The sequence below is a fragment of the Rhizobium centroccidentale genome, from assembly GCF_030182565.1.
Classification (GTDB): domain Bacteria; phylum Pseudomonadota; class Alphaproteobacteria; order Rhizobiales; family Rhizobiaceae; genus Rhizobium.
On record NZ_JAQJCG010000029.1, the window covers coordinates 1 to 57,230 of the forward strand.

Here is a 57,230-nt window from a genome sequence, read left to right on the forward strand (position 1 = left end):
CTCTCCCACGGGCTTGGTGTCCCAAAGGTGCATCGGTCTCCCATCCGCCACCGCAACAGGCATTACAGCCTCAACCGCGGATAAAGGGAAGTTACAAGGGGGTTCACTCAGTTTTGTGGTCGTGCACGGCAGATGCCGGGCCAGTCCCCTCTCCCCGCAAGCGGGGAGAGGGTTAGGGTGAGGGGCAGTCGCAAGAGCAGCAGCCAATCACAACATCGCGTCGTCGCCACTTCCACCACGCAAGTTCCCCGTACCCCCGCCTAACGCCCCGCTATTAACCCTCTTGCCTGAAACCGCTCGGCTTTCCACCTGCGATTAAATCCTTTTTAACCGAACCGATGATCTGCTTTGCCGACTGATCAACGGGCGGCGCGCTGCAGCGCCGGATTGCCGGTGCATGGCGCGGCATAGGGGTCGAGGGTGGATCGATGACATCGGCTGTTGCGGACATTCAGGCAAACAAGCAGGCCGGGCCGCTGATCGTGCATGTCGTGCGCCAGTTCCTGCCGAACAAGGGCGGCCTGGAAGACGTCGTTGCCAACCTCTGCCGCCAGCTGGTTTCCCGCGGCTATCGCGTGCGCGTTGTTACCTGCAACAGCCTGTTTTCCGATCCCGGCCGAAAACTCGCCGAAAGCGAGACCATTGACGGCATCGAGATCGTGCGCATACCCTGGTCCGGCTCCAGCCGTTATCCGCTGGCACCCAAGGTCTTCCGCCATCTGGCCGATGCCGATCTCATTCATGTCCACGCCGTCGATTTCTTCTTCGACGCACTGGCCTGGGGCAAGCTGATGCATGGGCGGCCGATGGTTGCCACCACCCATGGCGGCTTCTTCCATACGCAGAAATATGCCGCCATCAAGAAGGTCTGGTTCAACACGGCAACGCGGCTTTCCGCACTCGGCTATGCCTCCCTCATCTGTTGCAGCCAGTCCGACGCGCGGCTCTTTTCACAGATCGCCAACAGCCGCGTCCACCTGATCGAAAACGGCGCCGATGTCGGCAAGTTCTCCAATTGCGCTGCCCTGGAAGCGCGCCGCCGCATCGTCACGATAGGCCGCTTCTCGGTCAACAAGCGGCTCGACCACCTGCTTGATGTCATGACGGTGCTGGCCGCCCGCGAAGCAGAGTGGCATCTCGATATCATCGGCGCCGAATCGGATCTCGATCGCGCAACGCTGGAAAAGGAAATCGCCGCCCGCGACCTCGAACACAATGTCGCACTGCATGTCTCGATCGATGACGGCTCGATCCGCAACATCATCGCACGCGCCTCGCTTTTCGCCTCGGCCTCCGAGTACGAAGGCTTCGGTCTCGTGGCGATCGAAGCGATGAGCGCCGGTCTGCTGCCGGTGCTGAACGCCAACGAGGCCTATAAGGCGATGGCGGAAACCCATCCTGCCCTGATGCTGTCGGATTTCGCCGATCCGGAAGCCGCCGCCGATACGTTGACCGAAGCTTTCGACCGCCTCGAGGCCGACGATCTGAGCTTGCGGCAGGAGCTGCTGCGCGACGCCCGCGCCTATGCCTGGGACGAGGTCGCGCAGCGCTACATGGACATCTATGCCGAAACTCTGACCCCGAAGGGCAAGTCGCCTCAGTTCCTGCGCCACCGTGGCCAGGTGGCATAACCTTCCAGAATGCCGATGAGCCAGGCCCGCTTGTAGCGGGCGGCATCGCCATTGAAGCGCACCAGCGCCGCCAGCCAGCCGGCGACCGGACGAAACAGGCGGTAGCTGACATAATACAAGGGAAATGCCTGCTTGCGCATCAGAGCGCCGAAGCCGCGCCCGTATTTGCGCGCACGCTCCACCTGCCTCGGGCCATATTCGCTGGTGACCTGATCGTGATGGACGATCAATTCCGGGAAGAACATCGCTTGTCTGCCGGTGGCGAGCGCGCGCAGCAGGAAATCTGCCTCTTCGCCGCTCTGGAACGGTGATTCCGAACCGACGCCGAGATCCTCGTCGAAGCCACCGATATCGGCCAATGCGGGGCGGCGCACGAAGATGCCGTTGGAATTGCCGCACTTCAGATAATTCCAGCGCGTCAGCGCCAGCCGCGTCTCGCCCGTCGGGCTGACGGAAGCGAGACCTTCGGCGTCGAGCGTTCGGCCGGTGACAATCGCCAGGTTTGGATGGGCCGAAAACAGTGTCGCGGCTGTCGAAAGCGTCTCGGCCTCGTACCAGCAATCATCGTCGGGAAAACAGACATAGTCGCCCTCCGCGACCGCCATGCCGTTGTTGCGCGCCCGCGAAAGTCCCTTCGGCGAACGGACGTGACGAATGGGGAAGCAGGGGGAAAAGCGGTCGATCAGCTCGCGCAGCCGGTCGTCAGCATTCTGGTCGACGACGATAACCTCAAAATCCTTATGACTCTGTACCACCAGCGAACGGAATAGCCGCTCCAGCTGATCGAACCGATCGATCGTGCAGACGATGAGGCTGAACAATGAGACCCTCCGCACAAGCCTTGGAGCGGCCAACATCAGAAGGAATGAATATTAGCCGAAGTAAAAAATGAACTTAGCGCAGCATTAAACCCTAAATATTAAGGCATATGAAATAGAGCTGACGCTATCCCACGAAAAGCCGGACATATGCGGTAGGTTCCGGCAATTTGAGGAACGGTCTATCTTCATGACGAAGAGCATAATGGCAAATTCGGTTTTGAACGCGGCGGCGGGATTGACCCTGCTCGCGACCGGCTTTGCATGTTCGATCATCGCGGCGCGCCTGCTGGGGCCTGAAGCCAACGGCATCATCGCCTTTTCTCTGTGGCTGACGACGACGGGAGCACTGATCGCCGAGCTCGGCGCCGGCGTTACCCTGCTGCGCGTCCTGCCGCAGTTGAAGGGAAACGGCTATTCGAAGGAAGAGCGGTTGGGCTTTGCCGCTTACCTCCTACAGCCGACGATTCTCGCAACCGTCATCCTGCTCGCCGGCTATATCGCCTATTATTGGGATACGGAGCGTTTGCACTGGGCGGGCGATGCATCTGAAGTCATTGCCATCACGGGCGTATTCTTCGTTCTTCAGTCTCTCGGCGCCTACAGCAAGAATTATCTGATCGGCGAGCAGCAAGTCGGCGCATTCCTGCGCATCACCATAATAAGTTCGGCGTTGCAGCTCGTTACAGTTCTTGCGGGAGCGATCTTCTTCGGCGTCAGCGGCGCGCTCGCCGGCTATGCGATCGGCCAGCTGCCGATGTTCATCGCGACGCTCCGGATTGCGATCGCACGCAAGAACAGCTGCGGCGTCGGCCTTTCCGCTCTCATCGGCTCGTCGCTCATCCTCTCGATCGAACTCATCAACAGCTCGATTTTTCTCAATCGCATCGAACTCGTCTTCCTGCAGCGCTATTGGGGCATCGAAGCGGTCGGCTTTTACGCCGTCGGCCTGTCGCTTGCCAATCTGGCTCTGCAGCTGCCCGTACAATTAAGCGGCAGCCTTCTGCCCTATTATTCCGAGCAGATGCATGCGCGGGCATCGGACAAGCTGCCGGTCGAGGTCTTTGCCGGCGTGGCGCGCAGCATAGCCTATATCACCCTGCCGATGAGCTTCGGACTTGCAGCCATTTCGCCGGAGCTTGTCGTGACGATCTTCGGCCCGGCCTTTGCACCGAGCGGCGGCATGGTGGCACTGCTGTCCCTGACCGCGGTGCCCTATGTCTTCATGCAGATCTGCACGCAATATCTCTATTCGCTGGATCGCGTGCGCGAACGCACCATCCTCGGCGTCATCGCCAGCATTATCATGGTCATCGGCTGCGTCATCGCCGTACCCTTTTTCGGAGGCGAGGGTGCGGCGCTGGTCCGTCTGCTCGCCTTTGTCGCCCTGTGCCTAATGACGGTACGCCGCATGGAATTCGAAGGATCGACGCACGGTATGCTCATCAACCTTGCAAAAGTCACGGTTGCTGCCATTCTATGTGCGGTTGCAGCCTATGGTTTCGTTCAGGCGCTGACCGGTGTCGCAGGCCTCGTAGGCGCCATCATCGCCGGCGCGCTGGCCTATGGCATTGCGCTCAGACTGCTGAAAGCCGTTCCAGCCGAAGATATCGAGGTCATGCAGAAGATCGCGACGCGATTGCCTGCACGTATCAATCCGATTGCCACTCAGGCTCTGGCCCTATTGGCCCCACGCCGAATGTGAGGAGACTAGCATGGCTGGTTGGGGAGCCGCCGAGGAAAAAGACAAAGGAAGGCAGCCAAGATCGGCCGCGGCCCCGGTAACCTTCGCCGGAACGGTCGGCCTGTTCACATCAGCCATCGGACCTTCATTCGGCACCGCCGTCCTGTTTCTCAGCCCCTGGGGTTTCGAGGAAATGTGCGTGCGCAAGTTCTGGCGGATTCTGGCGGAAGATCTCGCTGATATCGGCGTCGCCAGCCTTCGCTTCGATTATGCCGGCACGGGCGATGCGCTTGATCTGGCCGATGAAGGCAAAGGTCTGGAGCCGTGGCATGAAACCGCTCTCGCGGCGGCAGAAAAACTGAAGGCGCTTTCCGGCTGCGAGCGCCTGATCCTTGTGAGCCAGGGCCTTGGCGGAACGATCGCGGCAACGCTCGCCGAACATATTCCCGGCATCGGCGGCATTGCCTTTCTCGCGCCCATCATTTCCGGCCGTGCCTACCTGCGCGAATTGACCGTCTGGTCCAAGATGATCGATGAGAGCATGGGGCTTTCCGAAGCGCAGCGTCAGACCGAGGGCGTTACCGTCGCGAGCCTCCGCATGCCCGATAGCGCCGCCGATGCGGTCAGAAAGCTGAATCTCATGACGCTTGACCGGCTGTGCACGCCGAATTGCCTGGTGCTGACGCGCCCCGGCCGCCCGGGAGACGACGATTTCGCGCGTCATCTCGAAACGCTTGGCCCCGAGGTCACGCAGGCCTCCTACGAAAGTTACGACGACCTCGTCTCGAACCCGACCATCGCCACCATGCCGACGACGGCCGGCCGGAAAATAGTCGAATGGGTGCAGTCGGTCGCCGGAAATACCACTGAAATCACATCGACCGAACTTACGCTGCCGGTCGCGGAATCTCTCATCGGCGAAGGCTTTCGTGAGACGCCGCTGCGTTTCGGCGTGGGAAACCGGCTGTTCGGCATTCTCTGCGAGCCGCAGGGTGCCCGCACGGGCGCAACCGCGCTACTCCTGACGACAGCCTATGACCGGCATGCCGGCTGGGGCCGGATGTCGGCCACCATGGCGCGCGCGCTTGCCCGGGACGGCATCGCCTCGCTGCGTTTCGATACGGCCAATGTCGGCGACAGCCCACCGCTTTCCGGCGCCCCCGAGCAGGTGCTCTATTCGCGCGACCAGCATCTCGATGTCGGTGAAGCACTGGATCTTCTGGAAAAGAGAGGCCTGCTGCCGGCCTATGTGGTCGGGCGTTGCAGCGGCGGCTATCTCGCCTTTCAGGCAGCGTTACGCGACACACGCTGCCGCGGCCTCATCACGGTTAATCCCTACAGCTTCCATTGGGACGAGAGCCGATCGGTCGATGAAGCCCTGCGCTTTGCTCCCCGGTCGCTGGAAACCTATGGGCGCAAGCTCCTGCAGATGGAAACGCTGAAGCGGCTCTTCGGCGGCCAGATCGATGCAAGGAGCGCCATCCTCAACATGGCGACCGGGCTCGGCCGGCGGGCGATACGAACGGCTCGCCACCTGCTCGGTGCATTCCCCATCTTCGCTGCGGCTCAGGGACCTGTGCTGGGTGGTTTCCGCACGCTTGCCAAGCGTGGCGTCGACATGTCCCTGATCTACAGCGCCCATGATATCGGGCTCGATCATCTGCATGACGAGTTCGGCGAGAACGGCGCAGGCCTGAAGCATTTTCCGGACATACGCCTCACCATCATTCCCGAGGCCGATCACAACCTGACGCCGCCCTATGCGCGTAAGGTCTATTTGAGAGAGGTCCGGGAGATGGGTTTGCGGCTCGCCAACCGATGACGCACAGGCTGGAAAACCGCCGGAAATGTTCGCCATATCCGACACTTGCTGTATAGTCGCTCCATGAGGCTCCTGATCGTCGAAGACAACCGCGAACTGGCATCCTGGCTCGGCAAGGCGCTGCGTCAGGCGCAGTATGTCGTCGATATCGCCTATGACGGCGAGGACGCCGAGCACATGCTGAAAGTGGCAGCCTACGCCATCGTCATCCTTGATCTGTCGTTACCAAAAATGGATGGACTGACGCTGCTGAAACGCCTGCGCCAGAGCGGCAACAAGGTGCCGGTCATCATCCTGACAGCCAATGCCAGCCTCGACGGCCGCGTTGCCGGCCTCGACAGCGGCGCCGACGACTACCTCGCCAAGCCTTTCGAGATTGCCGAACTGGAAGCCCGCATACGCGCGGCCGTCCGCCGAGGTCACGATCGCGCCGCCCCGGAGATCGCCGTCGGCGACCTAGTATTCGATGGCGGTACGCGACAATTCTATCTGGCAGGCGAAGCCCTGGCGCTGACGCCGCGGGAACACGCCGTGCTCGAACATCTGGTCATGAAGGCTGGCACCACAGTTACCAAGACGACACTTTCGGAAAGCGTCTTCGGCTTCGACGATCTCGCCGATACCAGCGCGATCGAGATCTACGTGCATCGTGTCCGCAAGAAGCTCGAAGGCAGTTCCGTGCAGATCGCGACGCTGCGCGGCCTCGGTTACCTCCTTCGCCATGCGCAATGACGAAGCTGCACCAGCGAAGGGAGTTCTGAGGCGCGCCGTCGGCGCGGTGACGACAAGCCTGCGGGCGCAACTCTTCGCCTGGGTCGTGCTGACCCTGATCGGCGCCATCTGCATCAACCTCTATCTGAGCTTCCGCTCGGCCGACGCGACCGCCAATCTCGTCACCGATCACACCCTGCTGGCTTCGGCGCGTGTGATCGCGGAGGCAGTGCGCGTCGATGCGAGCGGCACGGTGCAGATCGACATTCCGCCTGCCGCACTGGAAATGTTCGATACCGGCTATGGTGACCGCGTCTTCTATAAGGTGGTCACGGCGTGGGGGAACCTCATCGCCGGCTTTCCCGATCTGCCACGTCCGAAGCGGGATTTAAACGGCGAGGACATGACGTTTCGTAACGAAGGCGTCCGCGTACTCATGCTGAGCCATCCCGTTGTCGGCCTCGGTCAGGACAGCACGATTTCCGTGGCGGTCGCCGTGACACACAACAGCCAGTATGCCATGCGCCGCAGGCTTTGGCTGTCTGATTTCACCAAGCAGCTCGCGCTTGTCCTGCTTGCCGGGCTGGTGACCATCATCGGCCTGCAACGTGGTCTTGCTCCCGTGCTGCGGCTGCGCAACGCCGTGCGCGAGCGCGGCCGTCAGCGGCTCGATCCGCTGGATCCTCACATGGTACAGAACGAGCTTCGGCCGCTCGTCCACGCCCTCAACGACCACATGGAGCGGGTGCAGAACCAGATGGCGGCACAACGCCGCTTCGTCTCGAATGCCGCCCATCAGCTGCGCACACCGCTTGCCCTGATCTCGACCCAGGCAAGCTTTGCCGCGCGTGAAACCGACAATATCAGACGCGACGAGGCGCTGACGGCATTGCGGTCCAGCACACGGCAGGTGACGCGGCTTGCGAGCCAGCTCCTGACGCTCTCACGCGCCGAACCAGGCAGCCGCCGGCCCCGCAACGACACCATCGATCTCGCGGAAACCGCTCGGCGCGTGCTGGAAACGCTCGCCGAGGAAGCCCTGCGCCGCAATATCGATCTCGGGCTCGAGACGGACGAGACGGCGGTTCATATCGAGGGCGACGGCACAATGCTGCGCGAAATGCTGGTCAATCTCGTCGATAATGCGCTGCGCTACACGCAGCCGGGCGGCCGCGTGACGGTCGGCGTCGGCCGGGAAGGCGATACGGCTCTGCTATGGGTCGAGGACAACGGACCGGGCATCCCGGAACCCGAACGCACCCAGGTCTTCGAACGCTTCTATCGCATCATGGGCACCGAACCGGAAGGCAGCGGCCTGGGGCTCGCCATCGTCCGCGAAGTCGTCGATGGCGCCGGCGGCTCGGTCAGACTAGATGACGCACCCGGCGGCGGGCTGCTGGTCAGCGTGCGGCTGCCGGCTGTTTGAAAGTGCGGGCGACGGTTATGGTGGGCTAGTGCCCTCTCCCCGCAAGCGGGGAGAGGGTTAGGGTGAGGGGCTATTCGCAGAAGCATCGGAAGCACCTTGTCTGCGGTTCTTCCCATGCGAAACCAATCATAACTCTCCCTTAAATCAATAGCCCGCGGCCCCTCACCCCAGCCCTCTCCCCGCAAGCGGGGAGAGGGAGTCTACTATGGCCGCACAGCAAAAAGGCCGGGCGAAACGCCCGGCCCCTGGCCTTGGGAGGTCCAGAAAATCAACACTTAATGCGTGTCGAGGCTTTGCTGCGGACGCCAGCGGGTGATGCGGTTTTCGATGAGCGTCATCACATATTCGGCGCCGAGCGTCACCACCATCACCAGGATGATCGCGGCATAGAGGCCGGCGGCATCATAGGTGCCCTTGGCGATCGAGATCAGGTAGCCGATGCCGGCCAGCGAACCGACGAACTCACCGACGATCGCGCCGATGATGGCAAAGGAGAAGGAGATGTGCAGGCTTGCAAAAATCCAGCTCATTGCCGACGGCAGGATGACGTTGCGGGTCACCCGCCAGTTGGAGGCGCCGAGAATGCGTGCATTGGCGATCATGTTGCGGTCGGCTTCGCGAACGCCCTGGAAAGCATTGGCGAACACGACGAAGAACACCATGATGAAGGCCAACGCCACTTTGGACGCCAGGCCGAGACCCATGATCATCACGAAGATCGGCGCGAGAACGACGCGTGGGATCGAGTTGATCGCCTTGATGTAGATCGAGAGGATATCGGACGCCAGCTTGTTGCGGCCGAGGGCGACGCCGACGAGGACGCCTGTCACCGAGCCGATGATAAAGCCGATCAGCGCTTCTTCCATGGTGACGCCAAGATGGTACCAGAGGGAGCCGCTCTCAGTGCCGTCGACGATCCACTCCCAGAGACGCAGTGCGATGCCGTAGGGGCTAGAATAGAAGAACGGATCGATCCAGTGCAGATCGGAAGCGATCTGCCAGAGACCGAGGATGGCGAGCAGAATGCCGACCTGCCATGCCACGACGACATACTTGCGGCGCGTCATCGCCTTCAATGCTGCGGCTTCGATTTCCGCGTCCGAGGTGCCGGCGCGGAAGATCGGGGCATTGCCTGCTTCGAGAGCTGTGTTTGCCATGATCAATCCTCCCTTATGCCGCTTCCGCGGCACGGCGATAGCTGGTTTCGACCTCTTCGCGCAGGTCGTCCCAGATCGTCTTGCAATAATCGATGAAATTCTGTTCGTAGCGGATCTCCGAGACGACGCGCGGACGCGGCAGGTCGATCGTGTAGACCGATTTGACCGTCGCCGGGCCGGCCGTCAGCACATAGACCTTGTCGGCGAGCGCAACGGCTTCTTCGAGATCGTGCGTCACGAAGACGACGGAGGCCTGGCGTTCGGCCCAGAGCTTCAGCAGTTCTTCATGCATGACCGTGCGGGTCTGCACGTCGAGCGCCGAGAAAGGCTCGTCCATCAGCAGGATTTCCGGCTCGTTGATAAAGGTCTGCGCCAGCGAGACGCGCTTGCGCATGCCGCCCGACAGCTGATGCGGATAGTGATGTAGAAACTTGGAGAGACCGACGCGGGCAAGCCAATCCTTGGCCATCTTTTCAGCCTCGGCCTTCGACTTGCCGCGGAACAGCGGGCCGGCCATGACGTTTTCGATGACATTCTGCCAGGGGAAGAGCGCATCCGTCTGGAAGGCGAAGCCGACGCGCCGGTCGATGCCGTTCACCGGGCCGCCCATCAGGCGGACTTCGCCGGCGCTCGGCTTGGCAAGGCCGGTGACGAGATTGAGCGTCGTCGACTTGCCGCAGCCCGTCGGCCCGACAACGGCGACGAATTCGCCGCGCTCGACGGTCATGTTGAAATCGCGCAGTGCTGTCAGCGACTTGCCGGTCGGCGATACGAAACGGCGGCTGACATTGATGAGCTCTATCGCCGGGTTACGGCGTTCATTCTGTTGCATGGTGCTGATCCTGACGCGTGCCTTCAGGGCGTGCACGCAAAGCCCAGTGAACTGCAAAGTCTCTTGAACTGCCGCTTCCGGGGGTCTTTCTAAAAGCTGGCCGGAAGCGGCGTTCTGACTGCTTACTTGACGTTCTTCACGAATTCCGTCGTGTAGGTCTTCGACAGGTCGATCGTCTTGCCCTTGACGTTCTTGGAGAACTGCGAGAGCACGGCGAGCACCGTCTTCGGACCATCTTCCGGCATCACGCCGTCGGCCGTGAACATTTCCTTGCCGGCGTCGAGAGCCTTGATGTAGCCGTCCTTGTCGCCGACGTAGAAGTCCTTCGGCATCTTCTCGGCAATTTCAGCGGCGGAATGCGTATGGATGAAGCGCAGCGTCTTGACGAAAGCATTCGCGAGCTTCTGCACTTCTTCCTTATGAGCGTCGACCCATGCGGCATCCATATAGAGCGAAGCCGCCGGATAGGTACCGCCGAGCGCCTCTTCGGTGCCCTTCAGCGTGCGCAGATCGACGAGGATCTTGGCTTCGCCGGTCTTGAGCAGGCGCGAAATCGTCGGCTCGGTGGTCATGCCCACCTGGATGGCGTCCTGCTGCATGGCCGCAATAAAGGTCTGGCCGGCGCCGACCGGAACAGGCGTGATATCGGCCGGCGAGAGGCCTGCCTTCGACGCCATGTAGAGCGTCAGGAAATTCGTCGACGAGCCGAGGCCGGTAACGCCGGCGCGCTTGCCCTTCAGGTCGGCGAAGGACTTGATATCGGGATATTTGGCCGAAACCAACTCGACTTCGCCCGGTGCCTGACTGAACTGCACGACGGACTTGATGAACTTGCCCTTGGCCTGCAGGTCGACGCAATGGTCGTAGAAGCCGACGACGCCCTGAACGGCGCCGGCGAGCAGCTGGTTTTCGGCGTCGACGCCGGCGGATTCGTTGAGGAGCTCGACCTCGAGGCCTTCATCCTTGAAGTAGCCAAGCCCTTCGGCAAGCTTGGCCGGCAGATAGATCTGCTTTTCGTAGCCACCCACCATGATGGAAATCTTGTCGGCAGCATTGGCGGCCGTGGCTGCAAGCGAAGCAGCAGTCATGACGAGGGAAAGGGCTACGGTATGAAAAAACGTGCGCGATGGACGCATCAATGTCTCCTCCTGTTTTAATTCTTGCGCCATACGACGCGCTGGAAAGGCGCTTCCTCCACGAAGCTCAGCAAACCTAGCGCGGGCAACCTTTCAGTCAGCTTTCAGTGCGCAACCCTGCGAGGGAACATTGCGATTTTATGAACGCGGACGCCGACGGCTCGAATATGCCGCCGGCGCCGGAAACGCTACTGCGCGCTATTTGGCGTTTTTGACGAACTCCGTCGTGTAGGTCTTCGACAGATCGATCGACTTGCCCTGAACATTCTTGGAGAATTCGGAAAGCACGGCAAGAACGGTTTTCGGACCATCTTCCGGCATCACGCCATCGGGCGTGAACATGGCCTTGCCGTTTTCGAGCGCCTTCACATAGCCTTCCTTGTCGCCGACATAGAAATCCTTGGGCATCTTGTCGGCGATCTCGGCGGCCGAATGGGTATTGATGAAATGCAGCGTCTTGACGAAAGCATTCGCAAGCTTCTGCACCTCCTCCTTGTGGTCCTTGACCCAAGACTCCTGCATATAAAGTGACGCAGCGGGATAGGTCCCGCCCAGAGCGGCTCTTGTTCCGTCCATCGTGCGCATGTCGATCAGAACCTTGGCCTCGCCGGTCTTCAGAAGGCGAGAGACTGTCGGCTCGGTCGTCATGCCGGCCTGGATGGCATCCTGTTGCATGGCCGCGATAAAGGTCTGGCCGGCACCAACCGGAACGGAGGTGAATTCTCCGAGCTTCAGGCCAGCCTTGATGGCCAGATACTGGGTCAGGAAGTTGGTCGAGGAACCAAGGCCGGTGACGCCGAGGCTCTTGCCCTTAAAGTCTGCAGGAGATTTGATTTCCGGATGCTTGGCCGAAACCAGCTCGACTTCGCCCGGCGCCTGGCTGAATTGCACGACGGATTCGACGAACTTGCCCTTGCCCTGAAGGTCGATGCAATGGTCGTAGAAGCCGACGACGCCCTGGACGGCACCTGCCAGCATTTCGTTTTCCGCATCAACGCCTGCCGGCTCATTGAGAAGTTCGACGTTCAGCCCCTGCTCCTTGAAATAGCCAAGCCCTTCGGCAAGCTTGGCCGGCAGATAGATCTGCTTTTCGTAGCCTCCCACCATGATGGAAATCTTGTCGGCTGCCTGTGCCGCCGTTGCCGCAAACCCGGCGGCGGCTACCGCAAGGGAAAAAGCCGCGGAATATCTGAGAATGCTGGATGCACGCATGAAGTCCTCCTCTCCAATTGTGTACCGCGCCGATTGACAACGGCACGGCACGCGCTTCCTCCTGAAGCGGAAAAGACATGCACGCCCAACCTTTCATTGAGCTGAAAGCAACTCCTCGGCTATCGGAGGTTCGCTTCGAATGGCTGCGGTTTCGCGCCCGTTGACGGAAGTCGGACTTCCATACAACGGCAAGCATTGCCTATCTTGGCATTTCCCGCATTGCGACTATTTAAGGTAAAGTGCTTTCATTGGGAGGGATCATCGATGAGGATCATTGCCGCAGCCCTTGTGTTGATGACGATCACGATAGCCGGGCCGGCATCGGCGATTTCCCGCTACGAGTCGCTCGGCAAAACTTGCGCATCGGTGCAGCAACTGATTGCCGCCGAACGGGCGGTGATACTGCGTTATCCATCGTCCCGTGGCGGTCCCGCTCTCTACGACCGTTATGTGGCCGGCCGCGGGCAATGCGACATCTCCGACTATGCCAGCCGCAGCTATGTGCCGACCAAGGATAATCCGGCCTGCCCCGTCTATAATTGCAAGCCGTCCTCGATCTTCAATCCGCATTGACGCGAATCAGCTTTTCTGCGGTTTATGCGTGTACGGAGTTACAAAACTCAATATAAAAAGACTTTTAGTTGAGCTCCACCCACATTTAACGCACATTTCGCGGGCAGATAGAGCACGCGCCCTTTATCGCGAAGGGTCAAAATATGGTGTAATCCGCCAGCCCTGTTTGAATAAGGAGATTGCGCAGTGAGTGCAAAAGTACCGAACCCGATCGATGCCTATGTAGGCTCTCGCGTCCGCACGCGCCGTCTTATGCTTGGCATGAGCCAGGAGCGGCTTGCCGAACAGATCGGCGTGACATTTCAGCAGGTGCAAAAATACGAAAAGGGCACCAATCGCATCGGCGCCAGCCGGTTGCAGGCGATTGCCGGCGTGCTCGCCGTACCGGTTGCCTTCTTCTTCCAGCAGGATAATTCGCAGCCCCTGAACACCGATGGCCTCGGCGCAATCAACGGCCTGGAAGATCTGTCGGATTTCCTGACGTCCAAAGAGGGCTTGAGCCTCAACAAGGCGTTCATGAAGATCAACGATCCAAGCATTCGCCAGTCCGTGCTGACGCTGATCAAATCGCTGGCAAGTGCTTCTGACGCGCTGCCGGATCACCTCCCGCGCGCAACGAACGTATCGGTCGGCCTGCGCAACTGAAGCAATTTGCGCAAAAATGCGCAGCGCTTTTGCGACAGCGACATCAAAACCTGAAGCGCAAGAAGCGGATTTGAGAGATCGCGATGCGCTTCAGGCCCTGAGTTCCCGCCGAGAATTTCAGTCCGTCTAGCCTGGCATCGGCTCGCAGAGAGCCGCGAAGATCGACATCCAGGCGGCACCAAAATCGCGCTGATAGCGGAAGCATGGGCGGATTTTGCGTGCAAATGTTCGATGTGAGGCTCCTTCCTACCCCTTGCAGGCCGCATTTCACGCCTTGAAATTGCAAAATCAAGAAATCGCCGCAATCACGCATCGTGTCACGCCGCATGTCACGCGCCAAGCTGCAAAACATCCGTTACGGTTTGCTGATGTTCCCGGCCAGACACGATTCGTCTGCCGGGAACGGGGGCAATAGAGGGCACGAAATGACAGCAGCACTTCCGATCGACGCAGCATACCAGGATCCGGACTCGCTCAAGGAACTGGCATCAATCGCTCGGCTCATCACTTATGCACGGCAGAGCGCCAAAAACCTGAATGCGGAATTCCCGGTCTGGTGCCTGGATTTGGCGCTCGGGGCCGTGCTGCAGGAAATGTATGAAAATGGCTTGCCCAATCCCTTGTTCGAAGAGGGAACGGACATAGCAAACGTGGTGGCACACTGAATCAGAGTAATCCCGGCCTTTGCCGGATACGGAACGATGCCGGTATGGCTCAGCAAGCCATATCGGCATTGCTCTTGGTGAGCTGAATCGTCGAGATGGCAGGCCGAAAGCATGTCGCACAGAGCCTGCAGCGGCTTTGCGACAATGGCCTCCATAAAATCAAACCCCACGCGCGGGAAGCGAATTCAAAGATCACGGCGTTCGGAAGCTACCTTTGCGCGGCTGGACGCCGGCGGTAAAAATCGCGATGCAATGGCGCAGATGGCGCAACCGCGTTTCGCGGTCGGGCCAATCCTTCGGACGCCCCGGCCTCGAAATCATCGCATCGAAGATCATGCTCATCAACATGCGCGCTCCGCTTGCCGCATCGGCAATTTCGATCAAGCCGCGCCGCTGCTGCTCGACAAGCCAATCCGTCAGCAACTGCCGTGATGGTCTGGCGCCATAAGTGTGCAGTAGCCTGGCGATTTCAGGAGATTGCTGCGACTCACTGATGGCAAGGTGAATGAAGGCGTCCCGTTCGCGCTCCTGATCTTCATCGATGTCGATCATGAATATCAGCTCGAGCGCCTTGTCGAACGGCAAATTCTCCTCCGTGGGCCGCGGCAGAGCCAGCATCGATGCGCGATGCTCAGCAATGATGGCCTTGAAGAGATCGGTCTTGCTCGGAAACAATCTGTAGAGGGTCTGCTTCGAAATCCGGCACCGGGCAGCAACCAGATCCATGGTTGTGCCGCCGTAACCCAGCTCATAAAAGGTTGCGCGCGCCTCCGCGACGATCTCCGCGCTGCGCGCATCGTCGTTCACGGTTTTCGGACGGCCGCGCGGGCGGGGCTTAGCCACCTGGTCGGCCTTGGCTGCTCGTTCCTTTGTCAGCACACCGTCTTGACCCCAACAGCCGAATACGATTGACATTTGAAGCCGTACAAATATTTTCTGTACGACTTGGTACTATAAATAAGGCAACAGGAAATAGCAACGTGCGAAAGCTCGCCCCTCCCACTTCTGCAGTCGCATATCCGGCGATACCAGCCCGCCTTACGGTTGGCCGCGGCTCGCTGACCGCCGTCGGAATTGTCGCCGCGATGTTACTGGTGGGCTGCAACCAGCAGAATTCCGCCCAGAACACCGCTCCCGCCGTCAAGACGGAAGTGAGCGCGATGTCGCTGCATCCGCAATCCGTCGCCATCACCGCCGAACTGCCCGGCCGCACCAGTGCCTACCTCGTCGCCGAAGTGCGGCCGCAGGTCGGCGGCATCATCCGCAGCCGCAATTTCAAGGAAGGCAGTGAGGTCCGGGAAGGCGACGTGCTCTACGAGATCGATCCGTCCTCCTATCAGGCATCGTATGACAGCGCCGCAGCCTCATTGCAGAAGGCGGAGGGCGCCGTGCCCAGCGCCCAGGCCAAGCTCGACCGCTACAAGGGCCTGAGCGCCCAGAACGCGGTCAGCAAGCAGGATTTCGATGACGCGCAGTCCACGCTCGTCCAGGCTCAGGCCGATGTCGCTTCCGCCAAGGCGGCCCTGGAGACCGCCCGCATCAATCTTGATTATACCAAGATGAGAGCGCCGATCTCCGGCCGCGTCGATGCGTCCACCGTCACCGTCGGCGCGCTCGTCACTGCCGATCAGACAACGGCGCTGACCACCATTCGTCAGCTCGATCCGATCAATGTCGATGTCACGCAGTCGAGCACCAACCTGCTCGAATTCCGCCGCGCCGTCGCCGACGGCCGGCTGAAAACGAGCGGCGACAACGTTTCCGTACATCTGACGCTTGAGGACGGCAGCCAATACAAGGAAACCGGCAAACTGGAATTTGCCGAATCCTCCGTTGCGGAAACGGTCGGCACCATCACCGTGCGCGCCGTCTTCCCCAATCCGGATCGCATCCTGCTGCCGGGCATGTATGTTCGTGCCACCATCCAGGAAGGTATTGCCGAAAACAGCTTCCTCGTGCCGCAGCGCGCCGTGACCCGCAACACGAAGGGCGAACCGATCGCCATGTTCGTGACCGCCGAGGGCAAGGTGCAGCAGCGGGTGTTGAAGGTGGAACGCAGCATCGGCAACAGCTGGCTTGTCAACCAGGGCGTTGCCGATGGCGATCGCGTGATCGTCGAAGGCGTCCAGCGTGTTCGTGACGGTCAAGAAGTCACCGTTTCTCCGGTAACGATTGACGATGCGACCGGCGAAGTGAAGCAGGCTGCCGCCGATAGCAAACCGTCTACGGAGCAGGCCGGGCTGGAAAAGACCGATATGAAAGCCGCCTCCGGCGCGCAGAAGTGAGGTTAGACGATGTCTCGTTTTTTCATCGACAGGCCGATCTTCGCCTGGGTGATCGCCATCGTCATCATGCTGGCGGGCGCACTTTCGATCTTCACGCTGTCGATTTCGCAATATCCGCAGATCGCACCGACGACAGTCAGCATCAGCGCCACCTACTCCGGGGCTGACGCGGCAACCGTCGAAAACTCGGTGACCAAGGTCATCGAGCAGGGCATGACCGGTATCGACAATCTCGACTACATGACATCGACATCGACCTCGACGGGTCAGGCCTCGATTTCGCTGACCTTCACCAACAAGGCCGATCCCGACGTCGCGCAAATGCAGGTACAGAACAAGCTGCAGCTCGTCACCGCGCAACTGCCGCAGACCGTTCAAAATACCGGCATCGTCGTCTCGAAATCGACCTCGAACTTCCTGATGGTCGTCGGCTTCGTGTCGACGGATGGGAAACTTAACTCGAACGATCTTGCCGATTACGTCTCCAGCACCCTGAACGACACGCTGAAGCGTATCGAAGGCGTCGGCAATACACAGATCTTCGGTGCCGGCTATGCCATGCGCATCTGGGTCGATCCGGACAAGCTTGCCAAATATCAGCTGATGGTGAGCGACGTAACGAGCGCAATCCAGGCCCAGAACTCGCAGGTCTCGGCCGGCCAGTTGGGTGCCCTGCCGCAGCGCAAGGGCCAGCAGCTCAATGCGACAGTCACGGCGAAGAGCCGCCTGCAGACGCCGGAGCAGTTCGAAAATATCATCCTGAAAAGCCAGTCCGACGGCTCGCTGGTGCGCATCAACGATGTCGCCACCGTGGAACTCGGAGCAGACAGCTATACGACGTCGACCACCTATAACGGTCATCCTTCCGCCGGTCTTGCGGTGATGCTCGCCTCCGGCGCCAACGCCATCAATACGGCCGAAGCGGTGCGGACAGCCATCGGCAATATGAGCGAGACCCTGCCGCCGAATGTCGAGATCGTCTATCCCTACGATACGACGCCGTTCGTGAAGCTGTCGATCGAAGACGTGGTCAAGACGCTGTTCGAAGCTATCGTGCTCGTCTTCATCGTCATGTTCGTCTTCCTGCAGAATCTGCGCGCCACGCTGATCCCGACGCTCGCCGTCCCCGTCGTGCTTCTCGGCACCTTCGGCGTGCTGGCGATGTTCGGCTATTCCATCAACACATTGACCATGTTCGGCATGGTGCTGGCGATCGGCCTTCTGGTCGACGATGCCATCGTCGTCGTCGAGAACGTCGAGCGCGTCATGGAGGAAGAGGGATTGTCGCCGCGTGAGGCGACGATCAAGTCGATGCAGGAAATCACCGGCGCACTGATCGGCATCGCCACGGTCTTGTCGGCCGTGTTCATCCCGATGGCCTTCTTTTCCGGTTCGGTCGGCATTATCTACCGGCAGTTCTCGGTGACGATCGTCTCGGCGATGGTGCTGTCCGTCATCGTCGCTCTTATCCTCACGCCAGCTCTTTGCGCCACCATTCTCAGACAGCCCAAACATGGTGCGAAGGAAAAGGGCGTCTTCGGCTGGTTCAACCGCAATTTCGAGCGGGGAACACGCAGTTATCAGCGCGGCGTCCACCGCATGATTCGCATGACCGCCGTTTTTCTGCTGATATTCGTCCTGATCGGCGTCGGCGTCGGTTATCTCTTCAACCGCTTGCCGAGCTCCTTCCTTCCGGACGAAGACCAAGGCATTCTGCTGACGGCGATCCAGCTGCCTCCAGGCGCCACGGATTCCCGTACCTGGGCGGTACTCGACCAGGTGAGAGATTATTATCTCAACAACGAGAAGGACTATGTCGAGGGCGCATTCGCAGTCGCCGGATTCGGATTCAGCGGTCAAGGCCAGAATGTTGGTCTCGTCTTCGTCAGGTTGAAGGATTTCGATCAGCGCAAGACGCCGCAGTCGAAGGCACAAGCCATCGCCGGTCGCGCCATGGGAGCCTTTTCCAAGATCAAGGACGGTAGCGTCTTCGCGCTGGCACCGCCGGCAATCCCCGGCTTCGGCAGCTCGAGCGGCTTCGACTTCTTCATCAAGGATATCAACGGCGCCGGCCATGAAGCGCTCATAGCGGCCCGCAATCAGCTGCTTGGCGCAGCCGCACAGAACCACAAGCTGTTCGGAACGCGTCCGAACGGCCAGGAGGACACGCCGCAATATTCCGTAAACATCGACCAGGAAAAGGCGAGCGCGCTGAACATCGGCCTTTCGGATATCGACACGACGCTGTCGACGGCCTGGGGCGGCACCTATGTCAACGACTTCATCGACCGCGGCCGTGTCAAGAAGGTCTATGTCCAGGCCGACAAGGATTTCCGCATGCAGCCCGAAGACCTGGGCCGCTGGTATGTGCGCAATTCCGGCGGCGACATGGTGCCATTCTCCGCTTTCTCGAGTGGCGAATGGACCTACGGCTCACCGCGTCTGGAGCGCTATAACGGCTCGTCGGCGGTCGAGATCCTCGGCTCCGCGGCGCCTGGCGTCTCCTCGGGCGACGCCATGAACGAGATCGACAAGATCATGGCGAGCCTGCCGCCCGGCTTCAGTCATGAATGGACCAGCCTGTCTGCCCAGGAAAAGCTTTCGGGCAACCAGGCGACCCAGCTCTATGCGATCTCGATCCTGGTCGTCTTCCTGGCACTCGCCGCCCTTTACGAGAGCTGGTCGATCCCGCTTGCCGTCATGCTGTCGGTGCCGATCGGCATCTTCGGCGCACTCTTGGCAGCCACCATTTTCGGCCAGTCGAACGACGTCTACTTCAAGGTCGGTCTGCTGACAACAATCGGTCTGGCGGCAAAGAACGCCATCCTGATCGTCGAATTCGCCATCGAGCAACAGAACCAGGGCAAGAGCCTGATCGACGCAACGCTGGAAGCATCCCGCCAGCGCTTGCGACCGATCCTGATGACCTCGCTCGCCTTCATCCTCGGCGTGCTGCCGCTGGCGGTCGCCAATGGGGCCGGTTCCGGCAGCCAGAACTCGATCGGCATCGGCGTCATGGGCGGCATGATTTCGGCGACCGTGCTCGGCATCTTTTTCATCCCGCTGCTCTTCGTCTCCGTCCGCCGTATCTTCAAGGGCAATGTTCGGTCGCCGGCAGGGCGGGAGGCTGGTAACCCTGACGTGGCGCATTAAGGTCTCTCCACTCGCTCTCTCGAAGCAGAGAGCGAGTGGAGATCTCGATCGGGTATCGGATGCTTCGTCTTGATTTGCCAAGATTGTCATCAATGATTAATATGCAATCATTGATGATGGGATACTTCCATGGCCAGTATGACGATCCGCAACATCGACGATCATTTAAAGACCCGACTGCGCATTCGCGCGGCTGCACATGGGCGATCGATGGAGGATGAGGCGCGAGACATTCTGCGGGCGGCCTTGTCGACCGAAGAAAAGCGTCAACCCAACTTGGTTGAGACAATCCGTCGCCGCATGGCTGCGAGTGGTGGGGTCGTGCTGGATATGGCTCCGCGTGAACCAATCCGACCGGTCGATCTCGATCCATGATCGTTCTCGACACAAATGTCATTTCTGACCTATTGGCACCATCACCATCGCCAATGGTTGAAGCGTGGCTCGCCGCCCAGCCTCCTCTCGCCATCTTTACGACGGCAACGACGCAGGCGGAAATCCTTTACGGTCTCCGGCTGCTGCCTGCGGGCCGACGCCGAAGCGAATTGGAAGCTGCTATTCTCCCGATATTCGAAGAGGATTTCGCCGGAAGAGTTCTCCCCTTCGATAGCGAAGCCGCGGGAGCTTATTCCTTCATTGCAACATCGCGGCGTCGGGCCGGCAAGCCGATCAGCCAGTTCGATGCTCAGATCGCCGCAATTGTAGCGTCGCGAGGAGCAACCCTTGCCACCCGCAACGTGTCGAATTTCCTGGACATCGGAATAGCTGTCGTCAATCCGTGGGATTATCAGGGCTGATCCGGTCCATCCATACACCGCTAAACATTCAAGTTGAGAGCGGAGATATTGGCGGCACCGTGGCTTGTGCCTTCGGCGACCATTTTGCATGCAGCTTGGCAAGCATCAGGTAGATGATCGGCGTGGTATAGAGCGTCAGCACCTGTGACACGACGAGCCCGCCGACGATCGTGATCCCAAGCGGCCGACGCAGCTCTGCGCCGGGGCCGGTGGCGATGATCAGCGGAATGGCGCCCATCAATGCGGCAAGGGTCGTCATCAGGATAGGCCGGAAACGCTTGAGGCACGCCTGATAGATGGCTTCTTCCGAAGACAGGCCGAGTATGCGCTCGCCCTGCAGCGCGAAGTCCACCATCATGATGCCGTTCTTCTTGACGATGCCGATCAACAGGATGATGCCGATGAAGGCAATGATCGTCAGCTCGGTGCCGCTGATCGCAAGCGCCAGCAGCGCGCCGAGACCGGCGGACGGCAGCGTCGAGATGATCGTCAGCGGATGCGCCAGGCTCTCATAGAGGATGCCGAGGACGATATAGACCGTCAGCAATGCCGCCAGCAGCAGCAGCGGCTGGCTGCCCGACGACTGGGTGACGCTCGCCGCATCGCCGGCGAAATCCGCATGCAGCGTATCGGGCAAATGCATGTCCAGCACCGCCTTCTGAATGGCGTCGTTCGCCACCTGCAGCGGCGTGTTGAGCGCCAGATTGTAGGAGATGGTGACGGAGGGATATTGGCCCTGATGATTGACCACCAGCGGCGCCAGCGTCCGGTCGATCGACGCCACCGCGCTCAGCGGCACCTGCGTGCCGCCGGAGGCGGGCACATAGAGCTTGGAAATATCGTGGGGATCGAGCGCATACTCGGGATTCGCCTCCAATACGACACGATACTGGTTGCGCTGCGTATAGATCGTCGAGATCTGCCGCTGCGCGAAGGCATTGTTCAGCGCGGAATCTATGGACTGAATGTTCACGCCGAGCTGCGAGGCCAGACTGCGGTCGATATTGACGGTCGCCTGCAAGCCGTTAGGCTGCCTGTCGGTCGCGACATCGGCCAATCCCGGCAGGGCCTGCATCCGCTCCAGCACCTTGGGCGCCCATTCCACCAACTCGTCGTAATTCGCGCCCCAGAGCGTGAACTGATATTGCGATTGCGACTGGCGCGCGCCGGCGCGGATATCGCCCGGCGAAAACAGGAAGGTGCTGAGGCCTGGAACGGCCATCAGCTGCTTGCGCAGCCTGTCTATGACGTCGGCCGTCGGCGCACGCTCCGATTCCGGCTTCAGCGAGATGAAAAGCTGGCCACGATTGATGGAGCTGGAAAAGCCGCCACCGCCGACGGAAGAGCCGATACCGGAAACGGCGGGATCCTTTGAGGCGATATCCGCGGCCTGCTGCTGCAGCTTGACCATGGCGGGATAGGAAATGTCGGTCGCAGCCTGCGTTCCGCCCTGGATGAAGCCGGTGTCATCCTGTGGGATGAAGCCCTTCGGAACCTTGACATAGAGATACCCGGACATGACCACGCAGGCGATGATGACGACCACGGAAAGGAAACGGTGATGCAGCACCGCCCGTAGCGTGCGGCCGTAAAAGCCGGTAATGGCACTGAGCGTGCCCTCGACGATGCGGCCGAACAGGCCGGGCCGGGCATCGATATCGTGCTGACGCAGTCGATGGCCGCAGATCATCGGCGTCAGCGTCAGGGATACCAGTGTCGAAACGACGATGGTAAAGCCGAGCGTCAGCGAGAAGGTCTGAAAGAACCGGCCGACAATGCCGCCCATGAAGAACAGCGGAATGAAGGCGGCAAGCAGCGACAGGCTGATCGAAACGACGGTGAAGCCGATCTGCTTGGCGCCTTCGAGCGCCGCCCGCATCGGCTTCATGCCCGCTTCCAGATTGGCATAGATATTCTCGATCATAACGATGGCATCGTCGACGACGAAGCCGACGGAAACGGCAAGCGCCATCAGCGAGAGATTGTCGATCGACAGGCCGAAGAGCCACATCGCGGCAAAAGTGCCGGCAAGAGACAGCGGCACAGTAACGCCAGCAGCGACTGTAGGGGTAGCGCGCCGCAGGAACACGAAGACGACGGCCATGACCAGACAAATGGTGGCAAGCAACGTCCATTGCATGTCGGTGACGCTGGCATGGATCGTCGTGGTGCGGTCGGAGAGAATCGAGATATTCACACCGGCAGGAATGAGCCGCTGCAATTCGGGGATCAGCTGCTTGACGCCATCGACGGTGGCGATGACGTTCGCATCCGCCTGCTTGGTGATGTTGAGCAGCACGGCCGGTTTGCCGTCATACCAGGCATCCGAGCGGCTGTTGCGTACGCCCGGCTCGACAGTGGCGATATCGGACAAGCGAACCGCCGTGCCGTCCCCGCTCTGTACGATGATCCGTCCATAGGCTTCCGGCGTCCGCAACTGGCTGTTCACGGCAAGGGAGAATGCGCCCGAAGCTCCATCGATCGAGCCGAAGGGGCCGAGCACGCTGGCATTGACGATCGCGGTGCGTACGGCATCGAGCGACAGGCCCATGGCCGAGAGCCGATCAGGATCGAGCCTGACGCGGATGGCCGGCTGGTCTGCGCCACTGACGGTAACGCCGCCGACGCCATCGACCTGCGAAATGCGCTGCACGACCACAGTGTCGGCCGCATCGTAGATGGCGCTCGCAGGCACATTGTCCGAGGTCAGCGCCAGGATCAGCACGGGAGCGGCAGCCGGGTTGATCTTGCGGAAGGATGGCAGCGTCGGCAGGTCGCCCGGCAGGTCGGTCGCCGCCGCGTTCAACGCCGCCTGCACGTCCTGCGCGGCGCCATCGACGCTGCGGGAAAGATCGAATTGTGCGATAATGCTGCTCGAGCCGAGCGAGCTCACCGATGTCAGCTGCGTGACACCGGCGATCGTGCCGAGATGGCGTTCCAGCGGCGCTGCAACGCTCGCCGCCATGCTGGCGGGATCGGCGCCCGGACGGCTGGCGGAGACGACGATTGTGGGAAGGTCGACGGTCGGCAGGCTGGCAACCGGCAGGAAACGATAGGCAACGATGCCGAGGATCACCAGCCCGATCGCCAGAAGCGTCGTCCCGACAGGGCGTTTGATAAACGGCTCGGAGATGTTCATCTCTCGCCACCCGCCAATTCATTCATCTCAGCGCTCGGCGTGCCGCTGGTGCGGCCGACGACCTTGGCGCGCAGACGCTCGAAGGCGAGATAGATCACCGGCGTCGTATAGAGCGTCAAAAGCTGCGAGAGCACGAGACCGCCGATGATGGTGATCCCGAGTGGAATGCGCAACTCTGCGCCCGTGCCCTGCGCCAACGCCAGCGGCAAAGCGCCGAAGAGCGCCGCGAGCGTCGTCATCATGATCGGCCGGAAACGCAGAATCGAGGCTTTCAGAATGGCCGCGCGGGGCTCGAGACCTTCCTTGCGCTCCGCCTCCAGCGCAAAGTCGATCATCATGATCGCATTCTTCTTGACGATACCCATCAGGAGCACGACGCCGATGAGAGCGATGATCGAGAGATCCTGCCCGAACAGCATCAGCGCCAGCAGTGCGCCGACGCCGGCCGAAGGCAGCGTCGACAGGATCGTCACCGGATGCACGGCGCTCTCATAGAGCAGGCCGAGCACGATGTAGATCGTCACGATAGCCGCCAGGATCAGCCAGGGCTCACCCGCAAGCGACGAGGCAAACTCTTCGGCATCGCCCGAATATTTGCGCTGGATATTGTCGGGCATCTCGATATCTCGCTCCGCCGCCTTGATCTCCGCGACGGCATCGCTGAGCGAGGCGCCCTTGGCGAGATCGAAGCTGAGCGTCACGGCCGGGAATTGCTCATCATGGCTGATGACCAGCGGCGCGGTCGTGAAACTCGCCGTCGTGAAGGCGTTGAGCGGCACCTGCGTATCGCTGGCACCGGCGACATAAAGCTTGTCGAGCGATTTGGGATCCGACTGATATTGCGGCGCCGCCTCCAGGATGACGCGATACTGGTTGGCCTGGCCATAGATCGTTGCGATCTGCCGCTGGCCGAAGGCATCATTCAAAGTATCGCTGACGGCCTGCATCGACACGCCGAGCCGCGAGGCGGTCTCGCGATTGACATCGACGAAGATGCGCCCACCACCCATCTCCACTTCGGAGGCGACATCCATCAGCTTCGGGCTTTCCTGCAGGCGCTGGGCGAGCTTCTGCGCCCAGTCGACCACCGTATTCGTGTCCGTGCCCGTCAAGGTATATTGGTAGGGTGCACGGCTGGCCCTGGTGCTGATCGAAATATCGCGCACACTTTGGAAGGTGACGTGGATGCCGGGCATGCCGGTAACTTCGCCGCGCATTCGTTCGATAATCTGATCAGCGGACGCATTACGCTCACTCCGCGGCTTCAAGACAAGGCTGAGATTACCGGTATTCAGCGTCAGATTGCTGGCGCTGGCACCGATGACGGCAACGACGCCGGTAACATCCGGATCCTTGCGCAGTCGGTCGGTCACATCAGCCTGGATCTGCTTCATGGTTTCGAAGGAGGTCGTCGGTTCGGCCTCGATGACGGCGGTGATGAGGCCCGTATCCTGCGCCGGCAGGAAACCCTTGGGGATGACGACATAGAGCGCGATCGTCGCAGCCAGCGTCACCACCGTCACCAGCAGCATGAGACGGCTGCGATCCACGGCCCAGACAAGGCTGCGCCGATAGCCTTCAACCATCCAGTCGGTGAAACGGTCGGCACCGGCCAGAAAGCCGCCCTGATGCTCTTTCGGCTTGCGCAGGATGCGCGCGCACATCATCGGCGTGAGCGTCAGCGAGACCACGGCCGACACGACGACGGCAATGGTGAGCGTCAGTGCGAATTCGCGGAACATGCGGCCGACAATGCCGGTCATGAACAGTAGCGGAATGAAGACGGCGACCAGCGATACGGTCAGCGAAATGATGGTGAACCCGATCTCGCCGGCGCCCTTCAGCGCCGCCTGCATCGGATTTTCACCTTCCTCGATATGGCGGGCGATGTTCTCGATCATCACGATAGCGTCGTCCACGACGAAGCCGGTGCCGATGGTCAGCGCCATGAGCGAGAGATTGTCGAGGCTGAAGCCGGCAAACCACATGACGCCGAAAGTGGCAATCAGCGACAGCGGCAGCGCGACGCCGGCAATGAAGGTCGCAGTCATCGTCCGCAGGAACAGCAGCACGACCAGGATGACGAGGCCGATGCTGATGACGAGCGTCCATTGCACGTCATGGATCGAAGCGCGGATCGTCTCGGTGCGGTCGTTCACGATGTCAAGCGAAATACCGGCCGGCATCGCCTGCTTCAGCTTCGGGATCTGCTTCAGCACGTTCTCGACGGTCTGGATGACGTTGGCGCCCGGCTGACGCATGATATCGAGAATGACGGCGGGCTGCCCCTGATACCAGGCACCGACTCGATTATTCTCCAGCCCCTCGACGACCGTTGCGACGTCCTTCAACTGCACCGGCGCACTGTTGCGGTAGGCGACGATGACGGATTTATAGACATTGGGATCGACGATCTGATCGTTCGCGGCGAGCGTGAAACTCTGCTGTGTGCCGTCGAGCGAACCCTTAGCGCCGGCCACGCTGGCATTGGTGATCGCCGAGCGAATATCCTCCAGCGCCAGCCCATAGGAAGCGAGACGCGGCAGATCCACCTGGATGCGGATGGCGGGTTTGACGCCGCCCTGGATGTTGACGTCGCCGACACCCGACACTTCGCTCAAGCGCTGCGCCATCATGGTGTCGGCAAAATCGCTGAGCTCACGGATCGAATAGCTGTTGGAACGCAGCGCCAGCGTCACGATCGGCGTATCGGCCGGATTCACCTTCGAATAGGTCGGCGGATAGGGAAGCGTGCGCGGCAAAGTCGATCCGGCGGCGTTGATCGCTGCCTGCACGTCCTGCGCGGCGCCATCGATATCGCGGCCAAGATCGAACTGCAGCGTGATCTGGCTGATACCGAAGGCGCTCGACGAGGTCATGGAGGCAAGCGAAGGGATCTGGCCGAGCGGTCGCTCCAGGGGTGCGGTCACCAGCGCCGCCATCGTATCGGGATCGGCGCCCGGAAGCTGCGTCGTCACCTGGATCGTCGGGAAATCTACCTGCGGCAGCGGCGCGACCGGCAGGAAGAGAAAGCCGAGAATGCCGCCCAACAGAACCGCTACCCCGAGAAGCGTGGTGGCGATCGGCCTGGAAATGAAGAGCGACGAGACGTTCATTGTTGCTGCGTCGGCGTAGCGGAGGAATTGTTGTTGGAGGCCGAGCCGCCGCCCGTATCCGCACCCTGCTCGCCGCCGGCGCCAGGCTGACCATCGTGGCCGCGATGGCCACTATGACCGCCGGCACCGCCCTGCCCGCCCTGGCCACCATTTCCACCCTGGCCATTGTGGCGGCGGTGCGGACGTTCGCTCGCATTCGCGGTGCCTGGAGCAGCATTCTGTTGGTCGTTTTCTGCAACAGGCTGCCCGTTATTGTCGGTTGACGGAGCAGCCGGCGACGCCTGATCCGGATTGGCCGAAATCTGCACCTTCGATCCATTCTGAAGCCGCGCGAAACCGGTCGTCACCACTTTATCGCCGGGCGCCACCCCATCGGCGATGACGGCGAGCGTATCGTCCTGCTGGCGCACCTTCACCGGCTTCATCGCGACCGTCTGATCCCGGCCGATGATATAGACGAAGGTGCCGTTCGGTCCGCGCTGCACGGCGCCGCTCGGAATGACGGTAACGCCCTTCAGCGTCTCGACGAGCAAGCGGGCATTGACGAAGGCGCCTGGCCACAGCGCCAGTTTGTCGTTGGGGAAATTCGCCTTCAGCTTGACCGTACCCGTAGTGGGATCGACCTGATTGTCGACCACGCCAAGCGAGCCGTTGTCGACCACCGTCTCGCCGTCATTGCCCATGGCCTGGACGGCAAGCGTTCCGGCCTCACTGGCCGCATTGACGCGGGCAAGCTGTTGCTGGGGAATGGAAAACAGCACGGAGATCGGCTTGATCTGCGAGAGCGTCACGATGCCGGTCGCATCGGACGAGCTGACGAGATTGCCGACGTCCACGTTGCGGATGCCGGTGCGCCCATCGAAGGCCGCCCTGATCGTCGTATAATCGAGTGTTGCCTGCGCGCTTTCGATGGCTGCCACATCCACCTGGACCTGTGCTGTATATTGGGCCACCAATGATGTCTGCGTGTCGACCTGCTGCTGCGTGCCGGACGCGCTCTTTACCATCAGCTGATAGCGGGCGAGATCGCGCTGGGCGCCTGCAAGCAGGGCTTCGTCCTGCGCCTTCTTGGCGATCGCCTGGTCGAGCTGCGCCTTATAGACGGAATCGTCGATACGGGCGATGACATCACCCTTCTTGATATCCTGGCCCTCACCGAAATTGATTTCGACGATTCGTCCGCTGACCTGCGCGCGCACCGTCACGGTATTCAGCGCCTTCACCGACCCAACGCCGTTAATGTAGACGGGGACATCGGCCGTCGTCGCATCGGCAGCAAGCACGGGAACCGGCCCGCTGAACTGCGACATGCTGCGCCGTCCGCCACCACTGCCACCCTGCCTTTGACCGCCACGGCGTCCGTCCTGGGCTTGTTCCCCCGGTGCTGCAGCATTCTGGTAGCCAAGCAGCTTCTCCGCCGGCCCAAGCCAACGATCGCGGGTCGCATAGGCGCCATATCCGACTGCGCCGATCACTGCCAACCAAACGACGACCCGAAACGTCCGAGCCATTCACGCACCTTTCCTCAAATCCCGGGGCGACGACGATCCCGCGCTATTCATGGCGCGACCTTAGCTTGCATCGTGCCGCTTAGGAATTTGGTATGGCCATTAAATTTTGTCCATTTTAGCGCCACTTAGCGTAACAAACTGTAACATTGGACGAAAAACTAGGGTTGTGGTTGCAAGGTGGATGCGTCTACCCGCACAAGCCGCTGCAGCGCCTCAAAGCACGCCCCAGCCACGGTAGCGACCGCGACCCGTCATCTCGCGCAGGCCGAGCTCGGCCACCAGATTAAGCGCGCCTCTGGAGGTGACGCCGACATGACGTGCGATCATTTTCGCCGAAACGATCGGCCGCGACAGCACGATATCGATGACTTCGGGCAGGCTGCTGTTGGACCGCCGGTCCTTGAGCCGGAGCTCCATCTGCAGCCGGGCAAGCGAAAGGCGATCGAGCTCCTTCAGGCCCGAATCGGCCGAAAGTGCCATGGCCTCCAGAAAGGCTGTCAGCCGCGTGGTGCGATCCGGTGCACGCCGGCGATCGTGACGGACGGCTTTCAGGCCGACATTCAGGCAGAAGAGATGGGATGTGACCTTGCCCCGGCTGCGCAGATAGGCGCTGACCAGCAAGCCGCCGAGCCAATGCTGCCGCCGCAGTGGCTCGATGCGCTCCCAGGCATCGAAAAGCACCGCCGCGCCGAGAACGGGCGGCAGCAGATCCGCGTCGCGAATGACGGCGCGCCAACTCTCCAGCCGCTCGTCCTCATCCCAATCCTCATCGCGAACGAGCGCAAGGGGATCTTCGACATCGATCGTAGGCTGCCGGGCTTCCGGAACGCCGCCGTTCAGGATCTTGTCGGATCGGGCGAGGATCGCGTCGATCTCGGCGAAATCGACACCGAAATCGTCTTCCTCATCCTCCGGCTCGTCGGGGTCCATAGCCGGGACAGGCGGTGAACGCGGCGCAATGGCGTCCTCGGCTTCGCCAACATCACCGCGCAGGACGGCAAGACCGGCCGGCTCGAGCCCCCAGGACGGATCGGCGGTCCAAAGGCGGCGACGGCTGCGCAGCACCGCATGGGCGATGGTCAGCTCGTGCGTCGGTGTGCGCGTATCCATGCGCGCATCATGCAGGACGAGATCCTCCACATGCACGAGTTCGCCGCCGACCCAGAGCGCACCCGCTGCATCGAAAAAGTGCCCGCGCTCGCGAAAGCCATCCGCCACCGCATGCCTCAAGACACGCTCATCCAGCCGCGCCAACATATCCTCCGCCTTGACGATAGCGGGCAGAAGCATGGCAAGCGGCAGCGTTGTCAGATCATATCGCATTGGAATCACATCATTGCATCGATCTTACGGAACTTATCATCGCCATCCGCAGCGAGATAGGAAGGCGGCCCTGTGAACTGTGGATGGCAATCACTATTTTCCGGCTTGACCTTCCAGCGATGGGAAGGTCCATAGACCCGTCCGAAGCCCCTTCGGGCAAAGGAGTATGACATGGCACCGCATGACGAGCACGATCACAGCCATCATGGACACGATCACCATAACACCCACACGCAGGATGAAGTGATCCGCGATCCCGTCTGCGGCATGACCGTCGACCCCGATGCCGGCAAGCCGTCACTGGAATATCACGGGCGCACATTCCACTTTTGCAGCAATGGCTGCCGTACAAAATTCGAGGCCGCACCGGAAAACTACCTCACGGCCAAGGATCCCGTCTGCGGTATGATGGTGGATCGCGCCACTGCCCGATATTTCACGAAGCACGAGGGCGAGAAATTCTATTTCTGCTCGGCCGGCTGCAAGGCGAAGTTCGAAGCGGACCCATCGGCTTATCTCGACGGCAACAAGCCCACGCCAAAACCGATGCCGAAAGGCACGCTCTATACCTGCCCGATGCATCCCGAGGTGATCAGCGACCATCCTGGCGACTGCCCGAAATGCGGCATGGCGCTGGAGCCGATGGGTGTCCCGGCCGCCGATGAAGGCCCGAACCCCGAACTTGTTGATTTCACGCGTCGGCTCCGGATCAGCGCCGCCCTGTCGCTGCCGCTACTTGCCATCAGTATGGGCCCGATGATCGGCCTGCCCATTCGCGACTGGATCGGCGAACCCCTCGCCACCTGGGTCGAACTTCTGCTCGCGACGCCGGTCGTGCTTTGGGCGGCTCTTCCCTTCTTCCGCCGCGCCTGGAATTCGCTCGTCAACCGCAGCCCCAATATGTGGACGCTAATCGGCCTCGGCGTCGGCACCGCCTATCTCTACAGCGTCATCGCCACGCTCGCCCCCGGCCTGTTTCCGATGAGCTTCCGAGGACATGGCGAGAGCGTGCCCGTTTATTTCGAGGCGGCTTCCGTCATCGTCGCGCTGGTCTTCGTCGGCCAGGTACTGGAATTGAAAGCCCGCGAGCGCACCGGCTCGGCCATTCGCGCCCTTCTCGATCTCGCGCCGAAAACGGCAAGACGCATCGGCGCCAATGGTAGCGAAACCGATGTGCCCGTCGACGAGATCCAGGCCGGCGACCGGCTGCGCGTGCGACCCGGCGAGCGCGTTCCCGTGGACGGCTCCGTCATCGAGGGCCAATCGACCGTCGATGAATCGATGATCACAGGCGAGCCCCTGCCGGTCGAAAAGGCCAGGGGCGATGCCTTGACCGGCGGCACGATCAACAAAAATGGCGCGCTCATCATGCAGGCCGAGAAAGTCGGCGCCGAGACCACGCTCTCGCGCATCGTCGAGCTTGTCGCCAAGGCGCAGCGCTCGCGCGCGCCGATCCAAACGATGGTCGATCGCGTCTCTGCCGTCTTTGTGCCGGCCGTTGTCGCAGCTGCCATCATCGCTTTCGCCGTCTGGGCCTTTGTCGGGCCGGAGCCTCGGCTGGCGCATGCGCTGCTTGCCGCCGTCGCCGTGCTGATCATCGCCTGCCCCTGTGCGCTGGGGCTGGCGACGCCCATGTCCATCATGATCGCCACAGGCCGAGGCGCACATGAAGGCGTGCTGGTGCGCGACGCCGAGGCGCTGGAACGCTTCGCCAAGGTGGACACGCTGATCGTCGACAAAACAGGCACGCTGACCGAAGGCAAACCGAACCTGACCGATATCGTCACCGCTGCGGGCACCGACGAGGCACGCCTCCTCTCGCTCGCCGCCAGCCTGGAGCGCGGCTCCGAGCACCCGCTGGCTGAAGCCATCGTTGCCGGCGCGAAGGAGCGCGGGGCACGCTTCGTCGATATCTCCGGCTTTACGGCGGTGACAGGCAAGGGCGTGGAGGGCCGCTCCGGTGACACCGCGATCGCTCTCGGCAATGCCGCGATGATGGCCGACCTTGGCGTTGCGGCTGACGCATTGAAAACCGAGACAGAGCGCCTGCGCAGCGAAGGCAAGACGGTCATGTTCGTCGCCATCGGCAGGAAGCTGGCCGGCCTCGTCGCCGTCGCCGACCGGATCAAGCCGACCACGGCAGCCGCCATCAAGGCGCTGCATGAAAGCGGCCTGACGATCGTCATGGCGACCGGCGACAACGGCAAGACCGCCGCTGCCGTCGCCAGAGAGCTCGGGATCGACGAGGTGCGTGCGGACATGCTGCCGGAAGGCAAGAAGGCGCTAGTCGACGAGTTGCGGGCTAAAGGCCGTATCGTTGCCATGGCGGGCGACGGCGTCAACGATGCTCCCGCGCTTGCATCAGCCGATGTCGGCATTGCCATGGGCACGGGCGCCGATGTCGCCATGGAAAGCGCAGGGATCACCCTGGTGAAGGGCGATCTCAACGGCATCGTCCGCGCCCGCCATCTCTCGGAAGCGACGATCCGCAACATCAAGCAGAACCTTGCCTTCGCCTTCGGCTACAATGCGCTCGGCGTGCCGCTGGCGGCAGGCGTGCTCTATCCAGTCTTCGGCCTGCTTCTGTCGCCGATGATCGCTGCAGCCGCGATGAGCCTGTCATCGGTCTCGGTGATCGCCAACGCACTCCGGCTACGGTTGGTGAAATGAAGACGTCGAAGGCGATTCGCTCGCCTTCCCTGCACGGAACGGCCCCTCACCCCGGCCCTCTCCCCGCCTGCGGGGAGAGGGGGCTTAGTCGAATAGCCTACGATCTTCCTGCAAATTGGCCATCTGGCAGTGTTGTCCCTTCTCCCCGTGTGCGGGGAGAAGGCTAGGATGAGGGGCCATACTCGCAGGCGCGGCATCAATAAGCACGCCTGGCCAGCCCCTCTATCGCTCCAGTCAGCCAACCCGCTCCACAGCAATCGCGGTCGCCTCGCCACCGCCGATGCAGAGCGCGGCAACACCCTTCCTTGCTCCCTGGCGCTCAAGCGCATGCAGCAGCGTCACGATCAGCCGCGCCCCTGTGGCGCCGATCGGATGGCCAAGCGCGCAGGCGCCGCCGTTGACGTTGAGCCGGTCGCGCGCAATGCCGAGCTCCTTGGCAGCCGCCATGGCGACGACGGCGAAGGCCTCGTTGATCTCGAAGAGATCGACATCGCCGATCTTCCAGCCCGTCTTGTCGAGCAGCTTGCGGATCGCCGGGATCGGCGCGGTGGTGTACCAGGCCGGTTCCTGAGAATGCGTCGCATGCGCCTTGATTTCGGCAAGGATCGGCAATCCCTCGCGCTCGGCAAGCGAACGGCGCGTCAGGATGAGTGCTGCCGCACCATCGGCATTGGCCGAGGCACTGGCAGCCGTAATCGTGCCATCCTTGCGGAAGGCGGGCTTCAGCGTCGGGATTTTTTCCGGCGAGACCTTTTGCGGATGCTCGTCCTTGGCAATGGTGACCGGGCCGCCCTTGGCCATGACGGAAACCGGCGTGATTTCGGCTTCGAAGGCGCCGTTCTCCGTTGCGCTATGGGCACGCGACAACGTTTCGACGGCATAGGCATCCTGATCGTCGCGGCTGAACTGATAGGCCTCGACCGCCATTTCACCGAAATCGCCCATAGAGCGACCCTTCTCATAGGCATCTTCCAGCCCGTCGAGCATCATGTGGTCGAAGATGCGATCGTGGCCCATGCGGTAACCACCGCGCGCCTTTGCAAGCAGATAAGGCGCATTCGACATCGATTCCATGCCGCCGGCGACCGCGATGGAAGCAGAGCCTGCGAGAAGCAGGTCATGTGCCAGCATGGTGGCCTTCATGCCTGAACCGCAGACCTTGTTGATGGTGGTGGCGCCGACGGCATCCGGCAAACCAGCCCCGCGTGCAGCCTGCCGGGCTGGCGCCTGCCCTTGCCCCGCAGGCAGGACGCAGCCGAACAGAACCTCGTCCACTCTCTCGGCAGAAAGTCCGGCGCGCTCCAGCGCAGCACGGATGACATGCGCGCCAAGCTCGTGCGCCTGCAAAGGCGAGAAATCTCCTTGGAAACGGCCCAGCGGCGTGCGGGTGGCGGAAACAATGACGATGGGATCTAGAACGGACATGACATCTCCTCACGGTCGGCAAACATATCTTCAGCCCATTTCTATCACGTTAGATGATGATCGTCATCTAAATATCGCAGGAAAGAGGATACGACCGACGGCGGATATGATTGCCCTCACCGCGTACAGACCCTAAGGATATCCATAGGCTTTGAAGGGATATTCCATGCCGCTTTACATTAAGGACGACGCCATCGACCGATTGGCGCGCCGCTATCAGGCGCTGACCAGGGCCACCACCAAGACGGAAGCCGTACGGCTTGCCTTGCAGAAGGCGCTGGATGAGGAGCTGACCAAGCCGGCTCTTGCTGACGTCGCCGTCGCTTTTTGCCGCAATCTCAAGCAGAAGGCCATCGCCAAAAGCGTAAGCGCCGACATAGCGGGAGAGATTTGATGTTCATCGACGCTTCAGTGCTGTCGGCGATGATGACCGATGAAGAGGAGGCGCGCGCCTTCGCCATCCGCATGCAGCCGGCAACGGCACGAATGACCTCGCCGCTTGTCGCAGCGAATGCCGCAATCCTGGTCTCCGATATTTTGGGATTGTCGCCTATCGAGGCCGGCGAAGCTGTCCGCACGTTTCTGCAGCTCATGAACATTCAGCCGCTTGCGGTGCCGCCTCGCGCCGCCATCTTGGCGACCGAAGCCTACGAGCGCTATGGCCAAGGCGGCCATACGGCGCGCCTCAGCCTTGACGATTGCATGACCTATGCCTGCGCTCGCTATTATCGCCAGCCGCTATTGTCGAAAAGCGACCCGTTCAAGCAGACAGATATCGAGCTGGCATAGAGCATGTCGCGTAAAAGTGTGCAGCGGTTTTGCGACGACGACATGCACAAAATCAAAGACCTAAAGCGTGAGAAGCGAATCTGAAAGATCGCGACGCGCTTTAGGCCAGCTCGAGCCATCACGTCATTACGGGCAAAGCGAGGCGGAGCCTGCACTATAGGTGCTCGAACGAGCACCGACGGAGTTAGGAGCAGCGGCGCATTGCAAGCGGGAAATGGAGTCGCCGGCGCGGATCGGGCCGGTCACCGACGGATCGGTATTGATCGTGCCGTCCGGAAGGATTGCATCCTTCGAATGGTCGACGCTGCCGACATCGGCCTGGAACGCCTCGACATTGACGCGCTTGGGATGATGCTTATGCACCTGCTCTGCCATGGCGGCGCTGGACATGCCGAGGACGAGAGCGGAGATGGCGAGGGTTCTGAGCAGCATGGGACTGCCTCCTGTGGGAGTTGACGCGAATTTCATATGGGAACCGGCAGCTCACTTTACAGCGGCTTGCCTGTCAATATCGTTAAGAATTTGAAGGTTTTGATTAGGTCTTCACTTTATGGCGGGATACCTCTGCGCCGGCATCGTGCGGCAGGCTGATAAAACGCAATGCGGAGATGCCACCGATAAGGCCAATGATGAGGAAAGCCCAGCGAAAATCGATGAGCGAGAGCGTTTCCCCACCATGAATCGTGCGCGAGAGATTGAGAACGGCGGCAGCGACGGCAACGCCGAGCAATAGCGAAACCTGCTGCAGCATGCTCGACAATGTCGAGGCGGAGCTGCGCTGCGCGGCATGGATATCGGCAAACCCCAGCGTATTCAGCGCCGTGAAGTTCATCGAACGCGACAGGCCGGCGATGAATAGTAGGCAATATATCAACGCATCTGGTGTCGATGGAGACAGAAGCGCGCATCCGGCAATGCTTGCGGATGAGATCAGGCCGTTGACGACGAGCACGTTGCGGAAACCGAAAATCCTCAGCATGTGCGTTGTTATCGCCTTCATGCCGAGATTGCCGGCGAAATAGAAGAGCAGATAAGTGCCCGCATCGATCGCCGTACGGCCGAAACCGACTTGGAAGAGCAGCGGGATCAGGAAAGGCGTCGCGTTGATCGCCACACGGCTCGCCGTGCCGGCCGAAAGCGTCGACATCGCGAAGGTCTGCACCTTGAAGGCGGAGAGATCGAGCAAGGGCGCATCGACCGTCATGAAATGCCGGGTGGCGATGATGGAGAAAACCACACCTGCTACGATCAACCCAATGCTGGGCGCCAGCCCCGTCGTGCCCTGCACCACGAATTCGAGCCCGGCAAGCAGGAAGGTCAACCCCGCCGCCGATTGCAAGAAGCCGATGAAATCAAGACGCGCGACATTTCCCTCCCGCTGATCCGGGACGAAGCGCAGGACGAGACCGAGACCGATGACGCCGATCGGGATATTGATCAGGAAGTTCCAATGCCAGCTGAGATAGGTGGTGATGAAGCTGCCAAGCACCGGGCCGATGACAGGAGCGGTCAGCGCCGGCCAGGTGATCGTCGACATCGCATGCACCAGATCGGATTTGCGAGCATTCTTCAACACGATGATGCGTCCCACGGGCGTCATCAGTGCGCTGCCGATGCCTTGAACGGCACGGGCAATGATGAACTCGGTCAAATTGCCCGAGAGGCCGCAAAACAGCGATGCCACGGTGAAGATCGTAATCGACGCCAGGAACACGCGCCGCGCGCCATAGCGATCGCCGGCCCAGCCGGCCAGCGGCACGAAGGCGGCCATGGTCAGCAGATAGACCGTGATGCCGATGCTCATCGAAACCGGCTCGACGCCGAAGGTTTTCGCCATCTGCGGCAGCGAGGTGGTGACGATAGTGCCGTCCAGGATCTGCATGAAGAAGGAGACGGCGACGACAAAGGCGATGATGCGGGACTGCCGGCCGAAACTTACTTCGGAAGGCTCTTCTATGGTCCGGACAACGGTCATGATCTGAATTCGGAGATTGGCGTTCAAAGGAGCCGTGCATGCCGGCCGTAATCATACGATCATTGAATACGCCCATGATGGTGGCTTGCAAAGCCACAAACCCAGCCGTCGCCATCAAAAATTGACACGGTGACATAAGAACCGCGATTCCAGAGAGCCAGGCCACCTCACCCGCAAGGCGCCGGGAGCGTCAATCGTCCGAGTAACGCTGCTCCCGCCACGGATCACCATACATGTGGTAGCCGTTTTTCTCCCAGAAGCCGGCCCTGTCCGCACCGATGAGCTCGATGCGATTCAGCCATTTGGCGCTCTTCCAGAAGTAAAGATGCGGCACGACGAGGCGCATCGGGCCGCCATGTTCGACTGTCAGCGACTGGCCTTCCCAGGCAGTCGCGAGGATCGCATCCTCGGCAGCGAAATCAGCAAGCGGCAGGTTGGTGATATAGCCGTCATAACTCGTCAACAGCACATGATGAGCTTCGGCCGTCGGCATGGCGAGATCGAGGAGATCGCGCGTCGAAACCCCTTCCCAGCGATTGTCATAGCGCGACCAGGTCGTCACGCAGTGAATATCGCTGACGCGAGTGCTTTGCTCGATCGCCCGGAAAGCGGCCCAATCGAGGCTGAGCCGATTTTCCACGAAGCCGATCACATCGAGCCGCCAATTCGACAAAGAAATCTGCGGCTGCACGCCGAGGTCGAGCACCGGCCAGTTCTTGACAAGATGCTGCCCCGGCGGCAGCCGCTCTGTTTCGGGCCGGCTAATGCGCCCCGTCAAAAACTTGCCCTCCGCCGCCCAGCGGCGCTTAGAGGTGGTGAGCTTGCTATCGGCGGGGATTTGGTCGTCGCTCATGCCGGTATCCTCTCTCTGCTGAACGGAAATAGGATGACCGCGCTGGGCAGGTGTCAAGTCAAGGAACGGCGGATAGCCGACTATATTGCCGCGATGGCGATATGGAACAGCTGCGCCTTGCCCGAGATCGGGTGTCGCTCGGCACTGCCGTTTGAAATCAAAAGGCAATCGCCCGCAGCTAGCGCCATGCCATCAACCTCGGCACTGCCCCGATGGCAAAGAACAAAGGTGGTCCCGCTCTGGGAGGTGATTTCCTTATGTCCATCTATGGCGACGCGCCGCACCGAATGTGTGAAACGCCCCCGCCGCGTCATCACATTGAGATCCGTAATCGTGCCATCGATCAAGGTCGCCGAGGTCGGCGCGTCGGCTGCAAAGGATAGCGGTTCGCTCGCCTGCGTCAGGCGGTCGGGCGCGCGCCCCTCGATGAAGAGGATCATGCCCTCGCCGTCAAGAATAGATAGCGTACGATCGATGCCCGGAAAGACCGAGAACGGCCCGTCCGTGGCAACGGTTGCCATGCTGACGCGCCAGTCGAAGTCGGCAAGCTCGGCGCCCTCGGGCGAAACGGCGATCTCCACCGTTTCCCCGCCGCCGTTTTTCCAGGGCATGCGACGGTGACTATCGCTGCGGAGAAGCGTGATTTTCGGCGTTGTCATCTAATCATGTCCCATCATTGCAATTCGATTCAGAGTAAACTAAGTTTAGTGGACTAAGTCCATTCGGAGCCTGCTATGGAAACCGTCAACATTCACGAGGCGAAAACGCATTTGTCGCGGCTGATCGAAAAAGCCGCCAAGGGCGAAGCTTTCATTATCGCCAAGGCGGGCAAGCCGATGGTGAAGGTCGTGCCGATCGAAGAGAAAGAGGCGCCAAAGAAGCGTCGCATTGGTTTTATGGATGGCCAATTTACCGTCCCCGAAGACTTCGACACGATGATGGCCGATGAAATCGAAGAGATGTTTTATGGGAATCTCAACGATTTCAAAGACATCAAAGAAAAATGAGGCTTCTTGTCGATACGCATATTCTGCTTTGGATGACCGGTATGTCCCAACGATTGCCGGAGAAAGCCCGCAATCTGATTGAAGATATCGACAATACGATTGTATTTTCGACCGTCAGCATATGGGAAGTGGCAATCAAGACCGGACGTGCTCGGGCAGACTTTACCATCGATGCCCGCAAGCTTCGCGAAAATCTGCTCGAAAATGGCTACCAAGAACTCCCAGTTCTGGGTGAACATGCAACTGCGGTCGCGGATCTGCCTGATATTCATAAGGATCCTTTCGACCGAATTCTTGTTGCCCAAGCCTTCGTTGAAGGCCTTTCCCTGATAACCGCCGACAAGACCGTCGCAAGCTACGGCGGCCTTGTGCGGCTGGTCTAGGCCTTAGTTCCCCAGGATGGCCGGCAGGCGCAGGCCCTGCTGCTTAGCCCAGTCGAGTGCTATGTCATAGCCCGCATCGGCGTGGCGCATGACGCCGGTGGCCGGGTCGTTCCAGAGAACGCGCTCCAGGCGCTTGGCCGCATCATCCGTGCCGTCGGCGCAGATGACCATGCCGGAGTGCTGGCTGAAGCCCATGCCGACGCCGCCGCCGTGGTGCAGCGATACCCAGGTGGCACCCGATGCGGTGTTGAGCAGGGCGTTGAGCAGCGGCCAGTCGGAAACGGCATCCGAACCATCCTTCATGGCTTCCGTTTCGCGATTCGGTGAAGCGACCGAGCCGGAGTCGAGATGGTCGCGGCCGATGACGACGGGAGCCTTCAGCTCGCCATTCCTGACCATTTCGTTGAAGGCGAGGCCGAGACGATGGCGATCGCCGAGGCCCACCCAGCAAATGCGCGCCGGTAGACCCTGGAAGGCGATGCGCTCGCGCGCCATGTCGAGCCAGTTGTGCAGGTGCTTGTTGTCGGGCAGCAACTCCTTCACCTTGGCGTCGGTCTTATAGATATCCTCCGGATCGCCCGAGAGAGCAGCCCAGCGGAACGGACCGATGCCGCGGCAGAACAGCGGGCGGATATAGGCCGGCACGAAGCCCGGGAAGGCGAAGGCGTTTTCGAAACCCTCTTCCTTGGCGACCTGGCGGATGTTGTTGCCGTAATCGAGCGTCGGCACGCCGGCATCCCAGAAGGCGACCATGGCTTCGACATGCACCTTCATCGAGGCGCGGGCGGCAGCTTCGACGGACTTCGGATCGCTCTCGCGCTTGGCCCGATGTTCGGCCACCGTCCAGCCGATCGGCAGATAGCCGTTCAGCGGATCGTGGGCAGAGGTCTGGTCGGTGACGATATCCGGGCGCGGGCCGCCGGCCTTCATGCGCTTCACCAGCTCGGGGAAGATTTCGGCGGCGTTGCCGAGCAAACCGACGGACTTGGCTTCGCCAGCCTTCGTCCACTTGTCGATCAAAGCAAGCGCTTCATCGAGCGTCTTTGCCTTCTCGTCGACATAACGGGTGCGCAGGCGGAAATCGATGCGGGTTTCGTCGGATTCGACGGCGAGGCAGCAGGCGCCCGCCATGACGGCCGCCAGCGGCTGTGCGCCGCCCATGCCGCCGAGACCGCCGGTCAGGATCCACTTGCCCTTCAGGTTGCCATTATAGTGCTGGCGGCCGGCTTCGACGAAGGTTTCGTAGGTGCCCTGCACGATGCCCTGCGTGCCGATATAGATCCACGAGCCGGCCGTCATTTGGCCGTACATGGCGAGGCCCTTCTTATCCAGCTCGTTGAAGTGATCCCAGGTTGCCCAATGCGGCACGAGGTTGGAGTTGGCGATCAGCACGCGCGGCGCATCCTTGTGGGTGCGGAACACGGCGACCGGCTTGCCGGACTGCACGAGCAGCGTCTCGTCTTCGTTGAGCGTCTTCAGCGTCGCAGCGATACGGTCGAAATCGTCCCAGGTGCGGGCGGCGCGGCCGATGCCGCCATAGACGACCAGCTCGTTCGGGTTCTCGGCAACGTCCGGGTCGAGGTTGTTCATCAGCATGCGCAGCGGCGCTTCGGTCAGCCAACTCTTGGCGTTGAGCTCCGGACCACGAGGCGCGCGGATTTCGCGGATATTATGGCGTGGATTGGTCATGTCACATCTCCAAGGAGGGCAGGATGTCGGTTGAAATCGAGGCATTGAGGGCGCCGGAAGCGATGAGGTCGCTGGCGGCCTTGAGGTCGTTCGCCATGTAGCGGTCCTCTTCCAGCGAGGGCACGGCGGCGCGGATCGAAGCGATGGCAAGGGTCAGTTCCGGGCTGGTCGTCAGCGGCGCGCGCAGCTCGACGCCCTGGGCGGCGGTCAGCGCTTCGATGCCGATGATGCCGAAGAGATTTTCGGTCATTTGAAGCAGGCGGCGCGCACCATGGCAGGCCATGGAAACGTGATCTTCCTGGTTGGCGGAGGTCGGGGTCGAGTCGACCGAGGCCGGATGCGACATCTGCTTGTTTTCCGACATCAGCGCGGCGGAGGTCACTTCGGCGATCATCAGGCCGGAGTTCAGACCGGGCTTCTTCGCCAGGAAGGCCGGCAGGCCGTAGCTGAGCGCGGGGTCAACGAGCAGTGCGATACGGCGTTGCGCGATCGCGCCGATTTCGCAGACGGCGATGGCAATCTGATCGGCGGCGAAGGCGACGGGCTCGGCATGGAAATTGCCGCCGGAAACGACGGAATTGTCGGACAGCACGAGCGGATTGTCGGTGACCGCATTGGCTTCGATTTCAAGCGTGCGGCCGACAGAACGCAGGAGATCGAGGCAGGCGCCGTCGACCTGAGGCTGGCAGCGGATGCAATAAGGATCCTGCACGCGCTCGTCGCCCTCGATATGGCTCTCGCGGATTACCGAGCCAGCCAGCAAGCCGCGAAGGGCGGCGGCGGTATCGATCTGGCCCTTATGACCGCGCAGCGTATGGATATCCGGATGGAACGGGGCGGAAGAGCCCATGGCCGCATCCGTCGACATCGCGCCGGTAATGAGAGCGGCCTGGGCGGCACGATGGGCACGGAAGAGGCCGGCAAGCGCAAGCGCGGTCGAGACCTGCGTGCCGTTGATCAGCGCGAGGCCTTCCTTGGCGGCAAGCACGACCGGCTTCAAACCGGCCTTTTCGAGCGCTGCCGCGCCGGAGAGCTGCTCACCGGCATAGAAGGCCTCGCCATGACCCATCATGACAGCGGTCATATGCGCGAGCGGCGCCAGATCGCCGGAAGCGCCAACCGAACCCTTTTCGGGGATGACGGGCACGACGCCCTTTTCAAGCATGCCTTCGATCAGTCGTACCAGCTCCAGCCGAACGCCGGAGGCACCGCGACCGAGCGAAATGAGCTTCAGCGCCATGATGAGGCGAACGACGTTTTCAGGCAGCGGCTGCCCGACGCCGCAGCAATGCGAGAGGATGAGATTGCGCTGAAGTGTGGCGACATCGGCACTGTCGATCTTGATCGATGCCAGTTTGCCGAAGCCGGTATTGATGCCATAGACCGGCGCGTTGCCGGCAGCGATTTCGGCGATGCGGGCCGCGGCCTTGGCGATGCCCGCGTCGAAGGACGCCTCGAGCTTAGCCGGCTCACCGCTCCAATAGATCGTCGCCAGCTGTTGCAGCGAGACGGAACCCGAATGGAGAACGACAGTCATCGGTTGAACCTCTTTCCCTTGAAAACATGTGCATGGAGGGGATTGAAGCCGATGCGGTAGACGAGCTCCGCCAGGCTTTCGACATCCCAGATGGCAAAATCGGCCGACTTGCCGGCCTCGAGTGTGCCCGTTTCGGCGAGGAGACCAAGGGCGCGAGCGCCTTCGCGCGTCGCGCCGGCAATGCATTCCTCGACCGTCAGGCGGAAAAGGGTAGCAGCCATGTTCATGGTCAACAGCAGCGAGGTCAGCGGTGAGGTACCGGGATTGGAGTCCGTGGCGATGGCGATCGAAACGCCCGCATCACGCAGGGCCTGAACCGGCGGCTTCTGCTTCTCGTTGATGGCATAGAAGGCACCAGGCAGCAGCACGGCAACCGTGCCAGCCGCAGCCATCGCCTTGACGCCATCTTCATCGAGATATTCGACATGATCGGCTGAAAGTGCACCATAGGAGGCGGCAAGCTTGGCGCCACCGAGATTGGAAAGCTGTTCGGCATGCAGCTTCACCGGAATACCGAGCGATTTGGCAAGATCGAAGACGCGGGCGATTTCGCCCGTCGAAAAGGCAATCCCCTCGCAGAAGCCATCAACAGCATCGACAAGACCTTCGGAATGCGCCTGTTTCAGGCCGGGCAGCACGACATCAGTGATATAATCGCCATTGCGGCCCTTGTACTCCACCGGGGTCGCGTGCGCGCCGAGATAGGAGGTGATGACGCGAACTGGGCGAACTTCGCCGAGCTTGCGTGCGGCCCGCAGCATCTTCAACTCGGATTCAATGTTGAGGCCGTAGCCTGACTTCACTTCGATTGTCGTTACGCCTTCGGACAGCAGCGTGTCGAGGCGCGGCAAAGCGGTAGCAACAAGCTCGTCCACCGATAGCGCCCGCGTCGCGTTGACGGAGGAAACGATGCCGCCGCCGGCGCGGGCGATCTCTTCGTAGCTCGCGCCTTCCAGCCGCATCTCGAATTCACGGGCGCGATTGCCGCCATAGACGATGTGCGTATGGCAATCGACGAGGCCAGGGGTCACCCAGCGCCCTTCGAGATCGATGATTTCAGCGCCTGATATATCGGGCAAGTCGGCTTCATGGCCGGCGAAGATGATACGGCCGCCCCTGGTCAGGATCGCGCCTTTCTCGATCGCGCCGAGCCGGGCCTCACCCTCTTTCAAGGTCGCAAGGCGAGCATTGCGCCAGACACGACCTGCCGCGCCGTCTTTCTCGCCTTCTTCGGAAAAATTATTCCCACCCATCAGCTTTACGCCTTTCCTCATTGGCTCATAATGTATATACATAATCGAAAGGCTGACAAGAGGGATTTTGGACTCTGCGTCCGAAAGGAAAGGGTGAGACCATGACGACACTTCACGCACGCACGGCTTTGCTTGGCGACGGATGGCACGAGAATGTGCGGTTGACCCTCGAAGGCGGACGCATCGCCGAGATCACGACGGATGTTGCGCCTGAAGGCGGCGATGACAGGCAGGATGTTCTTGTTCCGGCGATGCCGAATCTGCACAGCCATGCCTTCCAGCGCGCCATGGCCGGCCTGGCCGAAGTCCGCGGCCCTGCAAACGACAGTTTCTGGAGCTGGCGCACGGTGATGTACAAGTTCGCTTTGTCGATGACCCCGGACCATGTCGAGGCCGTCGCAGCGCAGCTCTATATGGAAATGCTCGAAGCCGGCTTTTCCCGCGTCGGCGAGTTCCACTACCTGCATCACGACAAGGACGGCAGCCATTATGCCAATATCGCCGAACTGGCCGAGCGCATCGGCGCCGCCAGCACTGAGACCGGTATTGCGCTGACGCTGCTTCCTGTCTTCTACGCCCATTCCGGCTTCGGCGGCGCCGCTCCCATTGACGGCCAGCGCCGCTTCATCAATTCAATCGAGAGCTTCGAAGCCCTCATGGCCGGCTGCCGTACGGTCGCCAGCCGCCTCCCCGGCGCCGAACTCGGCATCGCACCGCACAGCCTGCGCGCCGTCACACCGGAAGAGCTGGCCAAACTCGTGCCGATCGCCGGCGATGGACCGATCCATATCCACGTCGCCGAGCAGGTGAAGGAAGTCGAAGACTGCATCGCCTGGTCGGGTGCCCGCCCAGTGCAATGGCTGCTCGACAACGCTCCTATGAACGAGCGCTGGTGCCTGATCCACGCCACGCACATGACCGAGGATGAAACCCGCCGCATGGCAAAGAGCGGTGCTATCGCCGGCCTTTGCCCCATAACCGAGGCTAATCTTGGCGACGGCGTTTTCGCTGCACCGCTCTTCCTCGAAGAAGGTGGTCGTTACGGTATTGGTTCGGATTCCAACATCCTGATTTCGGTGCCTGAGGAGTTGCGGCAGCTCGAATATTCGCAGCGCCTGGCGCTGCGTGCCCGCAACGTTATCGCCGAAACCGGCGGTTCGACCGCCCGCATGCTGTTCGACGGCGCTCTGGCTGGTGGTGGTGCGGCTCTGAAGGCACCAGCGGGCCTTGCCGTCGGCAACCATGCCGATATCGTTTCGCTCGATGTGAGTGCCGTGCCCTACCTCTCCGGCGACCGTATTCTGGATCACTGGACCTTCGCCGGCGGCGTCAAGGTCGATGGCGTATGGGCGCTGGGCCGCAAGCAAGTCGAAGGCGGTCAGCATATCAAGCGGGAGGCAATCTCTGCGCGATTCCGGCAGACGATGGCCGAGCTGATCGCTTAAAAACCGCTTTTCCTCCCCTAGATTGGCCTCTAAATAACCTGCGGGAGATCCCATGTCTCACACGGAACAGACGGACGGTATGACCACAGGCAAAGAGGCGACCCTCCATCAGCGCATCCTCAGCGATATCGAGGGCCGGATTGTCTCCGGCGCCTGGCCTCCAGGGCATCGCATTCCGTTCGAGATGGACCTGGCGGAGCACTATGACTGCTCGCGCATGACGGTGAACAAGGTGCTGACCCAGCTTGCCCGCGCCGGCCTGATCGAGCGGCGAAAGCGTTCGGGCAGTTTCGTCACGCATCCGCAGGCGCAATCCGCCGTACTTGAGATTCACGACATCAAGTCCGAGGTCCTGTCGCTCAACCTGCCCTATTCGCACCGACTGATAAAGCTTGCCGAACGGCGTGGACGGTCGGAGGACGCGCGCAGGCTGCAGTTCGTCGGCTCCATCCCCGTGATAGAGATCACCTGCATCCACTACGCCGGTCCGCGCCCCTTCTGCCTGGAAAATCGCGTCATCAATCTCGACGCGGTGCCGGAAGCAGCGACGGCAGATTTCGAGACATTGCCGCCGGGCCCTTGGCTGCTCAACCAGGTGCCATGGAGTACCGCCGAACATCAGATCCGCGCCATATCGGCCGAAGGCGACGCGGCCGTCAACCTCGATATTCAAAAAGGGACGGCATGCCTCGTCGTCGAACGGCGCACCTGGAGCGCCGCCGGCCCGATCACCCACGTTCGCCTCACCTATCCTGGTGATCGCCATAGCCTCGTGGCGCGCTTTACGCCGGCAAGCTGACCATTTCCCAGCCCCGCTTTAAGGACGCTGGGGCGAGTCTGTCGGCGGCGGAATGAGGCTGTCGGATTGACGGATAGGCTGGTGAGGATCGACCAGCAGGATACTGAGCGCAATCAGAACCAGTGCCAGAATCAGGAGGATTCCGATCAGAAGCGGACGAATCGCGGTCATTTCGTTCTCCAATCTCCCCAGCCCAGCGCCAAGCGCGATAGGGAATTCGAGATAACCGGCGCAGTCTAACGGTAAATGTTAAGCAATGCTTGATGTTCCGCGAAATAATAGGCCTTTTCCAGTAATTTCTGCCCACGCCGGACGAGACGACAATCTCACGCTTGTTTGAATGGCGAGTGATGGAAGCGCCGCATAGGATCGCGATGTAGATGGCTTCAAAGCCGTTCTTCGGCCTCCTGCCCCTCGTCCAACCTTCTTATCAAGCACGACCGGGGCATGGCTCGGCCGATATCTCAAGGGAGACTCCACCCATGGATCGCAAACGTCTGATCGCGGCTGCGCTGATGCTCTCCGTCGCCACGCTTGCCGCTTTTCAAAACGCCGAGGCCGCCGAGCGTGTAAAGGTGCGCGGCATCGTGGAAAGTCTCGATGGCGATACGCTCAAGGTCAAGTCCCGCGACGGCAAGGACATTACAGTTGCGCTGAAATCCGGCTGGAGCGTCGGTGGCGTCGTTAAGGCCGCGGTCAGCGACATCAAGCCCGGCGATTTCGTCGGCATCGCCTCGCAGCCGACCGATAGCGGCATCAATGGCGCGATCGAAGTCGTCATCTTCCCGGCTTCGATGAAAGGAACGGGCGAAGGCGACCGCCCCTGGGATTCAGCGCCGAATGGCTCGATGACCAATGCTACGGTCACCAATGCCGTGACCTCGGTCAGCGGCCCGACATTGACCCTCACCTACAAGGGCGGCGAACGCAAGATCAAGATCCCGGATGGAACGCCCGTCGTGACGCTGACATCAGCAACGAAAGCCGATCTGAAGCCCGGCTCCGGCGTCTTCATCACTGGCGAGCAAACCGGAGAGACCACAGTCTCCGCCAACCGGGTCGCCGTCGGTCTCAACGGCACGGTGCCGCCTATGTGATCGCTTCGAAAGCCGCGGGCAGCCGGGCAATCTTGAATTCGATCGCCAAAAGTAATACCTCTTTTCGAGAGGGTATTACCGAGGAAGAGATGAGCACGACCGTAACGGCAAAAGGACAGGTGACGATTCCCAAGGCCGTCCGCGACATGCTCGGGATCGGCCCCGGAAGCCAGGTTGATTTTCGCCTGATGTCCGATGGCAACATCGTCCTTGTCCCGGTGGATGCCCAGAAGCAGGCTAGCCGATTCAGCAAGTTCCGCGGCCATGCCGGCAAGGGTATGACCACGGATGAAATCATGGCTTTGACGCGCGGCCAAGATTGAGGTGATTTTCGTCGATTCCAACATATTGCTGGATATTATCACGAATGATCCGGTGTGGTACGGCTGGTCGCTCTCGCAACTCGACGCCGCAAGCTTTCTCGGCCCCTTATGCATCAATGATGTCGTATATGCCGAAATTTCTGTCCGTTACGACAGGATCGAAGATCTCGATTATATGCTTGCCGAAACCGGCCTCGACATAGTGCCGATCCCGCGGCCGGCACTTTTCCTCGCCGCTAAGATCTTCTCTCAATATAGAAAATCAGGTGGGACACGCAGCAGCGTCCTGCCTGATTTCTTTATTGGCGCCCATGCAGCTGTCAGCGGCCTGCCTTTGCTGACGCGCGATACGAAGCGCTTCCGGACCTATTTCAAATCGGTCACGCTCATCAGCCCTCAAGGAAACTGAGACGAGACGGAACAGGAAATCCTGTTCCGCCACATGCAGCATCACCTTAATTGCATCGTCCGACCTATGGTCGGGCCGCTGAGTTGCCGGTGATCCTGCTCGCCGAATGGCTTAGATCCGGCAACTCCTTTTTCCTCATCAATGTCGGCGAACGGCTCATACGCCCTCTCGTCGGCTCGATGCGATATGATGACGGCCGATAGTTATTCGCCCACATGCCGCATGGCGTCGGCCAGCGAAATGTCCGACTTGATTTCCCGCGTCGACATCGAGGTCACCGTATGCCGGACGCCCGGCAGCCGGTTCAGCTCCTGCCGCAACAGCCGGTCGAGAGCAGCCATGTCGGTCGCTAGGATATGGAGGAGATAATCGGCCTCCCCCGTCGTCGCATGGCAGCGCCAGATCAGCGGATGCCGGCGCACGGCAGCCTCGAAAGCATCGAAGCGCTCGACGTCGATGGAGACCTGCACGAAAGCCTCGAGGCCGAAGCCGAGGCGGGCGGGATCGAGAAGCGTCCTGTATCCGCGGATTACGCCAGCCTCCTCCAGCGCCTTCACCCGCTTCCAGCATGGCGTCTTGCTGAGGCCGGCGAGTTCGGCAAGTGTGGCAAACGAGATGCGGGCATCGGCCTCAAGGGCTCCGACGATCTTGTGATCCAAAGCGTCTAACTCCATCGTTCTCTCCACAGCGTCAATACTGTTCGATCGTACTCTATTTATGCGATTCTGGATGACAAATAGGAACAATGTTCAAGCCGAAATTTCGTATTCTGCAGAAAGAGCAAACATGCTTAGCGGCCGAGAGCCGGAACAAAGGGAACGAGGATGCAGAAGAAAGACTATTACGCGCGCATCGAAGCGCCCGAAATGCGCGACTACGGCGTCTACCTGCAGTGCGACAAGCTGCTGGCCTGTCAGAAGCCGTTGAACGGCATGGTCAACGGCGACGAACTGCAATTCCAGATCGTCCATCAGGTCGAAGAACTCTGGATGAAGCTGATGGCCTATACGCTGGTCGATGTCATTGCCTTCATGGAAGAGCACAACACGCATCGCGTCGTGACGCTCATGGGCCGCGTGCACCGGATCATGCGCATGATGACGACCCAGCTCGATCTTTTGGAAACCATGTCCCCGAAGGAATATCAGCAAATCCGCCTGCAGCTCGGCAATGGCAGCGGCCAGGAATCACCTGGCTTCGGGTTTCTGCTGCGTATGCCGCCGGATCTCTGGCACGCCTTCAAAGCGAACTATCTCGATGCCGCCGGCCTGACGGTCGAAGATATCTATGACGGCAAATACGATCACGGCGACAGCTATGTAGTCGCCGAAGCGCTGGTCGAATATGACGAACTGTTCCAGAAGTTCCGCGCCAATCACATCTATCTGATCCAGCGTTCCATCGGCCTCGGCTCGAAATCGTTGAAAGGCCGTCCCGTCGAGCTACTGCAGGCCGGCACGCGCCATCGCTTCTTCCCTGAACTATGGGATATTCGCCACGAAATGACAGATCGCTGGGGTGGCCAATATGGTGTCATCCGCGATTCCATCTCCAAGCACGACGCCGCCGACTAGGCGCTGAGCAAAGCCGGCATTCCGCCGCCCTCACCATGCGGCGGAAGCTTTCCGGGCGACACCCGGCTCTTGCGAGAACCCGCAGTCGCGCCTCCGCGCAGCAACCAACATCAAAGGCCGCTGCGATTTTGGTCCCTCATAGGCTTTCAGCTGATGATCGATGGCCGCACCGGCCGGCAGGAACGCGGCCGTCCGCCATAACGGTCCGGTCATCCCCATCCTTTCCTTATAGAACAAATCCTTCTGGTGGCTTCGACACCCGAGCCTCCCTTGGCGCTCGGCTCAAGGAGCCGGAACGCGCATTTTGATGCTACAAAATGCAAAAACTATGAAATATAGCCTATTGCATAAATTTGTTGCCTGGCATATTTGTTTAGTAACTCGCAATCCGATCCTCCCCGGAGCCACGTAAGCATGACGCAAATTCAGGAGGCCGCTGAGCAGCGGCGTGCATGGAAGTTCGCTGATTCCGTAGAGGATGCCCGTCCGAGCCTTCCCGAAGTCAATGCCACGGTTAAGGTTCCTCATGGCGGCAGCTGGATTCGGCGCCTGATGGCTTTCGTCGGTCCCGGCTACATGATCTCCGTCGGCTATATGGATCCCGGTAATTGGGCGACCGATCTCGCCGGCGGCGCACAGTTCGGCTATACGCTTCTCACTGTCATCATGCTGTCGAACCTGATGGCGATTCTGCTACAGGCGCTGTCGGCAAGGCTCGGCATCGCCACCGGCCGCGATCTCGCCCAAGCCTGTCGCGATCACTATCCGCGGCCGGTCAATCTGGCACTGTGGTTCGCCTGCGAGCTCGCCATCATCGCCTGCGATCTCGCCGAGGTTATCGGCACGGCGATCGCATTGCAGCTGCTCTTCGGAATTCCGCTGATCGGCGGCGCGCTGATCACCGCGCTCGACGCCTTTTTGTTGCTGCTGCTGATGAGCAAGGGCTTCCGCTACCTCGAAGCTTTCGTCATCGCGCTGCTGACCGTCATTGCCATCTGTTTCGCCATCCAGATCGCCGCGGCGGCACCGCCGGTGGCGGCGATTCTCCAAGGCTTTATCCCCTCGCCCGAAATCGTCACCAATCATGAGATGCTCTATATCGCCATGGGCATCATCGGCGCGACGGTGATGCCGCATAATCTCTACCTGCATTCCTCCATCGTGCAGACCCGCGCCTACAAGCGCACGGAAGAGGGTCGCCGCGATGCGATCAAATGGGCAACGATCGACAGCACCGTGGCCCTCATGCTGGCGCTCTTCGTCAATGCCGCGATCCTGATCGTCGCAGCCGCCGCCTTCCATACCAGCGGCCATTCCGATGTCGCCGAGATCGGTCAGGCCTACGAGCTGCTGTCGCCGCTGCTCGGCCTCGGCATCGCTTCGACGCTTTTTGCCGTCGCGCTGCTCGCCTCCGGCCTCAACTCCACCGTGACGGCGACGCTTGCCGGCCAGATCGTGATGGAAGGCTTTCTCCGGCTCAGGATTCCGCATTGGGCAAGACGGCTTTTGACGCGCGGCCTCGCAATTATTCCGGTTGTGTTTGTGACCGCTATTTATGGTGAAAAAGGCACTGCGAACCTGCTCGTGCTGAGCCAGGTCGTTCTCTCCATGCAACTGCCCTTTGCCGTCGTTCCACTGGTGCAATTCGTCACGAATCGCGAGAAAATGGGTAGTTTCGTCGTCTCTAGAAGCATCGCCATTCTATCCTGGATAGTTGCCGCGATCATCTTGGCGCTGAACTTCAAACTGCTCTACGACACCATCTTCGGTTGACGAATCATCTTGAACGCGCGAATCTCGCCCTGTGGACGATCACGGCAGTTAACTGACTCGTAATATTTGCCTAGATTTTGCCATGATTTGCCCTAGTTTGGGCCCACCGCAATCTGCAGGGTTCCTCACTTCATGGCCGAAAGTCCATTGCGCGTTCAATTTCCTGCAGAGGCTGCGATTCAGGCGCGGCCGCATCACGATTTTCATATTCCATTTCTGCCGCGCTCCGCCCATCTTCGCCACCTGATCGTCATCGGTCTCGCAGGCACTGCGTCCTTCGGCCTGCTCGCCACCGTGCTCTATCCCTTGCTGGCGCGTCACACGATCGAGCGGGCAACGCCGGTGGGCACGGCCCAGCTCGCGCGCCCTCAGCCAGCCATGCGCAAGGCCAGCCGGCTGGCCGCAAAACAGCGTTTCGACGGCGCCCGCTTTGCGCAGGTGGCCGAAAAATTATCCAGTGGTGAAACCCGCATCTTCACCTATCATCGCACGACGCTGGTCTTCAAATCCGACGAAGCTGCTCTGGCGCGTGACGGCGGCCTCGACATCAACACCTCCTATGGCGAGGAGCGCGCTGACAATGTGGCATTTTCGCCGCCTTCACTTTCCGATATCCGCCACGGCATCTATCCGCAGACCACGCATTATGATGCCGTGCGCCGCTCTCGCTTTCCGGTTCGCGGCGTGCCGCTGAATGTCAGCGTATCGCGCGCAACGACCGGCGAAGCCGGCCGCGAGTTTCACAGGCTCGTATCCATGCCGAAGGACAAGCAGGATCTGCAGGACATCCTGGCGTCTGCGGGCCTCGGCAGCGACGCCGGCGACGAGCTGCAGCGCGCCTTGGAGACCGATACCGTTTCCCCCGGCGACAGCCTGGAACTGCTGCTTGAGAAAAAAGGCCCCAATGCCCGCCCGAAGCTGATCATGGCCCGCCTCAGCGGCGAAAAGACGCCGGAGCGCGTCGTTGCCCGCGACGATGCCAACGGCTTCGTCCCGGTGGCCGATGACAGGCTGTTTTCGATGCTCTACAGCGAAAGCCAGGCCGATGCTCCATCCTCGACGGAGGTTGCCGCGGTCGATTTGAAGGGTGTCGACGAGAGCGACGAGCGGGCAGTCAGCAACAAGCTCGAAAGAGCCGGCCTGACCAAGGAATATGCCTCGCAGCTCATCAAGCTCGCCAAGGCCAAGGGCATCTCGCTCACCAGCATCGACGATGCTCCCGACAGCGTCGACCTGCTCTTCCGCAAGGCGGAAGACGGCCGGACCGAACTTATGTTCATCGAATTCCATGCCGACGGCGACACGCATCGTTTCTATCTGCATAAGAATGAAGGCGAAGGCCCCTCGGAATTCTACGACGAGAGCGGCCACTCGATCGCGAAATCGCTCGTGCACCGACCCGTGCCGAATGGCACGCTTGGTGACGGCTTTGCCTGGCGAATCCACCCCATCCTGGGTGTGAAGAAATTCCACAATGGCGTCGATTTCCGTGCGCCGATGGGAAGCCCCATCCAGGCCGCCGGCGACGGCGTCGTCGAGAAAATCTCCTGGGAAACGGGCTACGGCAAATATGTCCGCATCCGCCACGACGGCGGCTACGAAACCACCTATGCCCATATTTCGGCAACGCCATCGGATCTGCGCGTCGGCCAGCGCGTCACCCAGGGCCAGGTCATCGCCTATGTCGGCTCGACGGGCTACTCCACCGGCCCGCACCTCTATTACGAGCTGCGCGTCAACGGCCGTTACGAAAACCCGCTGACAGCGCAATTGCCCGCTGGCACCAATCTGACCGGCAAGTCCCTCGACAGCCTGCGCTCGCAGGTCAACCATGTCGAGAACATCATGAGCTATCTCGACGTTCCGCCGGCCCGTGAAAATCCGCCCGCCCCATTCGCCAATTTCGAGCAAGGCCCAAGCTTCGGGCCGAATTCAGGCCCGGACTTCGGACCGAACTTGGGATCGGGCTTTGGGCCGAGCCATTTCGGCGCACCGTCTCCATAGGCCGGCCAGACATCCGCACAAACCTCCTTCCCGATCCTTGCAGGCCCGATTCCCGCGGGCAGCAATGGCGCCTCGATGCCGAATGCGATAACAATCCTTCTGTGTTTCGCCATGGAGAAGATATCGCCGCGCACTATCTGACGCGATGCCGATATCATCGTGGCACCCTGCAAGGAGCAGAAATTGGCGCGCAAGCCGTTGCCGGAACCAAAGCCTATGCCGCCGAATGAAAGCCGGCGGCTGCGCGCCGATGCGCGGCGCAATTATGACAAGCTGATCGAAGTTGCAGCACAAGCCTTCGCCAGCCACGGCACCGCCGCCTCCCTGGAAGACATAGCTCGCCGCGCAGATGTCGGGATCGGCACGCTCTATCGACATTTTCCGAGCCGGGAACATCTGGTGGAAGCGGTTTATCGTCATGAGGTCGAAGCGCTGTGCGCTGCCGCAGAAGAGCTTTCGCGCGAGCGCGCGCCGGATGAAGCTCTAGAAGAGTGGATGAACCGCTTCGTCGGTTACATCGCAACGAAACGCGGCATGGCCGACAGCCTGCGCATCCTTCTCAGCAGCAATTCCAAGCTCTTCACCGACAGTTACGGCCAAGTGCCCATCGTCCTCGCAAGCCTGATCGACCGCGCCGTCGCCGCCGGTACGATCCGCACCGATGTCGATAGTACCGATGTGCTGCAGGCATTGTCCGGCACCTATTCCATGCCCAATTCGCCGGAATGGTATGAGCGGTCCCGCCGTCTCGTACGTCTGCTGATGGATGGATTGCGCTGGGGTGCCCCGAAAACACGAGTGTCGCAAAAGACCTGATAATCGGCAGGACGCTTCCTATATCCCTTTGAAGTGAGATCGTCAGGTGAATCTGGTTCTGCCGCAGCTTATGTGGCTGGCCCCTCACCCTAGCCCTCTCCCCGCTAGCGGGGAGAGGGGACGACAGCGCAAAACAACACGCTGCTCCATTGGGGCGGAAGCGCCTTAATCACCAAAGCCCCCTCTCCCCGCGATGCGGGGAGAGGGTTGGGGTGAGGGGCCATGCACGAAGCTGCGGCAGAACCAAACTCTGCTGACTATTGCCAAGCTGAGGAGAGCAAGAATGTCCGAAAGACCCATTAAAATCCCCGGTCCGGATCATCCAATCACGATCGAGGACAAGCGGGCCCATGTCATCGTCTCCGTCGCCGGCAAGGTTGTCGTCGATACGCATGAGGCGTTGTCGCTCAAGGAAGCGTCCTATCCGGCCGTCATCTATATCCCGCGCAAGGATGTCGATATGTCGTTGCTGGAAAGGACCAGCCACGAAACCTACTGCCCCTACAAGGGCGAATGCTCCTATTACAGCATTCCGGCCGGCGGCGAGCGCTCGGTGAACGCCATATGGACTTACGAAAATCCCTATGCATCCGTCAGCCGGATCAAAGATTACATGGCCTTCTATCCCGATCGCGTCGATTCCATCGATGTGAGAACTTAAAGAGCCAGGCCGCTCGCGGCGTCGAAGACATAGACCTGCTCCGGGTTCACCGAGACATTCAGCGGCTGCCCATAGCGCACCGGTGCTTCGCCATCGACAACGGCCGTCACCTGCTCTCCAGCAAGATCGAAGAGCACATGCGTCTGAGCGCCTGTCGGCTCCACGAGCAAGGTTTGACCCATAAGTGGCGAACCGCCGCTGGCAAGGCTGAGATGCTCGGGCCTGAGACCGATCTTCACGCTCTGGCCAGCCTTCACCTTGCGCTCCCCGGCGATGCGGATCGGCGTGCTGTCCTTCAGCCGCACGGCCGGCGAGCCCTCGACGCCCTCGACTACGCCGTCGAGGAAATTCATGGCCGGCGAGCCGATGAAGCCGGCGACGAAGAGATTGGCTGGCTTGCGATAAAGCTCGATCGGTGTGCCCTGCTGCTCGATCTTACCCTGGTTCAGCACCACGATGCGGTCGGCAAGCGTCATGGCCTCGATCTGATCGTGGGTGACATAGATCGAAGTGGTCTGCACCTTCTGATGCAGCGCCTTGATTTCCGACCGCATCTGCACGCGTAGCTTCGCGTCGAGGTTGGAAAGCGGCTCGTCGAACAGGAAGACGGCCGGGTTGCGCACGATGGCGCGGCCCATGGCGACACGCTGGCGCTGACCACCGGAAAGCTGCGCCGGCTTGCGGTCGAGCAGCTTTGTGAGATCGAGCATGCGCGCCGCTTCATTGACCCGTTGTTCGATTACCGGCTTGATCTCGCCCGAGAGTTTCAGGTTGAAGCCCATATTCTCGGCGACCGTCATGTGCGGATAGAGCGCATAGGATTGGAAGACCATGGCGATGTTGCGCTCGCGCGGCGTCATGGCGTTGACCACCTGACCGCCGATCGACACGTCGCCATCGGTGATTTCCTCCAACCCGGCGATCATCCGCAGAAGCGTGGACTTGCCGCAGCCGGAGGGGCCGACGAGCGCGATGAACTCGCCGTCCTCGATTGAAAGCGAGATATCGTGGATGACGGTCAGCGCCCCATAGGCCTTGTGGATGTTGTGCAGTTCGACGGATGCCATGTTGTTTGTGCTCCGATGAAAGCAATTCCAGGAAAAGTGTGTAGCGGTTTTTCGTCCGGAATTGCTAAAACAAAGAGATAGAGCGGTTCAGAGTTTCCGTGAAAAGCTGAGCCGCTCCAGGCTCAGGATTTCACGGCGCCGGCGGTAAGGCCGGCGATGATGTGCTTCTGCGCCAGGAAGAAGACGATGACGGTGGGCAGGATGGTCAGCGTGATGAAGGCGAGCACCAGCTCCCATTCCGTGCCGAATTCGCCGCTATAGACCATCATGCCGAGCGGCCAGGGATAGATCGAATCCGAGTTCAGCATGATCAGCGGCAGGATGTAGCTGTTCCAGCTGCCGACGAAGGAGATGATGCTGACGGTCGCGATGATCGGCCGCGAAAGCGGCAGCGAGATATGCCAGAAGAAGCGGATATAGCCGCAACCGTCGACAAAGGCCGCCTGGAACAATTCTTCCGGAAGGTTTCGAAAATAGTTCCGGAAGAGCAGGATGCTCATGCCGAGGCCGAACGCCACCTGCGGCAGCACCACGCCCCAATAGGTGTTGAGCAGGCCGAGATCGCGGATTCGGATGAAGAGCGGCAGGATGGCTGTGGCGGCCGGAAACATCAGACCGATGAGAAAATAGTTCAGCAGGAAGTTCGAGCCGAAGAATTTCACATGCGCGAAGGCGAAGGCCGCCATGGCCGATACCGACAGTGTCAGGAACACGGTGAGAACGGCGATGATCAGCGAATTCATCATCTGCCGCCAGTAGCGGTCGCCGAACAGAATGCCGGTGTAATTCTCGAAATGCCACTCGGCCGGCAAGCCGAAGGGATTGGTACGGAGATCGCCGAGGGTCTTGAAGCCGCCGAGCGCGGTCGTCAGCAGCGGGATCAGCACGATCGCGGCAATGATGGTCAGCGACACATAGAGATAGATCTTCGTGCCGGTGGTCAGTCGAACGGATGAGGCCAGATCAGTCATTGCGCATAAATATCCGTTTGTAGCCGAAGGCGAGGGTGACGCAGATCACGAACAGCACGACGCCGACGGCGCTGCCGAGGCCGACCTGCATGCGGGTGACGCCGAAATTGTAGAGGAAGGTCACCATCGTCTGGGTCGAGTTGAACGGGCCGCCGCCGGTGAGCGGCATGATCATATCGAAGAGCTGCAGCGAACCGACGACCGCGAAGAAGACGGAAAGACGCAGTGTCGAGCCGAGCAGCGGCAGCGTCACGTAGCGGAACTTCTGCCAGCCGGTGGCGCCGTCGATCTCGGCTGCCTCGAGCACACTCTTGTCTAGGGATTGCATGCCAGCGATGAACAGCATCATGTGGAAGCCGAAATATTTCCACACGATCACGCCGAGCACGGCATACATCGCCAGGTCCTTGTCGGCGAGCACATAGGGCGTCGGCGTTCCGAGGAAATGCGCGATCGCGGCAAACAGGCCGTAATCGCCGTCATAGACGAAGCGCCAGATCAGGCCTGCGGCCACTTCGGCCAGCACATAGGGCAGAAAGAAGATTAGCCGGAAGAGCACGACGCCGCGAATGCGGTGCGCCAGCATCGTCGCGAGCCAAATGGCAAGCGGCACCTGGACCGCAATCGACACGACGATGATCAAAGCATTGTTCTTCAGCGACGTCAGGAAAGCGCCGTTCTTGAAGAGAACCTGGAAATTGCGCAGCCCCACGAACTCGGTCGGCGGACCATAGCCGTTCCAGCGATAGAGGCTGTACCAGGCCGCTTCCCCCATCGGCAGGATGACGAAGATGGTGAAAAGCAGAAGAGCGGGCGGCAGGAACAGCAGGATAACGGGCAAGCGGCCCCGCGCGGCCGGCGATTTTCGCTTCGCAGCCGGTTTCGCTCTCGCGACGGGAGGCATGGCGGTCGTGGCGCTGACATCGGTCATGGACAGTCTCGACGATTGCAGTTCGGAAAAAACCGGCGCCGGCACAAGGGAGAGGCCGGCGCCAGAGGGCACTAGAGCTGGTCCTGCTCGAAGGCGTCCTGGACCTGCTGCGCGCCATCCTTCGGCGAAATCTGGCCGGAGAC

General features: G+C 60.8%; 51 protein-coding genes (1 of these 51 running past the window's edge). 27 read left to right on the forward strand and 24 right to left on the reverse strand.

Annotation, left to right across the window (positions count from 1 at the left end; translation table 11 throughout):
* Positions 1-428 precede the first annotated feature (428 nt).
* A complete protein-coding gene (locus tag PH562_RS27435; protein WP_285176864.1) occupies positions 429-1,631 on the forward strand; it encodes a glycosyltransferase family 4 protein in 1,203 nt (400 codons plus the stop codon).
* On the opposite strand, the gene PH562_RS27440 is transcribed toward PH562_RS27435, so the two are convergent.
* On the reverse strand, positions 1,598-2,452 hold the full coding sequence (locus PH562_RS27440; RefSeq protein ID WP_285176865.1) for a glycosyltransferase family 2 protein: 855 nt from the start codon (positions 2,450-2,452) through the stop codon (positions 1,598-1,600). The genes PH562_RS27435 and PH562_RS27440 overlap by 34 nt on opposite strands.
* Before the next feature lie 187 nt (positions 2,453-2,639).
* Between PH562_RS27440 and PH562_RS27445 the strand changes: the two genes are divergently transcribed.
* The 4 genes from PH562_RS27445 to PH562_RS27460 all read left to right on the forward strand — a co-directional run bounded on the left by PH562_RS27445 (position 2,640) and on the right by PH562_RS27460 (position 8,092).
* Entirely contained in the window at positions 2,640-4,154 is a 1,515-nt protein-coding gene (locus PH562_RS27445; RefSeq protein WP_285176866.1) for a lipopolysaccharide biosynthesis protein, read from the forward strand.
* Between the two features lie 10 nt (positions 4,155-4,164).
* Positions 4,165-5,955, forward strand: a complete 1,791-nt coding sequence (locus tag PH562_RS27450) for an alpha/beta fold hydrolase (RefSeq protein ID WP_285176867.1) — start codon at positions 4,165-4,167, stop codon at positions 5,953-5,955.
* Positions 5,956-6,018: 63 nt separating this feature from the next.
* Entirely contained in the window at positions 6,019-6,687 is a 669-nt protein-coding gene (locus PH562_RS27455) for a response regulator (RefSeq protein ID WP_285176868.1), read from the forward strand.
* On the forward strand, positions 6,677-8,092 hold the full coding sequence (locus PH562_RS27460; RefSeq protein ID WP_285176871.1) for a sensor histidine kinase: 1,416 nt from the start codon (positions 6,677-6,679) through the stop codon (positions 8,090-8,092). Before PH562_RS27455 ends, PH562_RS27460 begins: the two co-directional genes overlap by 11 nt.
* Positions 8,093-8,367: 275 nt before the next feature.
* Here PH562_RS27460 and PH562_RS27465 read toward each other — a convergent pair whose 3' ends face one another.
* From PH562_RS27465 to PH562_RS27480, 4 genes are all read right to left on the reverse strand, one after another.
* The gene (locus PH562_RS27465; protein ID WP_113231415.1) at positions 8,368-9,249 is read right to left on the reverse strand and encodes an ABC transporter permease; all 882 of its coding nucleotides are present in this window, start codon (positions 9,247-9,249) and stop codon (positions 8,368-8,370) included.
* Between the two features lie 13 nt (positions 9,250-9,262).
* Positions 9,263-10,081, reverse strand: a complete 819-nt coding sequence (locus PH562_RS27470; RefSeq protein WP_285176872.1) for an ABC transporter ATP-binding protein — start codon at positions 10,079-10,081, stop codon at positions 9,263-9,265.
* Positions 10,082-10,203: 122 nt separating this feature from the next.
* Positions 10,204-11,217 carry an ABC transporter substrate-binding protein gene (locus tag PH562_RS27475; protein ID WP_015341541.1) on the reverse strand — a complete coding sequence of 338 codons (1,014 nt, stop codon included), beginning with the start codon at positions 11,215-11,217 and terminating at the stop codon, positions 10,204-10,206.
* Between the two features lie 198 nt (positions 11,218-11,415).
* Positions 11,416-12,429, reverse strand: a complete 1,014-nt coding sequence (locus tag PH562_RS27480; RefSeq protein ID WP_285176873.1) for an ABC transporter substrate-binding protein — start codon at positions 12,427-12,429, stop codon at positions 11,416-11,418.
* Between the two features lie 264 nt (positions 12,430-12,693).
* Between PH562_RS27480 and PH562_RS27485 the strand changes: the two genes are divergently transcribed.
* The 3 genes from PH562_RS27485 to PH562_RS27495 all read left to right on the forward strand — a co-directional run bounded on the left by PH562_RS27485 (position 12,694) and on the right by PH562_RS27495 (position 14,312).
* Positions 12,694-13,002, forward strand: coding sequence for a hypothetical protein (locus PH562_RS27485; protein ID WP_285176874.1), 309 nt, complete (start codon positions 12,694-12,696; stop codon positions 13,000-13,002).
* A gap of 186 nt (positions 13,003-13,188) precedes the next feature.
* The gene (locus PH562_RS27490) at positions 13,189-13,647 is read left to right on the forward strand and encodes a helix-turn-helix domain-containing protein (protein ID WP_113231410.1); all 459 of its coding nucleotides are present in this window, start codon (positions 13,189-13,191) and stop codon (positions 13,645-13,647) included.
* Positions 13,648-14,072: 425 nt separating this feature from the next.
* Positions 14,073-14,312: a hypothetical protein gene (locus PH562_RS27495; protein ID WP_075853552.1), complete on the forward strand. Its 240-nt coding sequence runs from the start codon at positions 14,073-14,075 to the stop codon at positions 14,310-14,312.
* A gap of 192 nt (positions 14,313-14,504) precedes the next feature.
* On the opposite strand, the gene PH562_RS27500 is transcribed toward PH562_RS27495, so the two are convergent.
* Complete coding sequence (locus PH562_RS27500; RefSeq protein ID WP_285176875.1) at positions 14,505-15,155, reverse strand: TetR/AcrR family transcriptional regulator; 651 nt, start codon at positions 15,153-15,155, stop codon at positions 14,505-14,507.
* 137 nt (positions 15,156-15,292) lie between these two features.
* Between PH562_RS27500 and PH562_RS27505 the strand changes: the two genes are divergently transcribed.
* From PH562_RS27505 to PH562_RS27520, 4 genes are all read left to right on the forward strand, one after another.
* Positions 15,293-16,597, forward strand: coding sequence for an efflux RND transporter periplasmic adaptor subunit (locus PH562_RS27505; RefSeq protein ID WP_113231408.1), 1,305 nt, complete (start codon positions 15,293-15,295; stop codon positions 16,595-16,597).
* A 9-nt stretch (positions 16,598-16,606) separates the two neighbouring features.
* A complete protein-coding gene (locus tag PH562_RS27510; protein WP_285176876.1) occupies positions 16,607-19,750 on the forward strand; it encodes an efflux RND transporter permease subunit in 3,144 nt (1,047 codons plus the stop codon).
* Between the two features lie 129 nt (positions 19,751-19,879).
* The gene (locus tag PH562_RS27515) at positions 19,880-20,125 is read left to right on the forward strand and encodes a FitA-like ribbon-helix-helix domain-containing protein (RefSeq protein WP_285176877.1); all 246 of its coding nucleotides are present in this window, start codon (positions 19,880-19,882) and stop codon (positions 20,123-20,125) included.
* Entirely contained in the window at positions 20,122-20,547 is a 426-nt protein-coding gene (locus tag PH562_RS27520) for a type II toxin-antitoxin system VapC family toxin (protein ID WP_285176879.1), read from the forward strand. The genes PH562_RS27515 and PH562_RS27520 overlap by 4 nt, the downstream gene beginning before the upstream one ends.
* Before the next feature lie 28 nt (positions 20,548-20,575).
* Here PH562_RS27520 and PH562_RS27525 read toward each other — a convergent pair whose 3' ends face one another.
* The 4 genes from PH562_RS27525 to PH562_RS27540 form a co-directional block, all read right to left on the reverse strand.
* Positions 20,576-23,686 (reverse strand): efflux RND transporter permease subunit, encoded by a 3,111-nt coding sequence (locus tag PH562_RS27525; RefSeq protein WP_285176881.1) that lies wholly within the window; start codon positions 23,684-23,686, stop codon positions 20,576-20,578.
* On the reverse strand, positions 23,683-26,802 hold the full coding sequence (locus PH562_RS27530) for an efflux RND transporter permease subunit (protein ID WP_285176883.1): 3,120 nt from the start codon (positions 26,800-26,802) through the stop codon (positions 23,683-23,685). The genes PH562_RS27525 and PH562_RS27530 overlap by 4 nt, the downstream gene beginning before the upstream one ends.
* A complete protein-coding gene (locus PH562_RS27535) occupies positions 26,799-28,313 on the reverse strand; it encodes an efflux RND transporter periplasmic adaptor subunit (protein WP_285176885.1) in 1,515 nt (504 codons plus the stop codon). Before PH562_RS27535 ends, PH562_RS27530 begins: the two co-directional genes overlap by 4 nt.
* 213 nt (positions 28,314-28,526) lie before the next feature.
* Entirely contained in the window at positions 28,527-29,636 is a 1,110-nt protein-coding gene (locus PH562_RS27540) for an RHE_PE00001 family protein (RefSeq protein ID WP_285176887.1), read from the reverse strand.
* A 171-nt stretch (positions 29,637-29,807) separates the two neighbouring features.
* Between PH562_RS27540 and PH562_RS27545 the strand changes: the two genes are divergently transcribed.
* Complete coding sequence (locus PH562_RS27545) at positions 29,808-32,306, forward strand: heavy metal translocating P-type ATPase (RefSeq protein WP_285176889.1); 2,499 nt, start codon at positions 29,808-29,810, stop codon at positions 32,304-32,306.
* Positions 32,307-32,540: 234 nt separating this feature from the next.
* On the opposite strand, the gene PH562_RS27550 is transcribed toward PH562_RS27545, so the two are convergent.
* On the reverse strand, positions 32,541-33,731 hold the full coding sequence (locus PH562_RS27550) for an acetyl-CoA C-acyltransferase (RefSeq protein WP_285176890.1): 1,191 nt from the start codon (positions 33,729-33,731) through the stop codon (positions 32,541-32,543).
* Between the two features lie 166 nt (positions 33,732-33,897).
* Between PH562_RS27550 and PH562_RS27555 the strand changes: the two genes are divergently transcribed.
* Together PH562_RS27555 and PH562_RS27560 are read left to right on the forward strand one after the other, a co-directional pair.
* Complete coding sequence (locus PH562_RS27555; RefSeq protein ID WP_285176891.1) at positions 33,898-34,125, forward strand: type II toxin-antitoxin system VapB family antitoxin; 228 nt, start codon at positions 33,898-33,900, stop codon at positions 34,123-34,125.
* The gene (locus PH562_RS27560; protein ID WP_285176892.1) at positions 34,125-34,520 is read left to right on the forward strand and encodes a type II toxin-antitoxin system VapC family toxin; all 396 of its coding nucleotides are present in this window, start codon (positions 34,125-34,127) and stop codon (positions 34,518-34,520) included. The genes PH562_RS27555 and PH562_RS27560 overlap by 1 nt, the downstream gene beginning before the upstream one ends.
* 126 nt (positions 34,521-34,646) lie before the next feature.
* On the opposite strand, the gene PH562_RS27565 is transcribed toward PH562_RS27560, so the two are convergent.
* The 4 genes from PH562_RS27565 to PH562_RS27580 all read right to left on the reverse strand — a co-directional run bounded on the left by PH562_RS27565 (position 34,647) and on the right by PH562_RS27580 (position 38,007).
* Positions 34,647-34,952: a hypothetical protein gene (locus PH562_RS27565; protein ID WP_113231398.1), complete on the reverse strand. Its 306-nt coding sequence runs from the start codon at positions 34,950-34,952 to the stop codon at positions 34,647-34,649.
* Positions 34,953-35,055: 103 nt separating this feature from the next.
* Positions 35,056-36,495, reverse strand: coding sequence for an MFS transporter (locus PH562_RS27570; RefSeq protein WP_285176894.1), 1,440 nt, complete (start codon positions 36,493-36,495; stop codon positions 35,056-35,058).
* Positions 36,496-36,685: 190 nt separating this feature from the next.
* Complete coding sequence (locus tag PH562_RS27575; RefSeq protein ID WP_285176897.1) at positions 36,686-37,348, reverse strand: sulfite oxidase-like oxidoreductase; 663 nt, start codon at positions 37,346-37,348, stop codon at positions 36,686-36,688.
* 80 nt (positions 37,349-37,428) lie between these two features.
* Entirely contained in the window at positions 37,429-38,007 is a 579-nt protein-coding gene (locus tag PH562_RS27580) for a HutD/Ves family protein (protein ID WP_285176898.1), read from the reverse strand.
* Between the two features lie 75 nt (positions 38,008-38,082).
* On the opposite strand from PH562_RS27580, the gene PH562_RS27585 reads away from it, so the two are divergent.
* Both PH562_RS27585 and PH562_RS27590 read left to right on the forward strand, forming a co-directional pair.
* On the forward strand, positions 38,083-38,355 hold the full coding sequence (locus PH562_RS27585) for a type II toxin-antitoxin system Phd/YefM family antitoxin (protein ID WP_106999394.1): 273 nt from the start codon (positions 38,083-38,085) through the stop codon (positions 38,353-38,355).
* Positions 38,352-38,738 (forward strand): type II toxin-antitoxin system VapC family toxin, encoded by a 387-nt coding sequence (locus tag PH562_RS27590; protein WP_069611599.1) that lies wholly within the window; start codon positions 38,352-38,354, stop codon positions 38,736-38,738. Before PH562_RS27585 ends, PH562_RS27590 begins: the two co-directional genes overlap by 4 nt.
* Positions 38,739-38,741: 3 nt before the next feature.
* Here PH562_RS27590 and hutU read toward each other — a convergent pair whose 3' ends face one another.
* From hutU to hutI, 3 genes are read right to left on the reverse strand one after another with little or no spacing between them, the layout of a single operon-like run.
* Positions 38,742-40,427: a urocanate hydratase gene (gene hutU / locus PH562_RS27595; protein WP_132719954.1), complete on the reverse strand. Its 1,686-nt coding sequence runs from the start codon at positions 40,425-40,427 to the stop codon at positions 38,742-38,744.
* 1 nt (position 40,428) lies between these two features.
* Positions 40,429-41,964, reverse strand: a complete 1,536-nt coding sequence (gene hutH / locus PH562_RS27600; protein WP_285176901.1) for a histidine ammonia-lyase — start codon at positions 41,962-41,964, stop codon at positions 40,429-40,431.
* Positions 41,961-43,217, reverse strand: a complete 1,257-nt coding sequence (hutI, locus tag PH562_RS27605; RefSeq protein WP_285176903.1) for an imidazolonepropionase — start codon at positions 43,215-43,217, stop codon at positions 41,961-41,963. The genes hutH and hutI overlap by 4 nt, the downstream gene beginning before the upstream one ends.
* A 101-nt stretch (positions 43,218-43,318) precedes the next feature.
* Here hutI and PH562_RS27610 point away from each other — a divergent pair, with 101 nt between their 5' ends.
* Positions 43,319-44,662 (forward strand): formimidoylglutamate deiminase, encoded by a 1,344-nt coding sequence (locus tag PH562_RS27610; protein ID WP_285176904.1) that lies wholly within the window; start codon positions 43,319-43,321, stop codon positions 44,660-44,662.
* 79 nt (positions 44,663-44,741) lie between these two features.
* The gene (gene hutC, locus PH562_RS27615) at positions 44,742-45,461 is read left to right on the forward strand and encodes a histidine utilization transcriptional repressor HutC (protein WP_285176927.1); all 720 of its coding nucleotides are present in this window, start codon (positions 44,742-44,744) and stop codon (positions 45,459-45,461) included.
* Positions 45,462-45,479: 18 nt separating this feature from the next.
* On the opposite strand, the gene PH562_RS27620 is transcribed toward hutC, so the two are convergent.
* Positions 45,480-45,632 carry a hypothetical protein gene (locus tag PH562_RS27620; RefSeq protein WP_285176905.1) on the reverse strand — a complete coding sequence of 51 codons (153 nt, stop codon included), beginning with the start codon at positions 45,630-45,632 and terminating at the stop codon, positions 45,480-45,482.
* Positions 45,633-45,943: 311 nt separating this feature from the next.
* On the opposite strand from PH562_RS27620, the gene PH562_RS27625 reads away from it, so the two are divergent.
* The 3 genes from PH562_RS27625 to PH562_RS27635 all read left to right on the forward strand — a co-directional run bounded on the left by PH562_RS27625 (position 45,944) and on the right by PH562_RS27635 (position 47,290).
* Positions 45,944-46,558 carry a hypothetical protein gene (locus tag PH562_RS27625; RefSeq protein ID WP_285176906.1) on the forward strand — a complete coding sequence of 205 codons (615 nt, stop codon included), beginning with the start codon at positions 45,944-45,946 and terminating at the stop codon, positions 46,556-46,558.
* A gap of 89 nt (positions 46,559-46,647) precedes the next feature.
* On the forward strand, positions 46,648-46,881 hold the full coding sequence (locus tag PH562_RS27630; RefSeq protein ID WP_113231389.1) for an AbrB/MazE/SpoVT family DNA-binding domain-containing protein: 234 nt from the start codon (positions 46,648-46,650) through the stop codon (positions 46,879-46,881).
* A 1-nt stretch (position 46,882) separates the two neighbouring features.
* Positions 46,883-47,290: a type II toxin-antitoxin system VapC family toxin gene (locus tag PH562_RS27635; RefSeq protein ID WP_285176908.1), complete on the forward strand. Its 408-nt coding sequence runs from the start codon at positions 46,883-46,885 to the stop codon at positions 47,288-47,290.
* Positions 47,291-47,493: 203 nt separating this feature from the next.
* Here PH562_RS27635 and PH562_RS27640 read toward each other — a convergent pair whose 3' ends face one another.
* A complete protein-coding gene (locus PH562_RS27640) occupies positions 47,494-47,964 on the reverse strand; it encodes an Lrp/AsnC family transcriptional regulator (RefSeq protein WP_285176909.1) in 471 nt (156 codons plus the stop codon).
* 150 nt (positions 47,965-48,114) lie between these two features.
* Between PH562_RS27640 and PH562_RS27645 the strand changes: the two genes are divergently transcribed.
* The 5 genes from PH562_RS27645 (at position 48,115) to PH562_RS27665 (ending at position 54,118) form a co-directional block, all read left to right on the forward strand.
* Complete coding sequence (locus tag PH562_RS27645; protein ID WP_285176910.1) at positions 48,115-48,864, forward strand: tryptophan 2,3-dioxygenase family protein; 750 nt, start codon at positions 48,115-48,117, stop codon at positions 48,862-48,864.
* 414 nt (positions 48,865-49,278) lie between these two features.
* Positions 49,279-50,637: an Nramp family divalent metal transporter gene (locus PH562_RS27650; protein WP_113231384.1), complete on the forward strand. Its 1,359-nt coding sequence runs from the start codon at positions 49,279-49,281 to the stop codon at positions 50,635-50,637.
* A 147-nt stretch (positions 50,638-50,784) separates the two neighbouring features.
* Positions 50,785-52,641, forward strand: coding sequence for a M23 family metallopeptidase (locus PH562_RS27655; RefSeq protein WP_285176911.1), 1,857 nt, complete (start codon positions 50,785-50,787; stop codon positions 52,639-52,641).
* Positions 52,642-52,857: 216 nt separating this feature from the next.
* The gene (locus PH562_RS27660) at positions 52,858-53,457 is read left to right on the forward strand and encodes a TetR/AcrR family transcriptional regulator (protein WP_113231381.1); all 600 of its coding nucleotides are present in this window, start codon (positions 52,858-52,860) and stop codon (positions 53,455-53,457) included.
* A 283-nt stretch (positions 53,458-53,740) separates the two neighbouring features.
* On the forward strand, positions 53,741-54,118 hold the full coding sequence (locus PH562_RS27665; RefSeq protein WP_285176913.1) for a DUF427 domain-containing protein: 378 nt from the start codon (positions 53,741-53,743) through the stop codon (positions 54,116-54,118).
* Here PH562_RS27665 and PH562_RS27670 read toward each other — a convergent pair.
* From PH562_RS27670 to PH562_RS27685, 4 genes are all read right to left on the reverse strand, one after another.
* Positions 54,115-55,185: an ABC transporter ATP-binding protein gene (locus tag PH562_RS27670; RefSeq protein ID WP_285176915.1), complete on the reverse strand. Its 1,071-nt coding sequence runs from the start codon at positions 55,183-55,185 to the stop codon at positions 54,115-54,117. The genes PH562_RS27665 and PH562_RS27670 overlap by 4 nt on opposite strands.
* A 122-nt stretch (positions 55,186-55,307) precedes the next feature.
* A complete protein-coding gene (locus PH562_RS27675) occupies positions 55,308-56,156 on the reverse strand; it encodes a carbohydrate ABC transporter permease (protein ID WP_015341575.1) in 849 nt (282 codons plus the stop codon).
* A complete protein-coding gene (locus PH562_RS27680; protein WP_483315390.1) occupies positions 56,149-57,087 on the reverse strand; it encodes a carbohydrate ABC transporter permease in 939 nt (312 codons plus the stop codon). The genes PH562_RS27675 and PH562_RS27680 overlap by 8 nt, the downstream gene beginning before the upstream one ends.
* Before the next feature lie 71 nt (positions 57,088-57,158).
* Positions 57,159-57,230, reverse strand: the final stretch of a protein-coding gene (locus PH562_RS27685) for an ABC transporter substrate-binding protein (RefSeq protein ID WP_285176916.1). It continues 1,230 nt past the right edge of the window; the window shows 72 of its 1,302 coding nt (coding positions 1,231-1,302); the start codon falls outside the window, past its right edge — the gene reads right to left on this strand; it ends in the stop codon at positions 57,159-57,161.

What these genes read in the sequence shown, in the direction of transcription:
- PH562_RS27435 (WP_285176864.1), top strand. Translation starts at nt 429, where the DNA reads ATGACATCGGCTGTTGCGGACATTCAGGCAAACAAGCAGGCCGGGCCG.
- PH562_RS27445 (WP_285176866.1), top strand. Translation starts at nt 2,640, where the DNA reads ATGACGAAGAGCATAATGGCAAATTCGGTTTTGAACGCGGCGGCGGGA.
- PH562_RS27450 (WP_285176867.1), top strand. Translation starts at nt 4,165, where the DNA reads ATGGCTGGTTGGGGAGCCGCCGAGGAAAAAGACAAAGGAAGGCAGCCA.
- PH562_RS27455 (WP_285176868.1), top strand. Translation starts at nt 6,019, where the DNA reads ATGAGGCTCCTGATCGTCGAAGACAACCGCGAACTGGCATCCTGGCTC.
- PH562_RS27460 (WP_285176871.1), top strand. Translation starts at nt 6,677, where the DNA reads ATGCGCAATGACGAAGCTGCACCAGCGAAGGGAGTTCTGAGGCGCGCC.
- PH562_RS27465 (WP_113231415.1), bottom strand. Translation starts at nt 9,249, where the DNA reads ATGGCAAACACAGCTCTCGAAGCAGGCAATGCCCCGATCTTCCGCGCC.
- PH562_RS27470 (WP_285176872.1), bottom strand. Translation starts at nt 10,081, where the DNA reads ATGCAACAGAATGAACGCCGTAACCCGGCGATAGAGCTCATCAATGTC.
- PH562_RS27475 (WP_015341541.1), bottom strand. Translation starts at nt 11,217, where the DNA reads ATGCGTCCATCGCGCACGTTTTTTCATACCGTAGCCCTTTCCCTCGTC.
- PH562_RS27480 (WP_285176873.1), bottom strand. Translation starts at nt 12,429, where the DNA reads ATGCGTGCATCCAGCATTCTCAGATATTCCGCGGCTTTTTCCCTTGCG.
- PH562_RS27485 (WP_285176874.1), top strand. Translation starts at nt 12,694, where the DNA reads ATGAGGATCATTGCCGCAGCCCTTGTGTTGATGACGATCACGATAGCC.
- PH562_RS27495 (WP_075853552.1), top strand. Translation starts at nt 14,073, where the DNA reads ATGACAGCAGCACTTCCGATCGACGCAGCATACCAGGATCCGGACTCG.
- PH562_RS27510 (WP_285176876.1), top strand. Translation starts at nt 16,607, where the DNA reads ATGTCTCGTTTTTTCATCGACAGGCCGATCTTCGCCTGGGTGATCGCC.
- PH562_RS27515 (WP_285176877.1), top strand. Translation starts at nt 19,880, where the DNA reads ATGGCCAGTATGACGATCCGCAACATCGACGATCATTTAAAGACCCGA.
- PH562_RS27520 (WP_285176879.1), top strand. Translation starts at nt 20,122, where the DNA reads ATGATCGTTCTCGACACAAATGTCATTTCTGACCTATTGGCACCATCA.
- PH562_RS27525 (WP_285176881.1), bottom strand. Translation starts at nt 23,686, where the DNA reads ATGAACATCTCCGAGCCGTTTATCAAACGCCCTGTCGGGACGACGCTT.
- PH562_RS27530 (WP_285176883.1), bottom strand. Translation starts at nt 26,802, where the DNA reads ATGAACGTCTCGTCGCTCTTCATTTCCAGGCCGATCGCCACCACGCTT.
- PH562_RS27535 (WP_285176885.1), bottom strand. Translation starts at nt 28,313, where the DNA reads ATGGCTCGGACGTTTCGGGTCGTCGTTTGGTTGGCAGTGATCGGCGCA.
- PH562_RS27540 (WP_285176887.1), bottom strand. Translation starts at nt 29,636, where the DNA reads ATGCGATATGATCTGACAACGCTGCCGCTTGCCATGCTTCTGCCCGCT.
- PH562_RS27545 (WP_285176889.1), top strand. Translation starts at nt 29,808, where the DNA reads ATGGCACCGCATGACGAGCACGATCACAGCCATCATGGACACGATCAC.
- PH562_RS27550 (WP_285176890.1), bottom strand. Translation starts at nt 33,731, where the DNA reads ATGTCCGTTCTAGATCCCATCGTCATTGTTTCCGCCACCCGCACGCCG.
- PH562_RS27555 (WP_285176891.1), top strand. Translation starts at nt 33,898, where the DNA reads ATGCCGCTTTACATTAAGGACGACGCCATCGACCGATTGGCGCGCCGC.
- PH562_RS27560 (WP_285176892.1), top strand. Translation starts at nt 34,125, where the DNA reads ATGTTCATCGACGCTTCAGTGCTGTCGGCGATGATGACCGATGAAGAG.
- PH562_RS27565 (WP_113231398.1), bottom strand. Translation starts at nt 34,952, where the DNA reads ATGCTGCTCAGAACCCTCGCCATCTCCGCTCTCGTCCTCGGCATGTCC.
- PH562_RS27570 (WP_285176894.1), bottom strand. Translation starts at nt 36,495, where the DNA reads ATGACCGTTGTCCGGACCATAGAAGAGCCTTCCGAAGTAAGTTTCGGC.
- PH562_RS27575 (WP_285176897.1), bottom strand. Translation starts at nt 37,348, where the DNA reads ATGAGCGACGACCAAATCCCCGCCGATAGCAAGCTCACCACCTCTAAG.
- PH562_RS27580 (WP_285176898.1), bottom strand. Translation starts at nt 38,007, where the DNA reads ATGACAACGCCGAAAATCACGCTTCTCCGCAGCGATAGTCACCGTCGC.
- PH562_RS27585 (WP_106999394.1), top strand. Translation starts at nt 38,083, where the DNA reads ATGGAAACCGTCAACATTCACGAGGCGAAAACGCATTTGTCGCGGCTG.
- PH562_RS27590 (WP_069611599.1), top strand. Translation starts at nt 38,352, where the DNA reads ATGAGGCTTCTTGTCGATACGCATATTCTGCTTTGGATGACCGGTATG.
- hutU (WP_132719954.1), bottom strand. Translation starts at nt 40,427, where the DNA reads ATGACCAATCCACGCCATAATATCCGCGAAATCCGCGCGCCTCGTGGT.
- hutH (WP_285176901.1), bottom strand. Translation starts at nt 41,964, where the DNA reads ATGACTGTCGTTCTCCATTCGGGTTCCGTCTCGCTGCAACAGCTGGCG.
- hutI (WP_285176903.1), bottom strand. Translation starts at nt 43,217, where the DNA reads ATGGGTGGGAATAATTTTTCCGAAGAAGGCGAGAAAGACGGCGCGGCA.
- PH562_RS27610 (WP_285176904.1), top strand. Translation starts at nt 43,319, where the DNA reads ATGACGACACTTCACGCACGCACGGCTTTGCTTGGCGACGGATGGCAC.
- hutC (WP_285176927.1), top strand. Translation starts at nt 44,742, where the DNA reads ATGACCACAGGCAAAGAGGCGACCCTCCATCAGCGCATCCTCAGCGAT.
- PH562_RS27620 (WP_285176905.1), bottom strand. Translation starts at nt 45,632, where the DNA reads ATGACCGCGATTCGTCCGCTTCTGATCGGAATCCTCCTGATTCTGGCA.
- PH562_RS27625 (WP_285176906.1), top strand. Translation starts at nt 45,944, where the DNA reads ATGGATCGCAAACGTCTGATCGCGGCTGCGCTGATGCTCTCCGTCGCC.
- PH562_RS27630 (WP_113231389.1), top strand. Translation starts at nt 46,648, where the DNA reads ATGAGCACGACCGTAACGGCAAAAGGACAGGTGACGATTCCCAAGGCC.
- PH562_RS27640 (WP_285176909.1), bottom strand. Translation starts at nt 47,964, where the DNA reads ATGGAGTTAGACGCTTTGGATCACAAGATCGTCGGAGCCCTTGAGGCC.
- PH562_RS27645 (WP_285176910.1), top strand. Translation starts at nt 48,115, where the DNA reads ATGCAGAAGAAAGACTATTACGCGCGCATCGAAGCGCCCGAAATGCGC.
- PH562_RS27650 (WP_113231384.1), top strand. Translation starts at nt 49,279, where the DNA reads ATGACGCAAATTCAGGAGGCCGCTGAGCAGCGGCGTGCATGGAAGTTC.
- PH562_RS27660 (WP_113231381.1), top strand. Translation starts at nt 52,858, where the DNA reads ATGCCGCCGAATGAAAGCCGGCGGCTGCGCGCCGATGCGCGGCGCAAT.
- PH562_RS27665 (WP_285176913.1), top strand. Translation starts at nt 53,741, where the DNA reads ATGTCCGAAAGACCCATTAAAATCCCCGGTCCGGATCATCCAATCACG.
- PH562_RS27670 (WP_285176915.1), bottom strand. Translation starts at nt 55,185, where the DNA reads ATGGCATCCGTCGAACTGCACAACATCCACAAGGCCTATGGGGCGCTG.
- PH562_RS27675 (WP_015341575.1), bottom strand. Translation starts at nt 56,156, where the DNA reads ATGACTGATCTGGCCTCATCCGTTCGACTGACCACCGGCACGAAGATC.
- PH562_RS27680 (WP_483315390.1), bottom strand. Translation starts at nt 57,087, where the DNA reads ATGACCGATGTCAGCGCCACGACCGCCATGCCTCCCGTCGCGAGAGCG.